A 56,679-nucleotide genomic window follows, 5' to 3' on the forward strand; every position below is an offset into this window, starting at 1 on the left:
AATCACCGATCAAGTTCGAGATGATAAACCGTAAATTAGTGACAGAACCTCTCCACTAAATAAGGGCAAGTCCACATCGGGCGACTGTCGCGCGGGAGATGGTCTCCCGCCTCCAAGACAGGAGCCGGTCACATGTCCCTCAATCAAGCTCACGCCTTCGCCTTCAGCCTCGCCACCACCCTCATGGTCTCCATCGTCATCTTCCAGGCCGGCGACGGCACCATGGGCGTCATGCCCGCCGGCGAATATGACGGCGAACTCGCCGCGATCGTTCACGAGATCGATCCCTTCGCCCGCTGACCGCGGGCAAGGCGACAGAGCCGCAAGCGGAAGTCCTACGGGATTTCCGCTCCCGCCCTGCCTTCTCTTCGCCTATACTATCAACGCGCCGTGGTGGTGGTGGAGGCGCAACCGTCAGACCTTTATCTCACGGAGAACACCACCATGATCTTCATCGGCATCCTCTCCAGCATCGCGGCGATTGGCATTCTCTGCTGGTTGCTGTTCACGCTGGCTGTCTTCGCGCTGCCGTTCTTTGCCGGCGTCAGCGTCGGGACATGGGCCTATCAGACCGGCGCCGGCTGGCTCGGCGCAATCCTCGTCGGCCTTGTCGCTGCCGCACTCACACTCGGCCTGGGGCAGTTCCTGCTCGCCTTCATCCGACCGCTCTGGATACGGCTCGCGATCGCACTCGCCTTCGTCGCGCCCGCGGCGCTTGCCGGCTACCACGCGACGCATGGCATCGTGAAACACACCATGCCCTCCGACACCTGGCAGCTCATCTTCTCAGTTATCGGCGCAATCGCCGTTGGCGTCACGGCGCTGATCCGGGTGACGGCCATGGCCACGCCCGGGCCAACTGGGCAGGCCATCGTGCGAACCTGACATCGGTGCCGGCGGCGGCGGGATGGTCAAGTGATGTCTTAGCGGTCGCGCCTTCCTCGTCGCCAGGCTCGTTTGCAATCGCGCTGACCGGATCGACGGTTAACCCAACTGACGCGCCATGCCATCGGTGACGGCGCCGGTGGCAATGCCGTGACAGCGCGCAGACGGTGCGAGTGCCGGGAGGGGGCGATCTCGTGGGCGACGGGCAGGAATCGGCGGAACGTAGCGTCTGGCGGAGCTGGTTTGGCCCGCGGTGTCAGACGTCGCTACGGTCCATCGGTCGGTATGGTCGCCAAGTTCTCCTGTGATGCGTCTCTGTCATGTCGACCGCTCCAAAACGGCCTCTTCAATGGGCTGATCTGGCCGAAGGTCGGCTGCGCCTCGATCGCCTATGCCGCAACAGCGGCGTCGAAACTTTCTTCCCCTGCCGGCTGCGCCGTCATTCCTCGCGAAGCAAGAAAGCTCCTCCTTTGCTGTCAGGCCCCTGCGGGGTGCGCCGTCAATCGCCTCCGGCCTCTCGATCGCCATCGAGGCCGCAATGGTGCGGACTCGGAACAGAGTTCAAGGAGAACTACCATGGCGACCATCGGCACCTTCAAGAAGACCGGCAACAACGAGTTCACCGGCGAAATCGTCACCCTCAGCGTCCAGACCAAGAATGTCCGCATCGTCCCCGAGGCCCGCGCTACGGGTGAGAACGCCCCGAGCCACCGCGTCTTCGTGGGCCGCGCCGAGATCGGCGCCGCCTGGTCCAAGACCTCCAACGAAGGGCGCGCCTATCTGGGCCTGAAGCTCGACGATCCCAGCTTCAACGCCCCGATCTACGCTAACCTCTTCGACGAGGAGGAAGGCGAGACCCTCTCGCTCATCTGGTCCCGTCCCAACGGGCGCCGGGGCGACTGAGGCGCCGCGCGAGGCCCCGGCCGGAAGGCCGGGGCCTTCGGCTTTGAGACGACCGAATCAGTTGCCGACTTTTGCGGTCTGACAGAGGCCAACTATGTACTTCCGACTGGAATGCACTGCCAAGAACGACTATTATAGTCGTAGTCTTGGCGTACGCGTAGGTCCGTGTGGGAGGTGATCATGTATGATCACCGCCCGACAATTTCGGGCCGCACGCGCGTTGCTGGGTTGGACACAGGAGACGCTCGCTGACAAGGCCCGGGTCTCATTGACCGCGCTCAAGCGCCTCGAATCCCCCAGTGGACTCGAGGTCTTCGAGAGCACGCGCGATGAGGTGAGACGGGCTTTCGAACGCGCCGGCATCGTCTTCCTGAACTCCGATCAGGGCAAGGGAGTGCTGCTCGTTGATGCGAAGAAGGAAACCTGACGTTCGACAGGTCGCGGCGTTGCCCCCTCTTCCCGCGTCAAGGCCTTGCGTCCTCATTCCGATCAAATCACGGTTAACAATATCCTCCAGTTTGGATACATCTCGCGATCGGGGGATGTTGTGACCAAAGACGATTTTCTCGATCAGCCGCCGTCGGGGGCGGCATTGACCGCCTATGACGAGGCGCATCTGAAGCTGTACGTCCGGCTGCTGGATGCCGACGCTGAAAAAGCCGACTGGCGTGAAGTCGTCGAAGTCCTCTTCGGCCTCGATGCCAAGGCCGAACCGGAGCGCGCTCAGCGCATCTACACCAGCCATCTCGATCGCGCGAAATGGATGACGAAGAGCGGCTTTTGCCAGCTTCTCCAGGGCCGTCTGCACTGAGGTGATGCGTAAACCGCATCACGTTGCGGCCACTTCGTTCTTCCCGCGCTCCGTTCAACCCGGAATCGTATCCACTGCAAAACTCGCGTTGCACAACCTTGCGCGGAGGCAGTGGAGAATGTCCGAGGATGAAAGCTGGCGGTCCGAAGCCGCCTATGACTATATCGACAAGTTGACCCCCGGCGATCTCGCCTGGGAGTTCCTGCGTCGTAACCCTGTATACAGAAAATCCTATCAGGAACTGGCAGCGGTCGGGCGGTTGACCGAGGATGTCGCGGGCGAGTTCGCCGATCAATGGGGCTTGCGATTTCGTCGCCGACCCTCGCAACTCGGCGCTCATCCAGCCGATCTTCTGGACCCCGCAAACCGATCCCGCGACACTCCCGTTCACCGTCGGAGCGAACCCGGCGGGAGATCTCCGCCTCAGCGTTGAGGATCTGCACGCCCACGCCACCATCGAGCATGATCCTGGTCTGATCCGGCTCGTACTGCTCGGCGAGCCCCACGACGTGGCCCTGTTCAACGTCGATGATGCCCGCCCCGTCGGCGCGTTCATCATATTCGATGAGCTGACGCCCGACCGACTGACCGCGGTCGAACGCCTCTGGCACGCTATGTTCGGCAAGCGCGTGCCGCCCGATCCACGCCTGACGTCGCAAAGACGTCAGCGCGCCCGCCAGATGCTGCGCGCCATCGACGCGCGCGAGAGCGGCGCCATCTACCGCACCGTCGCCGAGCATCTCTTCCCCCAGCACAAGATTGACGCAGCATCCTGGGTCGGCGACCCGATCCGGGAGATCACCATCCGTCTCGCCCGCGACGGCATGAAGCTGGTTCGCGGCGGCTATCGGACATTGCTGCGCCGCCCACGCCGGGATCGCTGATACCCGCTCGCGTGTCGATTTTAGCATCTTACTTCGACATCGTCTGGGGCACCGTCTTCGCGCCACCGTGCTCGCAACCCGCCGCTTATTCGAAGCGGCCGCCCGCGAGACCACGGAGGTGCGATCATGGCCGAAAGAGCCGCCAATTTACCGCCACGCTACCTGAGAACGCAGGAGGCGGCGCGATTCCTCGGCCTTTCCGAACGCACCCTTGAGAAGCATCGGACCTACGGGACCGGTCCGATCTACCGCAAGCTCGGCGGCCGCGTGGTCTATTCCGTCGATGACCTCCAGGCCTGGGCGGATCGCGGTCTCGTCACCTCGACCTCCGACCCGCGCGGCGGCACCGTGCTGCCGGCCAAACGCCAGACCGCCTCGTCCGCCACCGCCGGCGGCCGCTTTCCGCGCTGAGACGGCTGGCCATGTCGTCCCACCCCCACCATCGCGAGGAGCGCGCGCAGCTGGATCTGTTCCGGGCGCTGCCCGGCGATCTCGCACCCCGCGACGCGCAGGACCTCATGGCCTATCCGTTCTTCTCGCTCGCCAAGTCGAAACGCCTGGCGCCGATCGACTTCAATGCGGGCTCGGTGAAGATCCGTGTCGAAGCCGTGCCCGAACACGGTATGGCCACGATCTGGGACGCCGATGTCCTCATCTGGGCTGCCTCCCAGATCGTCGAAGCACGCGATGTCGGCCTGCGTCCGTCGCGCCTGATGGCCACCACCCCCTATGAAATCCTGAACTTCATCGGCCGCGGCGTGTCGCTTCGCGACTACGACCGCCTGAAGGCCGCACTCGACCGGCTGCAATCGACCACCGTCGCGACCTCGATCCGCCAGCCGACTGAGCGGCGGATGCACCGCTTCTCCTGGATCAACGAATGGAAGGAGCGCGCCGATCATCGGGGCCGCCCGCTCGGCCTCGAGCTGATCGTCCCCGACTGGTTCTACGGCGCGGTCCTCGACGACGCGCTCGTGCTGACGATCGACCGCAAATACTTCGATCTCACCGGCGGGCTGGAGCGCTGGCTCTATCGCCTGGTGCGCAAGCACGGCGGTCGCCAAGAGTTCGGCTGGAGCTTCGACTTTCCCCACCTCCACGCCAAGTCCGGCAGTCTCTCGCCACTCAAACACTTCGCCTACGATCTGCGCGACATCGTCCGCCGCCAGCCGCTGCCGGGCTATCGCCTGACCATCGAGCAATGCGTCGGCGGTCCCGAAATCCTGTCCTTCGTACCAACCGATCCCGACGCGCTCGGCATCCCGCGCCGCCGTCGCCGCTCGTCAACTCGCCCTGGGGATAAGCTGTGAATCATCTCGTGCTATCAGGGACCGGCACTGTCGTGCCATCGGGGACCGGACTCTCGTGCTATCGGGGACCGGAATCGCCGATTCATCGCGCTGAATCAGTCTCTTGCGCGCCCCGTAACTTACCTAACCTAGATTCCTTCGGAATCTTTCTAACGGAACCTGCTTTTTCGCGCCGTGTGGACGAGGCCCCGATCGCCGGGAGCCCGTTATGATCGTAGCGCTCCTCAACCAGAAGGGCGGCGTCGGCAAGACGACGCTGGCGCTGCATCTCGCCGGTGAATGGGCTCGGCATGGGCAGCGCGTCACGCTGATCGACGCCGATCCACAAGGGTCAGCGCTGGACTGGTCGCAGCAACGCAGCCGGGAGGGATTGCAGCGGCTGTTCGGCGTCGTCGGCCTGGCGCGCGACACCCTGCATCGCGAAGCGCCGGAGCTGGCGCGTGACGCCGACCATGTCGTCATCGACGGACCGCCACGCGTCGCCAGCCTGATGCGCTCGGCGCTGCTCGCCGCCGATCTCGTGCTGATCCCGGTGCAGCCGTCGCCGCTCGATGGCTGGGCCTCGGCCGAGATGCTGGCGCTACTCGGCGAAGCGCGCATCTACCGCCCGCAGCTTGCCGCTCGCTTCGTGCTGAACCGCTGCGCGGCGCGCACTGTGTTGGCGCGCGAAACCGCAGAGACACTCGCGGATCATGATCCGCCATTACTCGCGACGACAATCGGCCAGCGCATCGTCTTCGCCGATGTCGTGCAGACCGGGCGGATCGCTGCCGAGCATGACGAGGATTGTCCGGGCGCGCGCGAGATCGCCGCGTTCGCGGCCGAGGTGGCGAGGCTCGGCGCATGAGCGAACGATCCCCCAAGCGCGGCTTCGCATCCCGGCCTGGCGATCCGGAGAGCTGGATCAAAGCGACCGATCGCCAGACGCAGCGCCCGCAACTCGCCGACGACTTCTCGGCCAGGCTGACCATCGACGTGACCGCCGACATGCGCGGGCGGATCAAGATCGCGGCCTTCCAGCGCGGTCAGACGGTCGCAGACATGCTGCGCGCGCTGTTCGAGCGTGAATTCCCACCATCCCAAGGAGACGACTGATGACCGGCCTTGCCGCCGCATCCGCGCGCGCCGGCCGCGCTCTTCACGCGCCGCCGGAATATCTCACCCAGGTCGAACTCGTCTGGATCGAGAAGCTGATCGAGCACTGGATCCGCTTCGGCCGCGAGGTGCGCGAACAGGTCCTCGACCGTCGCCGCCGCATTCTCTTCTTCCCTCCCGGTACGACCTTCGCGCTGGTGCGCTGGGCCGCGAACGAGCATGGCACCGTGCTCTCCCGCCTCGACATTCTGCGCGCGGTCGGTGCCGACGAACCCTGCCAGACGATCCCGACCGTGAAGCCTGGCGGCGACGTCCTGCTGCGCGTCGATGGCTGGCCGAAGGTGGAGCGCATGCTCCAGCTGATCGACGCGATCGAAGCGATCGGCATCGATCCCGTCGATGTCTCGTCGGATTACTGGCGACACGTTCACAACCGCCTGGCCGTCGGCGAGACGCCGCGCGGCTACACGATGCAGCGCCACCGCGCCTTCCTCCTGGCGCGGAGGATGGGCGCATGACCCGGCTCGGCTACGCCATCACGACCACCGCCGCAGTGTCGTTGCTCGGCATCCTGTCCTTCGTATCCTTCGCACCGAAGCTGATCTGGAACGCGTCGGCCAGCACGCCGATCGGGCTCTACGCCATCGAAGCCGACCAGTCCCCGGACGTCACCGATCTGGTCGCCGTGAATGCGCCCGAGCCGCTCGCGAGCTTCCTCGCCGAGGGCGGCTATCTGCCCCGCGGCGTGCCGCTGGTGAAACGTGTCGTAGCGCTTCCAGGGCAGCGGGTTTGCAGGACCGGCCTCACTATCACCGTCGACGCTGTGCCGATGGGCGATGCACTTGATCGGGATCGTCGCGGCAATCCGCTGCCCTTCTGGCAGGGCTGCCGCCTCGTCGCCGAGGGCGAGTTGTTCCTGATGAACTGGCAGGTCCGCGACAGCCTCGACGGCCGCTACTTCGGCCCGCTGCCGACCTCCGCCGTGATCGGCCGGGCCATCCCTCTCTACACCGACGAGGACGGCGATGGCCGCTTCGTCTGGCGCGCGCCGACGCGGTGACGGCGTGCCCAATCCCAACCTCACCGCAGATTCACGGAGGCAATCATGTCCCTGATCGGTCAGTTTACCCGCGACGATGGCGGCTTCATCGGCCACTTGGAAACACTCCTGCTGCACCAGGACATCATCATCATTCCGGCCGAGCCGTCCGATGCCGAGAATGCGCCGGATTTCCGCGTGCACGTCTTCGACAGTATGAACAACGAAGCCCGAGCCGAACTCGGCGCGGGTTGGAAGCGCACCGGCGAGAAGGCCGGAGAGTACGTCGCGCTGCAGCTTGATGATCCGTGCTTTCCGCAGCCGATCCGCGCTAACCTGTTTCAGTCGGCCGACGATAAATCGGCGTGGGGCCTGCACTGGAACCGTCCCCCCAAGCGCGGCGAGCGGGACTGAGCGATGCCGGCCCGACGCCATCGCGCTGTCGTCGGACGGTTTCCCACCGTCCGGCACACAGTCTTCCTTCTCCTTTCCGGCCTGTTCACCGGCCTGTCGTCGATCGTCCCGGCCGCCGCACAAGACGCGTCGGTGGAGCGCGCAACACCTCGTGATCCCTATGCCGGTCATATCGCTGACGCCGCGCGCCGGTTCGACATTCCGGAAGCGTGGATTCGGGCCGTCATGCGCGTCGAAAGCCGTGGTGATGTGCGCGCGATCTCACCCAAGGGCGCGATAGGGCTGATGCAGATCATGCCAGCGACGTGGGGCGATTTGCGCACCCGACATGGTCTCGGCGGCGATCCATACGACCCACGCGACAACATCATGGCCGGCGCTGCGTATCTGCGCGAGATGCACGATCGCTACGGTTCGCCTGGCTTTCTTGCGGCCTATAATGCCGGTCCAGGGCGCTACGAGGAATATCGCTCCACCGGTCGCGCGTTGCCGGCCGAAACGCGGGCCTATGTCGCCTCTCTCGCACCGATCGTCGGCGGCGGCGATCTTGCTGCTCCTGTGACGGTGGCGACCGCCGATCCGCTTGCCTGGACCCGCGCGCCGTTGTTCATCGTGCAGGTTGATAGCAGGCCGCGTGTCGATCGGCAGCGGACCGACAGCGATCCGACTGCACCACCCGCGCCGGAGTCGGTGCGCGATCCAACGCCGCCTGCACCGCAATGGAATGGCCTGTTCGTGGCGCGTGCCGATAGTGGGGGGCCCCGATGATGGGCTTCGCACTCCCTGCGGCATTGTCGGGTTCTGGCGTGGAATTGGCGTCAGAAGCGGGAAGAGCAGTCACCACAACCGCACGATGGCAGGATAAAGGGCCGCGATGTGCGGCCTTGTGCGGTTGTGGTTTTTCAAGAGGTTATGGCGCGTTTACGCGATGTGCGCCTGATCTGCGCAGCCTGCCCGCGCGGCGCTTTCCCAACAATTTCCTCGGCTTTGCGCGATGTGCGGGGCCACGCCCATGAGCGCTGAGGACGATTTCCGTATCCGGCCAGGTCGGATCCGTTCGACGCGCGCACAGCAGGCCAGACCGTTCATCGCGCAGGCGCTCGCCGCCGCGCAGAAGGCCGGCGGCGCGGTATCGCGGCAAGGAAGGATCGGGCCCGGCAACCGCTCGCGCTTCGGCCGCGGCCAGCGCGCGGCGGTGCAGGCCAATCGGCTGCTGACCGCCCGCTCGCCGGGCGCCGTCGTCAAGGCCCGCGTCGTGCGCCAGGGCGGACGCAACGCGCCGCTCGGCACCCATCTCAATTATCTCCGCCGCGAAGGCGTGACCCGGGACGGAGAGAAGGCCCGGCTGTTCGGTCCCGGCGGGGATGACGCCGATCCCAAGGCGTTCGCGGAACGGTGCGAGGATGACCGCCACCATTTCCGCTTCATCGTGTCGCCCGACGATGCGGTTGAGATGGCGGACCTCAAGGGCTTCACCCGTGAACTGGTCGGGCAGATGGAGAAGGACCTCGGCACGAGGCTCGACTGGGTCGCAGTCGATCACTGGAACACGGAGCATCCGCATGTGCATGTGATCATGCGCGGCGTCCGCGACGACGGGGAGAACCTCGTGATCTCGCGCGACTACATCAAGGAAGGCATGCGTGACCGAGCGCGCGATCTCATTACGCAGGAGCTGGGACCGCGCACCGATCTGGACATCCGTCGCACCATCGAGCGCCAAGTCGAGTCCGAGCGCTGGACCAATCTTGATCGTCAGCTCGCGCGCGACGCTTACCGGACCGGCATCGTCGATCTCGCGCCGCATCCGGACCGGCAGCCCGATGAATTCCATGCCCTGAAGGTCGGGCGGCTGCGCAAGCTCGAACGGCTCGGGCTCGCCGACGAGATCGGTCCCGGTCAATGGACGATCTCCGAAAAGGCGGAGGCAACGCTGCGCGAGCTCGGCGAACGCGGCGATATCATCAAGCGCATGCACCGCGGGCTGACCGACCGCGGCATCGAACGCGGCGCGGCAAGCTATGTGCTCGCCGGCGAAAGCCTGAACGATCCCATCGTCGGCCGGCTGGTGACGCGAGGTCTCGACGACGAACTCAAGGGCACGGCCTATGCTGTGGTCGACGGGATCGACGGCCGCACCCACCACATCAAACTGCCCGACATCGAGGCCGCCGGAGACAGCGCGCCGGGTTCTATCGTCGAACTGCGCAAGTTCGATGACGCGCGGGGGCAGCGGCGTGTCGCGCTTGCCGTCCGCTCGGATCTCGACATCTCTGCCCAGGTCACCGCGACCGGCGCGACCTGGCTCGATCGGCAGGCGATAGCCCGCGAGCCCATGGCGCTTGGCGGTGGCGGATTCGGCGCCGAGGTGCGCGACGCGATGGACCGGCGCGCCGAACATCTGATCGAGCAGCGCCTGGCTGAGCGCCATGGCCGCAGCGTCATCTTCTCCCGCAACCTCATCGACACGTTGCGCCAGCGCGAGGTCGATGCGCTCGGGGCGAAGCTCGCGGCCGAGACCGGGCGCCCGTTCGCAAAGGCGGGGTCCGGGGAATATGTCGCCGGCGCCTATCGGCAGCGCATCGCCCTCGCGTCGGGCCGCTTCGCAATGATCGACGACGGCCTCGGCTTCCAACTCGTGCCCTGGTCGCCCTCTCTCGAAAAGCACCTTGGCCAGCAAGTCTCCGGCGTCGCCCGCGGCGATGGCGGGGTCGACTGGAGTTTTGGCCGCAAACGCAGCCTCGGCCTGTAGCCCGTAATCAAGAAAGGACCCCGCCATGTCGGCGACCAAAATCCTCTGGGGCCAGATCCTCACCGTCTTCATGATCGTGCTCTTCACGACCTGGGCGGCGACAGAGTGGACGGCCTATCGGCTCGGCTTCCAGCCCCAACTCGGCCCGCCTTGGTTCGAGCTGGCCGGCTGGCCGATCTATTATCCGCCGGCCTTCTTCTGGTGGTGGTACTTTTACGATGCCTATGCGCCGCCGATCTTCGTCGAGGGCGCCTATATCGCGGCGTCCGGCGGCTTCATCTCGATCGCGGTGGCGATCGGCATGTCTGTCTGGCGGGCACGTGAAGCGAAGAACGTCGAGACCTATGGTTCGGCACGCTGGGCCCGGGATGAGGAAGTAAAGGCTGCCGGCCTGCTCGGTCCCGACGGCGTGGTCCTCGGCAAGCTCGACCGCGATTATCTGCGCCATGACGGCCCGGAGCATGTGCTGTGCTTCGCTCCCACTCGCTCCGGCAAGGGCGTGGGGCTCGTCGTGCCCTCGCTGCTGACCTGGCCAGGCTCGGCGATCGTCCATGACATCAAGGGCGAGAACTGGACGTTGACGGCAGGCTTCCGGTCACGACACGGGCGCGTGCTGCTGTTCGACCCGACCAATCCAAAGTCCGCCGCCTACAATCCGCTGCTCGAGGTGCGACGCGGCGAGTGGGAGGTCCGCGACGTTCAGAACATCGCCGACATCCTGGTCGATCCGGAAGGTTCGCTCGAGAAGCGCAATCACTGGGAAAAAACCAGTCACGCGCTGCTGGTCGGCGCGATCCTCCATGTCCTCTACGCCGAAGCCGACAAGACGCTCGCCGGCGTCGCCGCCTTCCTCTCCGACCCGAAGCGCCCGATCGAGTCGACGTTGGCTGCAATGATGAAGACCGCGCATCTCGGCGAAACCGGTCCGCATCCCGTCATCGCAAGCGCCGCGCGAGAGCTGCTGAACAAATCGGACAACGAGCGGTCTGGCGTGCTCTCGACCGCCATGTCGTTCCTTGGCCTCTACCGCGATCCCGTGGTCGCCGAGGTGACGCGGCGTTGCGATTGGCGCATCGCCGATATCGTCGGCGGCAAGCGGCCGTCGACGCTTTACCTCGTGGTGCCGCCCTCGGACATCAACCGGACCAAGCCGCTGATCCGCCTGCTCCTCAATCAGATCGGCCGGCGTCTCACCGAGGACCTGCAGGCGAAGGGCGGCCGGCACCGGCTGCTCCTCATGCTGGACGAATTCCCGGCGCTTGGGCGGCTCGACTTCTTCGAGTCCGCGCTCGCGTTCATGGCGGGCTACGGCCTCAAAAGCTTCCTGATCGCCCAGTCGCTCAACCAGATCGAGAAGGCTTACGGGCCCAACAATTCGATCCTCGACAACTGCCATGTCCGCATCAGCTTCGCGACCAACGATGAGCGAACCGCCAAGCGCGTGTCGGACGCGCTCGGCACCGCGACCGAGATGCGGGCGATGAAGAACTATGCCGGTCATCGGCTGTCCCCCTGGCTCGGCCACATGATGGTGTCGCGGTCGGAAACCGCCAGGCAGTTGCTCACGCCCGGCGAGATCATGCAGCTTCCACCCTCCGACGAAATCGTCATGGTCGCCGGCACGCCGCCGATCCGGGCCAAGAAGGCGCGCTATTACGAAGATCGCCGGTTTCAGGAACGGGTGATGCCGCCGCCCACCATAACGAAGCCGGACGTGGTCTCGTCCGATGACTGGAGCAAGCTCGCGCTGCCACCTTCGCCAGAGATCCTGGCGTCCGCGACCGGAACCAACCCAGATGAGGAGGACACAACGGATTCCGAGCGCCGCCGCCAGCCCGAGCTGAGCCGCGTGCAGCCGATAGCTAAGGTGGCGCCGATCGAGAATGAGTTCGAAATCGACCCGCTGGACGATGCCGATGACGCCGCCGCGCGCCTCAGCCGCATGAACCAGAACATGCGGCAGGTCGCGCGCCAGGCTTCGCTCGACCCGGGCGATAGCATCGAGCTTTAGGAGAGCCGCGATGACGAAATCTCCCAAGAAGCAGCGTCTCTCCGTCTACCTCGAGCCCGACGTCATGAAAGCTCTCGCAGCGCATGCGGCCCGGCGTGGCCACTCAATGTCATTGGTTGCCGAGGCCGGCATCGCGTCCTTTCTGTCGCCCGACGCGGCGGAACGTCAGGAGGCGGCGACCACCAAGCGCCTCGACCAGATCGACCGGCGCATGACCCGCATCGAGCGCGACGTCGGCATCTCCGTCGAGACGCTAGCCATCTTTGTCCGCTTCTGGCTCACCACGACGCCAGCATTGCCCGAACCCGCCGCTCAGGCCGCTCGCGCCAAGGCCGGCGAGCGATACGAGGCGTTCATCGCGGCTCTGGGTCGTCGACTCGCGGGCGGGCCGAAGCTGCGGCAGGAGATTTCGGAGGACATTGAGGCGGTGAGTCGCGACAACTGACGAATATGCTAATACGACCTCAGCAACTCCGCCAAATGGAGACTACAGCATTGTCGATCCAGATTTCGCATGATCAGAACTCGGGGCGTTGGTCCTTTTCTTATACTCGGCATTTATTCGTCGCCGTCGGCATGGTGTTCCTAGCCGGAGGTATCGCTGCGCTTGCCGGGCCTTGGTGGCTACCGATCGCCGCATTCATTTTTGGCAAGATCGACATCAAGATCGACTCGTTTGCCAACTACTGGGTGGCGGGTATCCTTATCGTAGTCGGCCTTTCAATCTTGGCATTCAAATTCTTCGTACTCGATAAGTGGTCGCAGCGCCTGGAAATCGACAAGAAAGTCATAACCCAATCGCCGCCAGCAGTGCATGAAGTGAAGCGCTATTTCGATGACCTCCTGGACGACCACTCTTATCGCTCAAGTTTCGATACGTACTTCTATCTCGCGTACAATCAATTCTTGGATTCTTCTAACGCTCTTCAAGACACAAAGACGGCGGCTCTCTTCAATCATTTTTCCAAGGATGCAAAAGCGTTACACCATTTCGCCGCAGAGAATTTCTTCGTGTTCCCCGATAACCAAGGAACCAATCCGGACTACCGGTATTGCTTGGCCCCACATATGAACATGGACCGGGACATGGGGGCCTACGATGCGAAGAAGGTTGCGCAATACGACGCACTGAAACGTGAACTCGCCGAGCGCGTCGGACAAGCTCGGCAATCCTACGACGCTTTTGTTGGCCGACTTAGAAAGCTTGGACACATTTAGCGCCCCTGACGCTCATCGCTTGTTCGTTTGGGCCGGCGTCTCTCTCTGAAACACGTCGCTGGGACGTCTGCAAGTGATCGCCTCTGCGCGCGACCCGGACCATTTTCGTCCGCACCCAATGCAAGTATTCCGCCGTTTCCCTGTCTTTGTACGCCACAGTCCGACGACCACATTTCTGTTGTTGTCATGCCCTGATTTCTGCCTCTTCTAATCATCCCCGATCCAGGGCCGCTTTTCGCGGGCCCGCAAGAGAACGGGGACGACGTGGCGGCCACTCACCAGAAATCAGAGGCAATCCTTCGCGGCGCACGCATGCTGCGCACGGCCTTGGGGCCGGCGATCGCCCAGTTTCTGGAAGACCCCGCGATCGTCGAGGTGATGCTCAACCCCGATGGGCGGCTCTGGATCGACCGCCTGTCTGAGGGACTCTCCGACACGGGTGAACGGCTGTCGCCCGCCGACGGCGAGCGCATCGTTCGCCTCGTCGCGCACCATGTCGGCGCCGAAGTCCATCCCGGCAGCCCCCGCGTCTCCGCCGAGTTGCCGGAAACGGGGGAGCGGTTCGAGGGCCTTCTGCCCCCCGTCGTCGCCGCGCCCGCCTTCGCGATCCGCAAGCCGGCGGTCGCCGTCTTCACGCTCGACGACTACGTATGGACCGGTGTCATGACCGCCAACCAGGCGGAGGCGCTGCGGGTTGGCGTCGTAGAGCGCCGCAATATCCTGGTCGCCGGCGGCACCTCGACTGGCAAGACCACACTCACCAACGCGCTCCTCGTCGAAGTGTCGAAGACCGCCGACCGCGTGGTGCTGATCGAGGACACGCGCGAGCTCCAATGCGCCGCCCCAAACCTCGTCGCCATGCGCACGAAGGACGGCGTCGTTTCGCTGTCCGATCTCGTCCGATCCTCGCTGCGCCTACGCCCTGATCGCATCCCGATCGGCGAGGTGCGCGGTGCTGAAGCGCTTGATCTGCTTAAGGCCTGGGGCACCGGCCACCCCGGCGGCATCGGCACCATTCATGCCGGCACCGCCATCGGCGCGCTCCGCCGCCTCGAGCAGCTCATCCAGGAAGCTGTCGTCACCGTTCCGCGCGCCCTGATCGCCGAGACGATCGACTTGGTCGCCGTGCTCTCCGGCCGCGGTGCCTCGCGCCGCCTCGCAGAACTCGCTCGCGTCGAGGGGCTCGGCCGCGACGGCGATTACCGCGTCCTCCCTGTCAGCCAGCACCCCATAGGAGATGCGTCATGATCCAGCATGCCATGCGTATTCGCCGTCATATCGCGACGGCAGCCTTCGTCACCTTCCTCACCTTGACGCTCGCGCCCGCCGCTCACGCGTCTGGTTCGTCGATGCCGTGGGAAGCGCCCCTGCAATCGATCCTGGAATCCATCGAAGGACCCGTCGCCAAAATCATCGCGGTGATCATCATCATCGTGACCGGCCTTACGCTCGCCTTCGGCGACACGTCAGGGGGCTTTCGTAGGCTCATCCAGATCGTCTTCGGCCTGTCTATCGCCTTCGCCGCGTCCAGCTTCTTCCTGTCGTTCTTCTCGTTCGGCGGCGGAGCGCTGGTCTGATGGCGACGTCGGCCGAGACGGCAGGCGAAGTGCCGGGCTTTTCGGTCCCGGTCCATCGCGCGCTGACCGAGCACATCCTGCTCGGCGGTGCGCCGCGCTCGATCGCCATTCTGAACGGAACGCTGGCGGCGGCGCTTGGCCTCGGCCTGCGCCTCTGGCTGGTCGGGCTCGGTCTCTGGGCGATCGGTCACTTCACCGCTGTCTGGGCGGCCAAACGCGATCCGCAGTTCGTCGATGTCGTGCGCAGGCATCTGCGCATCCCCGGTCATCTGTCGATTTGAGGGGTGCGGCCATGATGAACCTTACCGAATATCGCAACCGCAATACCCGGCTTGCCGACTTCCTCCCTTGGGTCGCGCTGGTCGGCGAAGGCGTCGTGCTCAACAAGGATGGCAGCCTGCAGCGCACCGCGCGGTTTCGTGGTCCCGACCTCGACAGCGCCGTTCCGGCTGAGCTGATCGCAGTCGCTGGACGGCTTAACAACGCCTTCCGCCGCCTCGGCTCCGGCTGGGCGATCTTCGTCGAGGCGCAACGACACGGCGCCGCTACCTATCCCGCCAGCATGTTCGCCGACAGCGCGTCCGCGCTGGTCGACGCCGAACGCAAAGCGGATTTCGAGGAAGCGGGCGCGCATTTCGAGTCGAGCTACTTCCTGACATTCCTCTATCTGCCGCCGGCCGAAGACACCGCGCGCGCCGAAACCTGGCTCTATGAAGGCCGTGACCATGCGGGTGTCGATGCGCACGAGATCCTGCGCGGCTTTACCGACCGCACCGACCGCATCCTCCAGCTCATCGACGCCTTCATGCCGGAATGCGCCTGGCTGGATGACGCCGAGACGCTGACCTTCCTGCACTCGACGGTCTCGACGAAGCGCCACCGCGTCCGCGTGCCCGAGACGCCGATCTATCTCGATGCACTGCTGGCCGATCAGCCGCTCACCGGCGGGCTCGAGCCGCGCCTTGGCGACACGCATTTGCGCATCCTCACCATTGTCGGCTTCCCGACCGCGACCACGCCCGGCATCCTCGATGAGCTGAACCGGCTGGCCTTTCCCTATCGTTGGTCGACAAGGGCCGTTCTCCTCGACAAGACCGACGCCACAAAGCTGCTGACCAAGATCCGGCGGCAATGGTTTGCCAAGCGCAAGTCCATCGCGGCCATCCTGAAGGAGGTGATGACCAACGAGGCTTCGGCGCTGGTCGACACCGACGCGGCGAATAAGGCGGTCGACGCCGACATGGCGTTGCAGGAGCTCGGGGCCGACTATGCCGGTCAGGCCTATGTGACGGCGACGATTACTGTCTGGGACGAGGATCCACGCATTGCGGCCGAGAAGCTGCGCCTGGTTGAGAAGGTCATCCAGGGCCGCGATTTCACCGCCATGCCCGAGACCATCAACGCTGTGGACGCATGGCTCGGCAGCCTGCCCGGCCACGCCTACGCAAACGTGCGGCAACCGCCGATCAACACGCTCAATCTCGCCCACATGATCCCGCTGTCGGCGGTATGGGCGGGACCGGAACGGGACGAGCACTTCGCAGCCCCCCCACTGCTGTTCGGCAAGACCGAAGGCTCGACCCCGTTCCGGCTTTCCATTCACATCGGCGACGTCGGTCATACACTGATCGTCGGACCGACCGGCGCCGGGAAGTCAGTGCTGCTGGCGCTGATGGCGCTGCAGTTTCGTCGCTACGAGCGATCCCAGGTGTTCGCCTTCGATTTCGGTGGCTCGATCCGGGCCGCGGCGCTCGCTATGCGCGGCGACTGGCACGACCTCGGCGGAGGACTCACCGAAGGCGCCGACGATAGCGTGTCGCTTCAACCGCTGGCGCGCATCGACGACGTCGCGGAACGGGCGTGGGCGGCTGACTGGCTCACCGCCATGCTCGGGCGCGAAAGCGTTTCGATCACACCCGAGGTCAAAGAGCATCTCTGGTCCGCGCTCTCGTCGCTCGCCTCCGCGCCGCTCGGCGAGCGCACGCTGACGGGCCTATCGGTCCTCCTGCAATCCAACGATCTCAAGCAGGCGCTTCGGCCCTACTGCGTCGGTGGCCCTTACGGCCGCCTGCTCGACGCCGAAGCCGAACATCTCGGCCAGGCCTCGGTCCAGGCGTTCGAGACCGAGGGACTGATCGGCACCGGGGCCGCTGCTGCGGTCCTCGCCTATCTCTTTCACCGCATCGAGGATCATCTCGATGGCCGGCCGACACTGCTGATCGTCGACGAAGGCTGGCTCGCGCTCGATGACGAGGGCTTTGCGGGGCAGCTCCGCGAATGGCTGAAGACGCTGCGCAAGAAGAACGCCAGCGTCATCTTCGCCACCCAGTCGCTGTCGGACATCGACCGCTCCGCCATCGCCCCGGCCATCATCGAGAGCTGCCAGACACGCATCCTGCTGCCGAACGAACGCGCGATCGAGCCCCAGATCACCGCGATCTATCGCCGCTTCGGGTTGAACGACCGGCAGATCGAGATCCTCGCCCGGGCCATGCCCAAGCGCGACTACTACTGCCAGTCGCGGCGCGGCAATCGCCTGTTCGAGCTGGGCCTTTCGGATGTCGCCTTGGCGCTCTGCGCCGCCTCCTCGAAACAGCATCAGGCGCTGATCGCGGAGGTGCATGCCCGTAGCGGCACCGACGGCTTTCTCGCCGAGTGGCTCGCTGAAAACCGCCTCGGCTGGGCGGCCGACCTCATCGCCCATCTCACCAACGTCACCCCCCAAACCGATCCGGAGGCACGCCCATGACCCGTTTCGTTCATTCCCGCTCGCGCGCCATGCGCGTCGCTGCAATTGTCCTCGCCGCTCCGATGGCGCTCTCGCCGATCCTCAGCAGCCCGGCCGCCGCGCAATGGATCGTCTACGATCCGACCAATTATGCGCAGAATGTCCTGACAGCCGCCCGGACGCTTCAGCAGGTCAATCAACAGATCACTCAGCTTCAGAACGAAGCGACAATGCTGATCAACCAGGCCCGCAATCTGGCGAGCCTGCCATACTCTTCCCTCCAACAGCTTCAGCAGTCGGTTCAGCGCACCCAGCAGCTGCTGCAACAGGCGCAGCGCATCGCCTACGATGTCCAGAACATTGATCAGGCGTTCCAGACCACCTACGGCAACGCCTCGATGTCCGCTTCCGATCAGGCGCTCGTGGCGCAGGCGCGCGAGCGTTGGCAGAACACGGTCGGCGGGCTGCAGGACGCCATGCGCGTGCAGGCGGGTGTCGTCGGCAACATCGACACCAACCGCACAGAGATGTCCTCGCTGATCGGCCGAAGCCAGGGAGCCACGGGCGCACTGCAGGCGACGCAGGCCGGCAACCAGCTCCTCGCACTTCAGGCACAACAGCTTGCCGACCTTACGGCCGTCGTCGCGGCAAACGGCAGGTCGCAGGCGCTCTCCGAAGCCGAGCGTGCCGCAGCCGCCGAACAGGGCCGCGAGCAACGCCGCCGGTTCCTCACGCCGGGCTCCGGCTACCAGGCCGGGAATGCCCGCATGTTCCCGAACAGCGGTAACTGAGGGCGCGGCCATGGACGGCAAGATGCTCGCCCGACTTGGCGCTGTGGTGTTCGTCGCCGTGGCCGTCACTGCGACGGCAATCGAGATGAGCCGGAATGAGGAGCCAGCGGAGAGCTGGGCTTCGTCACGCTCAAGCACGACGCCGTCGGATCCCTTGCGCGACGAGTTGTTACGCTGCCAGGCCCTCGGCGAGGCCGGGCCGCGTGATCCTGCCTGCCTGCGGGCCTGGGCGAAAAACCGCAACCGCTTCCTCGCGCCGGGCGCTCGACCGGCAGAGCGGCTGCCAGAAGCCGCGCCGGCTCCACACCCGCCAGCGGACAAGGATGTCCCGGCCCAGCCGGCGCCGGTGTCGCCGATGGCCGAGACGCGGTAGCGTCATGGGCAACACCGGCGTCATCGACCACTTCCTCGAGGTCTTCACCCGCTACATCGATTCCGGCTTCGGGCTGCTCAGCGGTGAAGTCGCTTTCATCGCCACGACGCTGATCGTCATCGATGTGACGCTGGCCGCGCTGTTCTGGTCCTGGGGCGCCGCCGACGACATCTTCGCCCGCCTGGTGAAGAAGACGCTGTTCGTTGGCGTGTTCGCCTACATCATCGGCAACTGGAACAACCTCGCGCGCATCGTCTTCGAGAGCTTCGCCGGCTTGGGCCTCAAGGCCAGTGGCACGGGCTTCACAACGGCCGATCTGCTGCGGCCGGGCAAGGTGGCGCAAACCGGTCTCGATGCCGGGCGACCGCTTCTGGAATCGATCTCCGGCCTGATGGGCTACTGGTCGTTCTTCGAGAACTTCATCCAGATCGCCTGCATGTTTCTCGCCTGGGCGCTGGTGTTGCTCGCCTTCTTCATCCTCGCGATCCAGCTCTTCGTCACCCTAATCGAATTCAAGCTCACCACGCTGGCCGGCTTCGTCCTCATTCCGTTCGGCCTGTTCAGCAAGTCCGCGTTCATGGCCGAACGGGTGCTCGGCAACGTCATCTCCTCCGGCATCAAGGTGCTGGTGCTGGCCGTCATCATCGGCATCGGTTCCACCTTGTTCTCCGAGTTCACCGCTGGCTTTGGTGGCGCCACGCCCTCGATCGACGAGGCAATGGCCATCGTACTCGCCGCGCTGTCGCTGCTCGGCCTCGGCATCTTCGGTCCCGGCATCGCCAGTGGCATCGTCTCTGGCAGTCCGCAGCTCAGCGCCGGCGCGGCGGTGGGTACAGGCCTCGCGGCCGGCGGCATGATCGCCGCCGGAGCCGGCGCGGTCGGCGCGGTTGCCTCCGGTGGCGCCGCGCTTGTCGGAGGCGCGGCAGCCGCGGCCCGGGGCGGCGCGGCCATGGCGGGTGGCGCATCCACGGCCTACAGCCTCGGCGCAGCAGGCCAGTCAGGCGCCGGCGGCGTCGCCGCAGGCCTCGGCGGTGTTGTTCGGGCAGGCGGCAGCGCGGCTGTCTCACCCCTGCGCCGCGCCGCCTCACGCGCCGCTGAGAGCATGCGCTCGAGCTTCAATGCCGGCGGTAAGACCGCGTTCGAAGCGACTGGCGGCTCCTCCACGATGGGATCGGCCGGCGGCGACGCGGGCGGCGACGGTGGCGGCTCGGCCGCTCCCGCCGCCGCGGGCGGACCGCCCGCATGGGCGCAGCGCATGCGCCGCTCCCAACGCATGACACACGCCGTCCAGGCGACCGCTCACGCCGTACGCTCCGGTGATGCCCATGGCGGCGGCTCTTCCGTCAATCTTTCCGAAGGCGACCGCTAATGTTCAAACGACCCTCGACCCACTATGGCAAAGCCCCCGAACCCGAAACGCCCTATCAGCGCGCCGCACAGGTTTGGGACGAACGGATCGGCTCCTCGCGCGTCCAGGCAAAGAACTGGCGGTTGATGGCATTCGGTTCGCTGACCCTCTCCGCCGGCTTGGCAACTGCGCTGGTCTGGCAGTCGGCACGCGGCACGATCGTCCCCTGGGTGGTGCAAGTCGACCGGCTCGGCCAGGCGCAGGCGGTGGCGCCGGCTGTCGCGGACTATCGTCCGACTGACCCGCAGGTCGCCTTCCACCTGGCGCGATTCATCGAGCAGGTCCGTTCGATCCCGGCCGACGCCATCATCGTGCGGCAGAACTGGCTGCGCGCCTACGACTTCACGACCGACCGCGGCGCAGCGGCGCTTAATGACTATGCCCGCGCCAACGACCCGTTCACCAAGGTCGGCCGCCAGCAGATCGCCGTCGAAGTCTCCAGCGTGATCCGCGCGTCTCCCGACAGCTTCCGCGTCGCCTGGGTCGAGCGCCGTTACGAGAACGGCCAGCTCGCCACGACCGAGCGCTGGACCGCGATCCTAACGATCGTCGTGCAGGTTCCGCGAAACGCCGATCGGCTCAGGGCGAACCCGCTCGGCATCTACGTCAACGCCATCAACTGGTCACGGGAGCTTGGGCAATGAAGCCGTTTTTCCGTAAAGCCGGAAATCCGGCTTCGCACAATTCCGCATTCCCGGCTCTGCGCCGAGGCGCATTTCCGCTCCTGATGCTGGCGACGTCTGCGCTTGCCGGCTGCGCCACCAGCACCCCGCCGCCGGAGATCTCCTACGACAATGCCGCGCCTGCGGTGCAGACGGTGGATCCCCCGGCGCCGGTAACAGTCGTGGAACTGCCGCGGCCCCTACCGCTGCCCGGGCAGATGAAACCGGTGGAGCGCTCCCGTCAGGCACCCGAACCGACCGATCCTACAGCGCGGGTCAACCAGGCCAATGCTGCAGCCCGCATTCAGCCGGTGCGCGACGGCTTCATCAATTCTATGCAGGTCTATCCGTTCACCCAAGGCGCGCTCTATCAGGTCTACACCGCCATCGGGCAGATCACCGACATTGCGTTGCAGCCCGGAGAGCAGCTCGTGGGCTCCGGCCCGGTCGCCGCCGGCGACACCGTCCGCTGGATCATCGGCGACACACAGAGCGGCGCCGGGCCAACGCTTCAGGTCCATATCCTGGTGAAGCCGACCCGGCCGGACCTGATGACCAATCTCGTCATCAACACCAACCTGCGCACCTACCACATGGAACTGCGCTCGACCGAGCGGACCTATATGGCCTCGGTCTCCTGGCAGTATCCGCAGGACCAGCTCATAGCGCTGCGCCGTCAGAACCAACTGGCTGAAGCCACGCAGCCGGTCGTATCCGGCGTCGACCTTGCCAATGTCAACTTCCGCTACGCGATCGACGGCGACCGCGCACCGTGGCGGCCACTGCGCGCCTTCGACGATGGCCGCCAGGTCTTCATCGAATTTCCGCGCGGCATCGGTCAGGGTGAGATGCCGCCGCTGTTCGTGGTCGGTTCCGAGGGCAACACCTCGGAACTGGTGAACTACCGGGTGCGCGGCCATCACATGATCGTCGATCGGCTCTTCGCCGCCGCCGAGTTGCGCTTCGGCTCCGGCGACCGCCAGAAGCGCGTCCGCATCGTGCGTACCGATGGGAGGCCGGCGTCGTGAGCGAGACAGAGTCCCGGAAAGAGGAAGGGCTGGACGAGGATGCTCGGCCGTTGACCGGCGAGCCCGTCGGTCCCGCGCAGATGCGGCTGCGCGCCGAACCGCCTCGCGTCACTCGACTGTCGCGAAAGGTGCTGGCCGGGCTCGGCCTGGTCGCGAGCTTCGGGATCGGCGGTGCGCTGATCTATGCCCTTCAAACCCGCGATGACGGTCGGCCGAACGAGGAACTCTACTCGACCCAGAACCGCTCGACAGCCGATGGCATCGCCGGCTTGCCACGCGACTATAGCGGCGTGCCTCAGCTGGGCCCGCCGCTTCCGGGCGACCTCGGCCGCCCCATCCTTGGCGCACAGAATCGCGGCCAATCCGTGCCGACGCCCGGCGTGGCCCCGCCCAATCCCGGCCTCAGTCCGGAAGAGCAGCGGCGCATTCAGGAACTCGAATCGGCGCGCACGGCGCGGCTGTTCGCCGCCACCGAAACTCGGACGGCCCCAGTAGCACCGTCGCAAACTACGCCCGGCGCACAGCCGATGCCCGATCTCACCAGTCTCGGGCTGGCCCCCCCGCCGACGACGCCAACCGCGCAGGACCGGCAAAACGCCTTCCTCAACGCTGCTGTCGATCGGCGCACCGTCGCCGCTGATCGCGTCGCCGCGCCAGCCTCGCCAAACGTGCTGCAGGCGGGCGCCGTGATTTCCGCCGCGCTGATCACCGGGATTCGATCGGATCTGCCTGGCCAGATCACGGCCCAGGTGACCGAAAACATCTATGACAGCCCGACGGGCCGCATCCTGCTCGTGCCCCAAGGTACACGCGTCATCGGTCAGTACGACAACAACGTCCAGTTCGGACAAAGCCGCGTCCTGTTGGTATGGAACAGGCTGATCTTCCCGAACGGGCGCTCGATCGCTCTCGAACGCCAGCCGGGTGCCGACGCCGAGGGCTATGCCGGCCTGCAGGATGGTGTCGATTATCACTGGTGGGATCTCGCCAAGGCAGCGGGGCTTTCGACCCTGCTCAGTGTTGGCGCCGAACTCGCCACCGATGACGATGACCGCTTGATCCAGGCAATCCGCAATGGCGGCCAGGACACGATCAATGATGCGGGCCAACAGATCGTCCGGCGCCAACTCAATATCGCTCCGACGCTCACCATCCGGCCCGGCTTCCCCGTGCGCGTGATCGTCACGCGCGACCTCGTGCTCGAACCATACAGAGGGTGATATGACCAAGCTCAAACTCGGCGCGATCATTGACGACAAGCCGATCAAGCTCACCATCGAATTGCCGGCGCTGCTGCACCGCGATCTCGTCGCCTATGCCGAGGTCCTGGCTCGCGAAACTGGGCAGCCGGTTACCGATCCGGCGAAGCTGATCGCACCGATGGTTCAGCGCTTCATCGCTACCGACCGAGGCTTTGCTAAAGCGCGGAGCCGATCCACCTCCCCCGAATAATCGTTTATACTCGATCAATCAGTCGACGAGCCCTTCACCCATTGCTAACCGGCGTGCTTGACTGAGGCTCATCTCCACCAGATTCTTAAGAGCCGGGTTCTGATTTGATGTCGACCAAACCACACTGGATGATACGGTGTCTTCGCTGCTGATAATCGGCAGGAATCGCAGTTTCGGATATGCGATGCCGAGTGTTGAATCGGTCGTCAGAGTAATTCCGAATCCCCGACCGACCATGTTTAGCAGGTTCTCCCGGCCCACACGCTGAACAGAGATTTTCGGGTGAAACGCGGTTCTAGACAACTGCCGCACCAGATAGTCCTCTATCTCCGGTCCTGCTGCGTCCGCAGTCACGAGAAACGTCTCGTGCCTAATGTTATCCCAAGTTACCGCTGACAGGGCGACGACCCGATGAACATCAGGGACTGCGACAAAGATCTTCTCATTCCACAGCTTTTCGGCTCTGCAACCAGGTAACCTTGGAGCGCCGGGCATAAAGGCAGCATCAAGCCGACCATTGAGGACGGCGCTAGCGTTGGCTTGCGAGGTCGCCTCTTCAAGTTTGATATCGACAGCGGGAAAGCGGCTGTGGAAGGCGCTTAGCAGTTCCGCGAGGAACCCATTTGCCAATGATGCCATGAACCCGATGCAGACCTTGCCCGAATGGCCCCGTTTGACGAGAGCAAGACCATTTACGGCCTGACACAGATGCTCTGCACCGACCGCGGCATCCATCAAGAAGCGCTCGCCTGCTGGCGTCACACGAGCTCCTGATCGGTTGCGATCGAACAGAGAGATCCCGATGCGATGTTCGAGCAATTGGATACGTCTGCTAACGGTAGATTGAGGAACATTGAGCATTTCCGCGGTACGCCGAAAGCTTCCCTGCTCAGCGGCGAGTATTGCGTATTTGAGGTAACGCAGATCCAGAGTGAGATCCGGCATCTTAATCGCCTTCATCCGATGTCCGGATCGTCGACGGCCGTGCCTGTTCGGCGGAGAAAAGCTGCCGCCTTGATGGGCTTGATCCCGCTGGCCAGACCGTAGCGCTCCGCGGAGAGTGGATCGCCGGATCTCCGGAACAGGTCGTGGCTGCAGTGCAGTGGCGCAGACTCGCCGAGATCAAGCTCTCCCCGACTTCATGATCCTGAGCGACCGATAAGGGAGGCTTGCCGATGTCGCTGGTCATTGCATCGATCCCAGGTTGCTCTCGCCGCCCGGCCGAAATCGGACGCCGAGCACGAGAGGCACTGCGAGTGCGTTGACAGCCAGCGCCGACAGCCAGATCGCGCCCGGCCACTGCTCGCGGACCACCAAGTAGAAAGTGGAAAACAACAGTGGGCCAACGATTGAAGCGAGGCTCATGGCAGACGCCAATACGCCCTGGAATTGGCCCTGCTGGTCATCGTCGACGAGACGGGTTGCCAACGACTGTAGGGCCGGCGTGCCGATGCCGGCGAGGGCGATGACCGGCATGATTGCAAAAACGACCCAAGCGTCTTTGGCAAAGGCCATCACCAGTAGAGCGATGCTGGCGCCCGCGATGCCTGCCAAGACGGCACCTCGCTCTCCCAGTAGCTTTGCGGCGGGCCCCGGCATCAACGCTTGTGAAAGTGTTTGGCACACTCCGAAGGCGCCCAGCGAAAGGCCGATCCACAGACCGTTCCATCCAAAGACGTCATTGCCCCAAAGTGCCCAGCATGTCCCGTACACTTCACCGGTGGCGCTCAGCACGAAGAAGAGTGTGACCACGGGCATCAAGGATTTCGTAGAGAATGCCCACTGCATCGGGCGCAAGGGATTGAATGCTGCGAAGTTGATCTTCTCGTTGGTCGGGGTTCGCGACTCGGGAAGGATAAACAGTGCTAAGAGAAAATTGCCCGCGTTCAGCACGGCCGCAGCGATGAACGGGAGCCTTAACCAGTGGTCGCCGAGAACGCCGCCGAGCACTGGCCCCAGGATGAAGCCGATGCCGAACATGGCGTTGAACAAGCCAAAGCGCCGTGCACGCATATCTTCCGGAGAAATGTCCGTGATGTAGGCTGTTGCTACCGAGATATTAGCACTGGACAATCCGGCGATGGCGCGGCCGACAATCAACAGCCATATCGATGGAGCGAACGCCATGACCACGTAGTTGATAACTGCCCCGCCAAGCGAGATCAGCAGCACCGGTCGGCGGCCGAGCCGATCACTTAATGCGCCCAACACAGGCGCAAAGATGAATTGCATCGCCGCGTAGAGCGCGGTCAGGATTCCAATGTAAGCTGCCACATTGGGGGCGTGCGTCACATCTTCGATGAGACGGGGGAGGATTGGAAAAATCAGGCCAATCCCGATCGCATCGAGGCAGATGGCCGCAAAAATAACGGTAAGCGGTCGGTTCACTGCAGGGTTACGCTCACGGGCTTTCCGTCAAAGAATAAGCCGCCAGTAGGGCCGTTCGCATCGAGCGTTGCGGCCCAGACGACGCCTTTGGCAGCTTCAGCCGGAGCGCGATCATTCTCATCGTCGCCGCGTTCGGGATGGCTGGCGACCGATCCGGGATCAACCGCGTTGATCAGGATCGGCGTCTGCGCCAGCGACGTGGCCAGCGTCGCAGTCAGCGCGTTGAGGGTGTACTTAGCCAATGAATAGGCCGGTGAGAACAAAGGGCCTGGGTCACGCTTCCCGATCTGCTGCGCGGCCGCGCTTGTGACGTTGACGATACGCGCTGCGGGCGCCCTCCGGAGCAGTGGCAGCAGGGCCTGAATAAGCGCCCAGCTTCCAAACACATTCACGGCGAACAACGCCTGAAGCGCCTCCAGATCGACCTCGAGCGCCGAATGAGTATGGAAATCAGGCATGGCGCTCGCGTTATTCACCAGGACGTCGAGATGATCGATCGCCGCTGCCACATGCTCCGCCAATTCATCGATGCTGGAACAGTCGGCTAAATCCAGTGGCATGGCGCTAGCGCTAAAGCCGGCCTCACGCAGCTCCGCGGCAAGCGGCTCCGCTTGCCCCACGTCCCTCGCTGCTAGGATGACGTGATATCCCTGCGCAGCCAGTTGGCGAGCGACTGCGAGGCCGAGCCCGAGTGGACGGCTCACGCCGGTGATCAGAGCGTTTTTGGAGTTCATCATGCTCTCCTGCGACACGGCGCCTGTCGCACCAGAAGGAAAATTATACTTGGTACAAGTTTCCTACGCTGCCAGCCGGGGGATGTCAATAATTTATATACTCGGTATATTTTTTGAGGTATGAGGGCTCCATGTCACAGCCATCCGGTCTCCGAGCCCGCAAGCGGCTCGCCACCCGCAGAGCCATTTCGCAAGTTGCCGATCGTCTATTTTTGGAACGCGGCTTCGAAAACGTGACTGTGGATGAAATCGCCGCGGCGGCGGGAATTGGTCGGATGACAGTCTTCAATTACTTCCCCCGCAAGGAAGACATGTTCTTCGATCGCGATGAAGAGGGCCGCGAAACAGTGCGGGAAGCTTTGCGCCAGCGCGATTCCGGTGAATCTCCGATCGAGACATTACGTCTCCTCGCCCACCGGTTGGTTGCGGAACAGGCGCCTTACCTAGAATTTTCTAGCCGTAGCCAGGACTTCATCAAAACTGTTGAGCAAAGCGAAACGCTTAGGGCTCGAGCACGTGTGATACGCGACGAACTCGCGCAAGTCGTGGCTAAGTCTCTAGCTGAATGCCTCGGGTATGAACCTGCCGATGCTGACGCCCACTTGGCTGCCGGCCTGCTCGTAGCTGCGTGGACTGCAGCGTTCCTAGAAGCGCATCGGATCTTTCGTCAAACGCAAGATGCTGACGCGGCGAAAGCGGCGTTCCTTGTGATCGTCGACAAAGGTGTCCTTGGCGTGAAAGCAGCAATGGCGGAGACGCCCTACGTCTGAAGCGTCGCCGCGAGAAAATGCTGATTCAGGTGCTCGGGCGACTCCATCAGCATGGCATCGTGAGGGCACCAGAGATCCGGAGGCGCCCCTATGCTGCGCGTTGCAGCCGACTGAGACCCGCCGATGTGTACGCTACGGCTCGAAAATGCCGCACGGCAGTTCGAGGCGGCTTCCAATACCGATAACTATTGTTCTCAATCGCCTCAGCAATGAAGGAGGTTGAGAATGCCAAAGACCGAAACTTCTCAAATCAGGCGAACAATCCGGCGCCACCAATTGCGCGAGATGGTGCCGATGGCTGACAGCACAATTTATGAAATGGAGCAGCGTGGTGAATTTCCCCGTCGGTTCGCGCTCTCGCCACGGTGTATCGTTTGGGACCTAGCCGAGGTCGAGGCCTGGCTGATGGCGCGGCGGGCTGCCCCGATCCGTCGTGCACAGCACCCAGACGTCACCAAGCGCAAAACCCGACCGGTCAAAGGGCGGGATCAAGCTCCATCACAGGCATAGCTGTCGGCAGAAGCGTCGGGGCGTGCTTCCGACCGTCGATCCAGGCGTCTACGGTATCCGCCCACTGCTGCATCATATGCCGACGCTGCACCTCATACTCGGCCTTGTTGTAAACGCCGCGCGATGAACGCCCGTCCTCGTGCGCAAGGCACTTTTCGATCCAGTCGCTGTTAAAGCCCAGCTCATTTAGTAGCGTCGAGCCCGTCCGCCTCAGATCATGGACCGTGAAAGGCTCCAGCGGCAACCCCTCCTTCTTGGCCTGTTCGACGACCGCATAGGTTACCCGATTGAAGGTCGCGCGCGACATCGGCGCGTCCGCGTCGTACCGAGACGGCAACAGATATCGGGAGTTGCCGGAGCAGGTCTTGAGCGCGATCATGATATCCAACGTCTGTCGGCACAGGTAGACGTTGTGGGGCTTTGATCGCTTCATGCGCTCCTTCGGGATTGTCCAGACAGCGTTGTCGAAATCGATCTCGTCCCAGACCGCATCCTGCAACTCGCTCTTCCGGACCATGGTGAGGAGATAGAGCTTCATACCGAGGCGGATCGTTGGCAACGTCGCGACATGCTCGAGCTGTTTGAACATGATGCGGATCTCGGCGGGCGAAAGCGCGCGGTCCTTTGGCGTAAAAGTGGCGATCGAGGCCGGGCCTACGTCATCGGCCGGGTTGGCGACCTTCTCACCGTGGAGAATGGCGAAGCCGTAGATTTGCTTCAGGATATCCCTCACGTGGATGGCGGTCGCTGGCGCTCCCCGTTCGACGATCTTGCCGCAGTGAGCGCGCAGATCATCGGGAGTGATCTCTGTCAGGAGACGATTCCGCCAGACGGGCATGAGTTCGCGCTCAAAGATGGAGCGGCGCATCGCGCGGGTGCTATCAGCCATGGTCGCGTTGGTCAGCCATTTCTCGCCGAACTGGCCGAAGCTCTTTGCTTCTTTGATCCGGCGCTTCTCCCGCTGCTTCTCGATGGCGGGGGATCGCCCCTCGGCAATCGCCCGGCGCGCATCGATGCATAGCTCTCGAGCCCTGGCGAGCGATATCCCGTCACGGGCATACCTACCGAGATAGACGGTCTCCCGCCTGCCGTTCAGCCGATAGTCGAGCCTGAACGAGATGGCGCCCGACGGTGCAACGCGCACATACATGCCGTCACGATCAGATACCTTGTACATTTTGGCTTTTGGTTTCAGACACTTAAGTGCTGCATCGGTCAACATTTCGGGTCTCCTCGCGGAAAAGTACCGTCACGCGGTTTTTGGAGGCCGATGTGGTCGAAAACGCTTATATTTCAGCGCATTAGATCGAAAAAAGTACCGTCATTTGCCTCGCTTGACCTGACGGTACTTTCGTTTTCCCGGTTTATCAATGGGGGCGAGGCCCGTCAGCAAGGCCGACGAACGCGATCTATGCCCACCGATAGATGTCGATAGGCATAGAAGGAATTTATTTGTGTTTTCAGTTGGTTGGATCGTACTTCAGCGTAAATTCGGCGGCGTTCGGAGGGGCCTGAATCATTCCCACTCGATGGTGCCCGGCGGCTTCGAGGTCACGTCGTAGACGACGCGATTGATGCCGCGGACTTCATTGATGATGCGCGTGGCCGCATTGCCAAGGAAGTTCATATCGTAGTGGTAGAAGTCCGCCGTCATACCGTCCACGGACGTCACGGCGCGCAGCGCGCAGACGAACTCATAAGTACGGCCATCGCCCATCACGCCGACGGTCTGGACCGGCAGCAGAACGGCGAAAGCCTGCCAGATGGCATCGTAGAGGCCAGCCTTGCGGATTTCGTCGAGATAGATCGCATCGGCTTCACGCAGGATTTCCAGCTTGTCGCGGGTAATGCCGCCTGGGCAGCGGATAGCAAGGCCCGGACCCGGGAACGGGTGACGACCGATGAAGCTGTCCGGCAGGCCGAGTTCCTTGCCGAGCATACGAACTTCGTCCTTGAACAACTCGCGCAGCGGCTCGACGAGCTGCATTTTCATGCGCTCGGGCAGACCGCCTACATTGTGGTGCGACTTGATCGTGACCGAAGGACCGCCGGTAAACGAGACGCTTTCGATGACGTCCGGGTAGAGCGTGCCCTGTACAAGGAAATCCGCGCCGCCGAGCTTTTTGGCTTCTTCTTCGAACACTTCAATGAAGAGACGGCCAATCGTCTTGCGTTTCTTTTCCGGATCGCTTTCGCCTTCCAGCTCGCCGATGAAGCGATCGGCTGCGTCCACGAGGATCAGCGGAAGATTATAATGTTCGCGGAACATTTCCACGACCTGCTGCGCTTCGTTTTTGCGCATCAGACCATGATCGACGAGAATGCAGGTAAGCTGATCGCCAATGGCTTCATGCGCCAGAAGTGCCGCAACGGAGGAATCGACGCCGCCGGAAAGAGCGCAGATAACCTTGCCGCTGCCAACCTGCTTGCGGATCGCCTCGACGGCCTGTTCGCGATAGGCGCCCATCGTCCAGCCCGGCTTCACGCCGACGATGCGGTGAACGAAATTCTGCAACAGCTTCGCGCCATCCGGCGTATGCACGACTTCCGGGTGGAACTGCACGCCGTAATATTTACGCTTTTCGTCGGCGATGGCCGCAAAAGGTGCATTCGGCGAGGTGCCGATGATGGTGAACCCGTCGGGAAGCGAGGTGACGCGGTCACCATGGCTCATCCAGACCTGATGGCGGGTGCCCTTGGCCCAGATGCCGGCGAAAAGCGGGCTGTCTTCCTGCACGTCGAGGAAAGCGCGGCCGAATTCGCGGTCATGACCGCTTTCCACCTTGCCGCCTAGCTGGGCGCACATGGTCTGTTCACCGTAGCAGATGCCGAGGACAGGAATGCCTTCTTCGAAGACCGCTTGCGGCGCGCGCGGCGAGCCGATATCGGTCGTAGAATGCGGGCTGCCCGAGAGGATGACGCCTTTCGGCTTCAGCCGCTTGAATGCCTCTTCCGCAGACTGAAACGGGACGATTTCGCAATAGACGTTGGCTTCGCGTACACGTCGCGCAATCAGCTGCGTGACCTGGCTGCCAAAGTCGATGATGAGGATTGTGTCAGGATGTGCCGTGGTGCTCATGTGCAGCATCTATTTAAAAAGTGATCGGGATGCAATGGCTATATGAGGTATAGACGTCATGCTCAACAAGTGCATTATCAAAAAACGGCCTATGCTGACACACTGTTGTCAGGAGCAAACAGCAGCCCGTTAGCGATTGCACCCTCTAAACGTTCGACGGCATTTGCCAGCTTTTCATCGATAATATGCAGATATTGAGTCCAATCCCCTACATGCTGCAATTCGTTTGCACCATCGGATATACCGCGGAGCCCGACAATCGGAACTCCGGCAAGCTGGCATGCACGCAGACAGGCATATGTTTCCATGTCGACCATATCTGCCTCAATTGACGCATAGGCTTTGCCAGAAACGATATTTGCGCCCGTCGAAAGCGACGCGGCGGCGATTCCCGGTACGGATATAGGGAGCTCGATCACCTTGGGCAGATCAAGAAACGGCGTGGTTCCTTTTTCAAACCCAAGTGGCGAGGCATCCATGTCGCGATACGATACAGATGACGCCTGGAACACTTCCGCTTGCGGCAATTTTGCTGAGCCTGCAGAGCCAAGCGAAACCACGAGGTCAGGCTTTTCGTCTGCCTGCACCAAACCTGCAAGAGCATATGCAAGATTGGCGGCTGCTTCGACTGGTCCTACCCCGATCATGAGTGGCGTGAAGAGTTTCGCCAGATGGCGCCCATATTCGGCATCGACAGCCATAATGTAAAGCAGGCGCTTTCCGGCGACGATTTTCATCATCCCTGCAGGCCTTTTCTGTCCTGCACGACCATCATCGTTCCGGTCATCGTTGCTATGAGGCGTACCTCCGTATCGGTAACCGCGAATGCCTGTCCGTCGCTAACCATGATCGTACGGCCAGGCTTGGTGACCTCGCCACGAAACAGGAAACGCTCCCCTTTACCGGCTGCCAGCAGGTTTACCTTGAATTCGATGGTCAGCACAGCGGCATCGGATGGCATCAACGTCAGCGCTGCATAGCCGCAGGCAGAATCAAGCGCTGCAGAAATCATACCCGCATGGAGAATGCCGTGCTGTTGGGTCAGCTCCTCGCGAAACGGCATCTCAACTTCCACGATACCAGGTTCGCAACGTGTCAGTTCCGCACCAATCAGTTTCATTGCGGCCTGCCGCCCGAAACTTTCCTCGACACGTTCCTTGAAATCCGGTTCCGCTACGCGGTGCGCTGACATCCGGTCCCCCGTTCTATTTTGACCTTTGCAGAATGCTCACATAAAACCCGTCAGTGCCAGTGGACAATGGCGAAAATACAGAGCCGTGAGATGGGAATACCGGCTTCGCGTCACCGGCATCCGCGACAACTGTATCCCACAAAGTCTGCGGCGCAACTTCCATGAAGTTGGCGTTATCCGCGAGAAACTGCGCAACCTGTCGCGTATTTTCTTCCGCAAAGAGCGAGCAGGTAACATAGGCAAGCCGCCCGCCCTGCTTCACATAATGCTTTGCAGATTCCAGCACTTCTGTCTGATCTTGAACACGTCGCTCAAGCTGCTGGAGATTCAGTCGCCATTTCGCATCCGGGCGGCGGCGCCATGTGCCGGAACCCGTGCAAGGCGCATCGGTCAGCACGAGGTCCATCTGACCCGTGAGCGGGTCGAGTGCATCAATATTTCCATGCACCTGCGTGTTGCGCACGCCAGCGCGCTGCAATCGCTCATGCATGGGCGAAAGCCGCGCACGTTCCGCGTCATAGGCGTGTATTTGACCGCTATTTTTCATCGCAGCAGCCAATGCCAACGTCTTGCCGCCAGCCCCAGCACAATAGTCAAGCACGTGCTGACCTGGCTTTGCACCAGCAAAAAGCGCGGCAAGCTGCGAGCCCAGATCCTGAACTTCGAACCAACCATCGAGAAAAGCCTGTTCGCCCTGTACATTCGGATGGCGGCCAAGTGCTTCGATCGGCGGAATACGTAGCGCCTGCTGCAATAACGGTGCGGATGCAGCACCGGCCTTTTCAAGCGCGGCAAGTGTTTGTTCAGGCTTTGCCTTCAGGCTGTTGACACGCAGATCGACTGGCGGCCGCGTAGCCAACGCTCTGCCTTCTTCCACCCAACGCTCACCGAAAAGCTCCTCGAACGACGACGCGCACCACTCAGGTATATCGGCCTGAATATGAGCGGGAGCTTCATTGATGTCGCGACTTTCCCACGCAATACGACGCGGCTGTTCCAGCGTTCCAGGTGCAAATTTGTCGCCATCCAGTACCGCATCTATAGCCGCATTATCCATACCGCCATCGGCCAGCAGAGCGCCGAATGCCAAAGCGCGTGCATCATCGGCGTCCATTCGCCATGCGATGGACAGCTTACGGCGTAGCGCATCATAGACGATATTGCCGATCACAGCGCGGTCGCCTGCGCCTGCGAAACGGTGGGAAGCGCCCCAATCCTTCAACACGTCAGAAGCCGGGCGCGTGCCCGCTTCAATCTCGCCTAAAACCTCGATAGCCGCCTGCAGACGTCCGCCAAGCCGCATTGTGTCTCCTTCTCGAATGCCTGATCGGGCATAGCCTTCATTACAGGGAAAAGGCAATCGGCAAATCAAAACAAAAAGCCGGAGCTGCAAGCTCCGGCTTTCTTTCAAGCTTATAACGACGGATTATTCAGCCGCTGTTGCCTCTTCGTTGGTGGCAATCGTATTGGCTTCGTAGCCATGTGCTACCTTCAGCGCTTTGCGCACACCGGCTTCGTAATCCGGGTGGATGAGTTTGAAGTGACCTAGCTGACGCTCGACGATGAAGCCCGGCACCCCACCCATTGCTGCGGCAATATTGGAGAACAGCCGATGTTTCTGCCCGTCATCGAACAGATTAAACAGAGCTCGCGGCTGCGAGTAATCGTCATTACCAACACGATGGTCATAACGATCGGCATTGCCGGAGAGACGCAACGGCGGCTCCTTGGCTGATGGCTGCTCGACCGGGCCGTTAAACGAATTCGGCTCGTAATAAGCATCCGGATTGCCGGTTTTGATACCGCCATAAACATTCATCTGGCCATCGCGATGGTAGTGATGAACCGGACACTTCGGCTGATTAACCGGAATGCTCTCGTAATGCGTGCCAAGACGGTGACGGTGTGCATCCGCATAAGAGAAGACCCGCGCCTGCAGCATCTTGTCAGGCGAATAGCTGATGCCTGGGACGATATTCGATGGCGAGAAAGCCGCGTTCTCAATCTCGGTGAAGTAGTTTTCCGGATTGCGGTTCAGCTCCATGATGCCGATATCGATCGGCTGATAGTCCGCATGCGGCCAGACCTTGGTGAGGTCAAATGGATTGTACGGCGTCTTGTCAGCATCGAGTTCCGGCATGATCTGCACCTGAACCTTCCATTTCGGGAAATCTCCCTTGTCTATGGAGGTGAACAGGTCTTCCTGTGTGGATTCACGCGTACGGCCAATCACATTCTCGGCTTCTGCATTGGTCCAGTGCTTGTGACCTTGCATGGTCTTGAAATGGAACTTGACCCAATAGCGCTCGCCCGCATCGTTCCAGAACGAATAAGTATGAGAACCGTATCCGTTGATGTGACGCACATCGGTCGGCAAACCGCGATCCGACATCAGGATTGTCACCTGATGCAAGCTTTCCGGCGAGAGTGACCAGAAGTCCCACATCGCAGTCGCCGAACGCAGATTTGTCTTGGGATGACGCTTCTGAGTGTGGATGAAATCCGGAAATTTGACCGGGTCGCGCACGAAAAACACGGGTGTGTTATTGCCGACCAGATCCCAATTGCCTTCTTCTGTATAAAACTTAAGAGCGAAGCCGCGTACATCGCGCTCGGCATCAGCCGCACCCTGCTCACCGGCAACGGTCGAGAAACGCGCCAGCATCGGCGTTTTAGCGCCTGGCTGCAGAGCCTTGGCTTTGGTGTATTTCGAAATGTCGCCGGTAATGGTCAGCGTACCATGGGCACCCCAGCCCTTGGCGTGGACAGCACGCTCTGGAATGCGTTCGCGGTTCTGATGGCTCAGTTTTTCAATGAGCTGATAATCCTGCATCAAGAGAGGGCCGCGCTCGCCCGCACTCAGGGAATTCTGGTTGTCCGGTATCGGAGCGCCTGCACTCGTCGTCATTGTCGGGCGATCTGCCATGGGAATTCCCTCCTGAAAAAACCAATATTGGAATACGACTAGCCTTGCTAGAAGCATAACACGGTTCGTCCGCGTCATACCGTGGCTAGGTAACGGGCTCAGATTAGACCCATTCCAATCATAATCTCCAATTGCTTTTCCGATTATTTTCGATAAGTTTTTCCTATCATGTTCACTGTACGTCAAATGCGCTATTTCGAAGCGCTTGCCACCACGCTGCATTTCCGCAAAGCCGCGCAACTGGCCCACGTCTCCCAACCCGCGTTATCGGCCCAGATCGCGGAAATGGAAGCCCTTGCAGGCGCACCACTCTTTGAGCGCTCTCAGCGGCAGGTCATAATGACAGAGCTCGGCAAGCAACTTTATCCGGGTATCCAGACAGTCTTGCGCGAACTTCACGCACTTGAAGAAATAGCTGCGCAAAGCCGGGGATTGCTGCAAACGAGACTACGGCTAGGCATCATTCCGACTGTTGCGCCTTATCTGGTTCCCGTTCTCATTCCCCTTTTGCGCGAACGGCATCCGTCGTTCCGCCTTCAATTGCGGGAAAGTGTAACCGCGAAACTTCTCGATGAATTACATGCGGGTGAAATCGATGCGATACTGGCCGCTTTGCCGATTGACGACGAACGGCTTGCGCAAAAAAAACTGTTTGATGACCACTTTTTGATCGCGACCTCCACCGATGATCGAACGGTTCTGGCTTCGCCTATGACACAGGACAATGTCGCTCTTGACCGTTTACTCCTGTTGGAAGAAGGACATTGCATGAGGGAGCAGGCATTGGCCGTCTGTTCTCTGCCTCCGCAGCGCCAGCTTGTAAAATATGGCGCTACCAGCATGACCACCCTTTTACAAATGGTAAGCCATGGCATGGGACTGACATTGATTCCAGAGATAGCAGTGCGTGCAGAAACTCGTGGCAATCATATGCGCATCGTCCCTTTTGACGGCGAGCAGCCAAAACGAGAGATTGCACTTTTCTGGCGCCGACAGAGCATGCGCCGCAAGGATTTCCTGGCACTTGGCGATTGCATCACCGAAAGCGCCAGCGGACTTCTCATCAATCCAAAAGAATTAGAAGCCCTCACAAAATAAAAAGGGCGGCTTGAAGCCGCCCTTTCGTGAATGCACTGAAAACAGGCCTTACATACCGCCCGGATAATTCGGGCTTTCCCGTGTGATTGCGACACCATGTGAATGGCTCTCCCGCAAACCGGCATTGGAAATGCGCACGAAGGTTGCCTTCTCGCGGAATTCCGCCAACGTCTTCGCGCCTACATAGCCCATGGATGCACGCAGGCCACCAGCGAGCTGGTGCAAAACGGCGGAAATTGGACCCTTATAGGCTACCTGTCCTTCAATACCTTCCGGTACAAGTTTCAGTTCGTCCCGCACTTCCGCCTGGAAATAACGGTCAGCCGAACCGCGAGCCATGGCACCGACCGAACCCATACCGCGATAAGCTTTGAATGAACGGCCCTGATGCAGATAGACCTCGCCGGGGCTTTCTTCCGTACCGGCCAGCAGGGAACCAGCCATCGCCGCGACCGCGCCAGCGGCCAGCGCTTTGGCAAAATCGCCAGAGAACTTGATGCCGCCATCTGCTATCACAGGGATATTCTGCTTCTGTGCAGCCTCTACGGCAGACATAATGGCCGAAAGCTGGGGGACGCCGACACCGGCAACGATACGTGTGGTACAGATCGAGCCCGGTCCGATACCCACCTTGACAGCATCCGCTCCTGCATCGATCAGCGCCTGCGTACCAGCAGTCGTCGCCACATTGCCTGCAAGAATTGCAACATTCGGATAGGCTTTCTTGATACGAGCAACAGCGTCGAGAACACGCTGCGAATGGCCGTGGGCAGTATCCACGACCAGCAGATCGACGCCCGCTTCAATCAGGCGCTCCGCACGTTCGTAACCGTCTTCACCGACGCTGGTTGCTGCTGCAGCGCGCAGACGCCCCTGAGCATCCTTGGCGGCATTCGGATTGAGCTGCGACTTTTCGATGTCCTTGACCGTCACCAGACCGACACAACGACCCTGGTCATCAACGACAAGCAGCTTTTCAATGCGATGAGCGTGCAAGAGACGCTTTGCTTCGTCCTGATTGACGTTCTCGCGAACCGTAATGAGGTTCTCGCGAGTCATCAGCTCGTGGATTTTCTGTTTTGGATCAGAAGCGAAACGGACGTCGCGATTGGTCAATATCCCAACAAGCCGTCCGGGGCCTTTGGTTGCATTCTCAACGACCGGAATGCCAGAAATTCCGTGCGCCTTCATCAATGCCTGCGCATCCGCCAATGTGGCGTCTGGCCCGATGGTGACCGGGTTTACAACCATGCCGGATTCGAACTTCTTCACCTGGCGGACTTCTTCGGCCTGACGCTCCGGTGTCAGATTGCGATGAATGACACCAATGCCGCCGGCCTGTGCCATCGCGATGGCCAAGCGGGATTCTGTCACTGTATCCATGGCAGCGGATAGAAGAGGAAGGTTAAGTTCGATATCCTTGGCGATGCGCGTGCGCAGATCAACCTGCCCCGGCATTACTTCTGAATGGCCCGGCTGCAACAGCACATCGTCGAATGTGAGAGCGAGAGCGCCAGTGGACGATTCCACGATTTTAGCCATTGCCAATTCCTTTGCCGATCTGATCGAATGAGAAAAGCCGCCTCTCCGGAATATTTCCGCGAGCAGCGACGTGTCTGGTTTGTTAGGTTGAATTGGCACCGGCTGGTAACACGGTTATGACCAAATGGAAAGCCTTTTACTGACAAGTTTCAGTTACCGATAGGGATTTGCGTGGTAAATCTCTGCGCACGTCGAATTCGGGCAGCAACAGGTTTGCAGGGGCAAAGTGAGAAAATCCTATAAACGCGTTCCGATTATCCGCCGGTCAAAAGCCATGTGGATGTCACCGCATGTCTGGAAACCACGGTTGGTCTTCTGGTGCGGTGCTTTGGCCATAGGCCTTATCAGCGTCGGGTTTGCCGAAGCTGCTGACATTGCACAGCATTGGTTCAAGACCCTCACGAATGGAAGCGCCTGGCGCACGTGGCTTCCCCTGCTTATCACCCCTCTTGGGTTTATGGCCTGTTCCTGGGTGGCTCTCTCCTGGTTTCCGAATTCCGGCGGAAGCGGCATCCCGCAGGCAATCGCCGCACGTCACTTACACGATCATGAAGATCGATTCCTGCTGCTTTCGATCAGAACAGCCATCGGTAAAATCGTGCTTACTCTGGTAGGGCTTTTCAGTGGTGCATCTATTGGGCGTGAAGGCCCTACCGTGCAGATCGGCGCGTCCATCATGATGCAGTCGGCGCGTTTTGGTGGCATGGAACAAGCACGTGGCCTCATTCTCGCCGGCTCGGCTGCCGGCATTGCCGCCGCTTTCAACACACCTCTGGCAGGTGTCGTCTTCGCGATCGAGGAAATGGGGCGTGCCTATGCCGCCCGGACCAACGGGCTTGTATTATCCGCCGTCATTCTCGCCGGTCTTGCTTCGCTTGGTCTCGTTGGTAATTATAATTATTTCGGCCTAACTACCGTTACTGCCTCGACTGGCAAGGACTGGGTTCTGGTGATCGCCTGTGGGGTAATCGGCGGAGCATTCGGCGCTGCCTTCAGTGCGCTCGCACTTGAACTGGGACGCCGTGTCCGACGTCGTGTTCAAAAAGCTCCCCTTCGCAATGCAGTGGTTTTCGCAGGAATTTGCGGCCTCCTCGTCGCAATCATCGGCATCGCATCCGGCGGATCGACCTTCGGCGCAGGTTACGATCAGGCCCGGAGCGCTGTCGAAGGAGGGGCCCTTCCACCACTTTACTTCTTCGGGAAATTCCTTGCCGGGCTCCTCTCCATGATTTCGGGGATACCGGGCGGGATATTTGCGCCGTCTTTATCGGTCGGCGCGGGCCTTGGCAGCACAATCGGTCTTGTTCTTGGAACCAGTGCCAGCCTAGCTGCCGTGCTCGGAATGGCTGGCTATTTTGCTGGCGTCGTTCAGGCACCAATGACTGCTTTTGTCATCATTCTGGAAATGACCGGCAATCATAACAACGTCATCCCCCTCATGTGTGCATCAATGCTGGGTTATGGCACCGCGCGGCTCATATCAAATGAGCCGCTCTATCACGCCCTCTCGCGTGATTATGTGGCTGACGTGCTCCGCCAGCGCCGAGCGCGCGAAAAGAATATGCTCTCTTAACAGAGCAAAAACGGAGGAGAAAACTGTTCATGGATCGCAGAACATTTGCCAAGTCGCTTGCAGGAGTTGGAGCAATGCCCTTTGTCATCAATGCCGCATCGGCAGCTACTGAGGGAGGAGCAAACATGCTGGAACTTATGGGTGGAAGCATCACGGATGTACCCGGAATCAAGCTGGGACACCATACACTGACAAAACGCCCGACCGGCTGCACCGTTCTTCTTTGCGAGGAAGGCGCTGCTGCAGGCGTCGATGTGCGCGGCTCTGCACCTGGTACACGCGAAACAGACCTGCTCGATCCGATCAACTATGTCCAACAGGTTCAGGCCATCCTGCTTTCAGGTGGCAGCGCCTACGGTCTGGCCGCTGCGACTGGCGTGATGCGTTATCTTGAAGAAAACAATCTCGGCTTCAAGATCGGCAAAGGCGTCGTTCCAATTGTACCGGCTGCAATCCTGATGGACCTCGGCGTTGGTGATTTTTCTGTGCGTCCCGATGAGGAGGCTGGGTATTTGGCATGCAAAGCCGCCAAGGCAGAAGCTTCCGGGGAAGGTAATATCGGCGCAGGTGCTGGAGCAACCGTCGGCAAGATGTTCGGCATGGACTACGCCATGAAGGGCGGGCTTGGTACAGCCAGTTATAAGGTGCCAGGAACTGAAATTGTGGTGGGAGCTATTGTTGCCGTCAATGCCGTCGGGGATGTCTACGCGCCGAACTCGCGCCAGATCCTGGCAGGTGCTCGGGCAGAAGACGGCAAAAGCTTCCGCGATACGATGTCTGCCATTATGCAGGGCCACGGGGTGGTCAAGTCCGGCGGTGCCAACACGACGATCGGCGCAATAGCGACCAATGTTCCGTTCGACAAGGCTCAACTCAAAAAGATCGCTGGCATGGCACATGACGGCTTTGCGCGCACGATCAATCCGATCCACACAATGTGGGATGGCGACACGATATTCGCACTTTCGACTGGCAAGGCAAAAGGTGTTGAAGCCGATGTGACGGCAATTGGAGCGATTGCCGCAACTGTTATGGCAGAAGCTGTGGCACGCGCGGTTATCAATGCTGACAGCCTTCAGGATTTGAATTTGCCAGCATATAAGGATTACGCCCCATAATAAGGTGGTTATCTGCTGACAATATCGTGTATTTCGGTGGTGCCCGTGAATGCACGTAAGGCAGTCTGAGCTAGCTGTAGAAGCATGTTCTTTACAGAAGCGAATCCTTCTATAGTCCGCCTATGCCAATACGACACTTAAGCGAAACCATCATCAATCAGATCGCGGCGGGCGAAGTCATCGAACGCCCCGCCAGCGTCATCAAGGAACTTGTGGAGAATGCCATTGACGCTGGCGCGACCCGCATTGAGGTCGTGACAGGCGGCGGCGGCAAGACATTGTTGCGCGTGACGGACAATGGTTCTGGAATTCCCGTCGATGAGCTTCCATTGGCCGTCTCTCGCCACTGCACTTCCAAACTGTCAGACGACGTGCACGACATTCGGGCATTGGGATTTCGTGGGGAAGCTCTGCCATCTATTGGGTCAGTTGCAAAACTGACACTCAAATCGCGACCGCAGGACGCCGATTCCGGCTTCGAAGTTTCGGTTTCCGGCGGCCACCTCGATGGTCCCCGCCCCGCCGCATTGAATCGGGGCACAATTGCCGAGGTGCGCGATCTTTTTTACGCGACGCCTGCCCGTCTCAAGTTCATGAAGACGGATCGCGCTGAAGCTTCCGCCATAAGCGATGTCATCAAACGCATCGCAATTGCCTTTCCACATGTCCGCTTTTCGCTCGCGGGCACCGACCGGACACCGCTGGATCTAGCCGCAACCGGTAGCGGAGCGGAAGCAACACTCGAACGTATCAATCAGGTGCTTGGAAAAGAATTCGGCGAAAACGCCCTTGCTATCGATGCCGAGCGCGACGGTGTGCGTCTGGCCGGGTTTGTCGGCATACCCTCCCATAATCGTGGCAATGCCCTGCATCAGTTTGCCTATGTGAATGGTCGCCCAGTGCGTGACAAGCAGCTTTTCGGTGCGTTGCGCGGAGCCTATGCAGATGTCATGGCACGCGATCGTCATCCGGTTGCCGTATTGTTTCTGACATTGGATCCGGCTCTGGTCGACGTCAATGTGCACCCTGCCAAAGCTGATGTGCGATTCCGAGACCCAGGTCTGGTACGCGGATTGATTGTCGGGGCGATCAAACAAGCACTGGCACAATCGGGCATTCGGCCTGCGACCAGCGGTGCCGATGCCATGCTGCAAGCCTTCCGCGCTGAAGGGTTCCAGCCGTCATCGTCATCATTCGCATCCCGTTCAACATCTACAGGTTATGCTTCTAGCGGCTGGCGTCCTGCACCTTCTGCACCAAGAAGCGAATGGTCTCCGCAGACTGCACATCCAGCTCATCGGCCACTCGACTTCGCAGCATCACCATCTTTCCATGAAAGTGACCAGGCGAGCCTCGCCGCTGTTATTGTTCCTACGGCAGATGCTCGGGCGACGCTCGATGACGCACCGGTTGAACTTCAGCAGAAACCGCTTGGGGCAGCCCGTGCCCAAATCCACGCGAACTATATAGTATCTCAGACAGAAGACAGCCTTGTCATTGTGGACCAGCATGCCGCTCACGAACGCCTTGTCTACGAAGCGCTGAAAAATGCCCTGCATTCCCGCCCGATACCGGGACAAATGTTGCTTATTCCAGAAATCGTGGATCTACCGGAAGAAGACGCCGAACGTCTTGCAATCCACGCAGAAACACTTGCGCGCTTCGGTCTTGGTATTGAGCAATTTGGGCCAGGTGCTATTGCTGTGCGTGAAACGCCTGCAATGCTGGGAGAAATGAACGTGCCGCAAATGATCCGCGACCTTTCCGATGAGATCGCGGAACATGATACTTCGGATGGGCTAAAAGCCATGCTGAACCATGTCGCCGCAACCATGGCCTGTCACGGCTCCGTACGTTCGGGGCGACGGTTGAAGCCTGAAGAAATGAATGCACTTCTGCGCGAAATGGAAGCCACTCCCGGTTCAGGCACCTGCAACCACGGCCGCCCAACCTATATCGAACTGAAGTTGACGGATATCGAACGGCTTTTTGGCAGGCGCTGATAGAATTACGACGAAGCAGGATGCGGTACTGCTGGACGCAGTGCCCGGTGCTTGCTAGAGTTGACTACAAAGGTTTTAGTCACATGAATAAATTTGAATCGCCCCGTTCCTCCGAAGCTGTTCTGCGCTATCTCGACGGTGATTATGAAATCATCAGACACGGAGCTTATGTCGCGTGCGCCGTGACCGGTGCCCATATTCCGCTCGATGAATTGAAATATTGGAGCGTCTCGCGGCAAGAACCCTATGCAACCGGCCTGATTTCTTTTGAGCGTGAGCTGGAAGTCAACCCTGAATTGCGCAGCCGCAAGAAGGCTTAGAACGCGTTTCGGTCTGATTGAATCAAATCGGCGCGTCTCAACTGTTTGTTTTAACGCGCATCTTGTTCCGAAAACCGTTTCACACTTCTCGGGATGCGCTTTAGGTCAACTCGTAGCACGGTTTTTAAAGCGCCCGATGATCGTATCCAGAATGTGGTCAAGCGCATCATTGCGGGTAAATTTAAGATCTATGTCAAGGACGGCAAGTTTCGCGGCAAACCCAACGGGAATTCCGATCATCGTGGCTAGACGCACCTGATCCTTCGCCGTGGTGATCAACCCCAACCCTTGACGACGAGCCGTATCCATCAAGCTACGAATATCGTCCGGTCCAAAATTGTGGTGATCGGGGAACGAGCGCGTTTCCACAATCTCACCGCCTGCTTCAGCGACGCTTGCATAGAACTTCTCAGGATTACCGATGCCGGCAAATGCAAGCCAGCGATTACCCGCTACAGGTGTGGACGACGATGGTTCTAGCCAGGCTTCATATATTGGCCTACCTGCTCGCGCCGCCTGACGGATTACGAAATCAGCACCATCGCCCTTACCGATACGCAACAATCCGTCTGTCTTACGCATCTGATCTATCAGCGGAGCCCGCAAAGGCCCTGCCGGTATAACTCTACCGTTGCCAATACCGCGCGTCGCATCCACCACCAGCAGCGAAAAATCGGCAAAAAGCCGCGCGCTTTGAAAGCCGTCATCCATAATGATGAAGTCGCAACCGAGCGTTTGTAAATGTAGAGCCGCCTTCAGCCGATCAGGACAGAGAGCCACCGAAGCGTGTCGGGCAAGCAGAAGAGGCTCGTCCCCAACATAGCGAGCGCTGTCATGTGTGGCATCAACGACATGTAATCCCTTATACGCACCGCCATACCCGCGCGAGACAATTCCGGGCTTCATTCCCCGTGCTTTTACACCTTTCGCGAAGGCGATGGCAGTCGGTGTTTTTCCTGCTCCGCCTACGGTAAAATTGCCAACGCAGAGGACCGGAAGAGAAATCTTCGGCGGCTCCGCTCTCAAAAGCCGACGCCCTGCCACCGCTCCGTAGAGCCAGGCAGCAGGTGCCAGAGATAAAGCTCGCCAATCAGGTTTTTCCCACCAGAAAGGCGGCGCCTCACTCACCATCGTCAGTTTCCGCCCGCCTGATAGGCAGCCTCGTTACGGTTACCGGGCAACTGTGCCTGCAGGATCAACGGTTGGATAAATGGTTCCAGCGCCACAAGCGTACGATCCAGAGCGCCGCGCATGTCCTTGACCGTGTTTACACCGGCATTGATCATGGTACGCAGGTGCTGTGGATTATTGAACAGGAAATTGATCGCCCCTGCCAGCATGTTGCGATCCTTCACAATACGCGCGCCACCATTTTTGATAAGGCGCTGGAAGGACTCGCGGAAATTCTGGACGTTTCGTCCGGTTAGCACGGCAGTCCCCATCATTGCCGGTTCCAGCGGATTATGTCCGCCTTCCTTGGTCAAGGAATTGCCAATAAACGCTATCTCGGTAAGCTGGAGATAAAGCCCCATCTCCCCGATAGTATCTCCCAGAAGAATATCCGTGTCGGCTTCAATCGGCTCGGCAGCGCTGCGACGTGCAACCTTGAGCCCTTTTTCAACCAGCATGGCCTCGATGGCTGGAGCACGGTCCGGATGGCGTGGCACAATGATTGTGACAAGATGCGGATAGCGGACTTTCAGCATCTGATGAACCTCGGCTGCAATCGCTTCTTCGCCATCATGGGTAGAGATTGCTGCCCAAGTCCGTCGCCCAGCAATCTGGCGCTGCAATGTTGCCAGCGCCTGCTGATCCGCTGGTGGAGGATTCGTATCTACCTTCAGATTTCCTGAAACGCTGACAGGCCGCGCTCCAAGTGTCCGAAAGCGATCTGCATCGAGTTCCGACTGTGCGACCACATAGGCAAAATTTTCAAAAAGAGCTTCAGCCAGAGCCGGTCTTTTTTGCCAGGCGGCGAAAGAACGATCGGACATGCGCCCGTTGACCAGAACCTGCGGCGTATGGCGACTGCCGAGCGAAAGTACTGTTGCAGGCCAGACCTCGGACTCACAACCGATAGCAAGATCAGGTTTCCAATGGTTGAGAAACCTGTTGACCGCTGGCTGCAAATCCAGCGGAGCGTATTGGTGAATGACTTTGTTACCCAACTGATCCGCGACAACTTTTGCCGATGTCACAGTACCTGTCGTCAGCACGACATGAACACCCGTCGCAGCAATTCGTTCAATCAATGGTGTGATCGCTACGGTTTCACCAACACTTGCCGCGTGAGCCCAAATAACCGGTCCTTGTGGGCGTACGATGGCGGATTTGCCGTAGCGCTCGCCGCGACGCGTTCGTTCTTCCTTGCCGCGAGAGGCACGATAGGCAATGTAGGGGCCCATGAAGGGATAGGCCGCAGAACCGAGTGCACGGTAGGCAGACAACATATTGCGCGCCCAGCGTTCGCTCATTTCGCTTTCTCCAACGCAGCATAGGCCTTGGCAGTCGCGTCGTTGAGTTGGCGCGTTAGCTCCATGCGTTTTTCTTCCAATTGCGTTTCATCGGCATCCGCGTCGACCCATACATTGTCGCCGCGCACGATAATCGAACGCCCAAAGGGTAGCGGAATCGCCGTTTTATCCCAGGACTTTTCCAAAACATGGTTCCGGGAGAAAGCATAAGCAACCGGTATTATCGGGCGACCGGACAATTTCGCCAATAAAATGATACCTTCTCCGGCTTCACGCGCCTTGCCATGAGCAATGTCCGCTATGATTGACGCCGATTGCCCTTTCTTGAGAGCATTCTTCAACGTCAGAAGTGCACGTGCGCCGCCCTTTTCAGGTTTCGAGCGCGAACTTCGCCCGCCGGAACCACGCACCGTCACCAATCCCAACTTTTCCGCGACACGAGCGTTCAATTCTGCATCGGCACTTCGTGAAAACATAGCAACCAGTTCGATTCCCTTGGGACAGATGAACGGTCCCATAAGATGTTGCCCATGCCAGAAGGTCACGATGAAAGGATCATCCTTGCCAACCAGCGCTTGCGGGTCGGCAGATTCTTTCAAGCGTGAATTGGTGATGTAAACAAACTTGAAATAAGCGGTAATGAGCCAGACAAGCACTCCTTTAACCGCAGCAGATTGCGCCAATGGCCCGCGAACACGCCGCCAGAGGCGCTTCGCAAACCCTTGCTTCTTACGCTCGGTTTTCCGATCCGAGCTATCTCCGCTTGGCATCCGATTCCGGTCGGGAGCAGGCAAGCTGCTCAATCCGCCTTCAGTATAACGCTTTCCGGATCGAGCAACCGATGCAGGTGCACGATGAAATAGCGCATATGAGCATTATCGACAGTTTGCTGAGCCTTAGATTTCCACGCGGTCTTGGCTGTCTCGTAATCGGGGTAGATGCCAACGATATCGAGGTTCTCAAGATCTCGGAACTCAACAGTGCCAAGCTTTTTCAGCTCGCCGCCGAACACCAGATGAAGAAGCTGTTTTTTGTCGTCTTCGACGCTCATGACAATTATCCCTGAACAAATTTGGTTCGCGGCATGATTAACCCAAGGGCTAGCCCGCGACAACACTCAACATTTCTTGCAGAAGGTCCCCGCTGGAGGCAACGAGAGCGCCATGGCTCAGCGTGGGGCCGCCATATGTAATCGGCAAGGCATCGCTTGTCAGGATTGCCCCACCCGACTCACTCAGGATCAGATCAGCTGCTGCCAGATCCCAATCATGCGAATTTGGCCGAATGAAGGTACCGGCTATATCTCCGCGTGCCACCATCGCAATACGGTAGGCGAGAGAGGGAACATAGGGATGAACCTTTACACGATCTCTCCAGCTATTCGGCAGCGCCGTCACCATGTTGCGGGCTGATGCGATAGTAACCGCTTCTCCCGCTGACGGCAGCCTGACATGAACGGCAATACCGTTCTGCGAGGCACCGACTCCTTTGCCAGCCTCGATGAGTTCCTCGCGCGCCGGACATTCCAGAACACCAGCCAAAGGGCGACCATTTTCAACAATGGCAATACTAACGCACCATTGATCCTGTCCCGCGATATAAGCGCGGGTCCCATCGATCGGGTCGACCACGAAGGCACGGCTACGTTTTACAGCGGCCCGTTCATCGACTGTTTCTTCCGAGATCCAGCCATAATCCGGTCGTGCACTTAAAAGAACATCTTTCAAATAGCGATCGGCCGCCAGGTCCGCTTCGCTGACGGGCGAGACACCGTCTTTCAGCCAAACTTCCGGAGAACGTCCGAAATAGCGCATCGCGATGCGACCGGCTTCGCGCGCAGCATCACGTAGAAGCGCCAGCTCTCCTGTAATGTCGCTGTGTTTGTCAGTTTCCGGCAAGAGTCATGCCTTCAATCACCAGGGTTGGGGCGGTCATTCCGAAGTTTCGGTCGATATCTGACGCAGGGGTCATGTTGAGGAACATATCCTTGAGGTTCGAAGCGATCGTCACTTCGCTGACCGGATAGGAGAGTTCACCATTCTCGATCCAAAAACCCGACGCACCGCGGCTATACTGACCGGTAATCATGTCCACGCCCTGCCCGAACACTTCCGTTACATAAAAACCTGTACCGACGGCGCGAATTAGTTCTTCTGGCGACTGTGAGCCGGGTTCGATGGCAAAGTTGGTGGATGCAGGCAAAACACCAGAACCGGAGCGGACACCACGACCATTGCTTTGCAAGCCAAGCTCGCGTGCGCTCGATCCAGAAAGCAGCCAATGATTGAGGACACCATTCTCAATCATCGTCAACGGTTGTCCTTCAATCCCTTCCCCATCGAAAGGGCGCGAAGAAGAACCACGTACACGCAGCGGATTGTCCGTGACGTTGATACTCTGTTTCAGAATCTGCTTACCAAAGCTGTCGCGAAGAAAACTTGTCTTGCGGGCAACCGAAGCACCGTTGATAGCACTTGCAAGGTGCCCGGCAATACCCCGTGCAAGACGGGGATCATAAACGACGGTGACGGGGCCAGTCTTTGCCTGACGCGCGCCCAGTCGACGCACAGCGCGTTCACCGGCACGGCGACCAATATCATTGGATGTGTCGAGATCGGAGAAATGCAAGCGCGAACTGAAATCGTAATCGCGTTCCATTTTCGTGCCCTCGCCTGCGATGGCCGAAACCGACTTTCCGAAGCGTGTGGCAGCGTAATGACCCGAAAAACCGGTTGACGTGACCAGCACCAAGCCACCCAGACTACGCGAAGCGCCAGCCCCGCCTGAATTCGTCACGCCTTTGACTGCGAGCGCCGCCGCTTCTGTTGCAAGCGCATCCTGGGTCAGACGTTCGGAATTGATTTCCGTTGAATCGTAAAGATCAAGATCGCGGGGCAAAAACACGAGTAGCGATGGATCGGCCAGTTGCTCGTAAGGATCTTCCGGTGCAACACGTGCCATGGCGACAGCCCGCTCCGCGAGGCGGTCCGGATCGGCGCTCGCATTGGCGGAAACACTGGCAATGCGACGACCTACAAAAACACGCAGGGCGAAATCATCACTCTCTGACGATTCGGTTCCCTCAACCTTGCCCAGTCTCACCGACACGCTAACAGATCGCGCCCGCATCACGACTGCGTCAGCTTGATCCGCACCTGCCCGCTTGGCAGCAGCCACGAGAGCAGCGGCCCGATCGACAAGCTTATCCGTCGAATTATCTGAAATCATTATATAATCCGAGTTTCCCAAGTTCATCGCGGTTCAACCTTGCACTACAATCTGCAGCGGGACCTAAACCGGGACTGGCCAAAAAATATCGTCAAATTGTTCGACATCGGGCTGATTACAGCCATATCTTGTTTCTATATTGCCGAAATCAAAGAGCTTCAAGGCAAGCCCTTCTACATTTCTCCAAATTCCAAGAGCTAAGCATGATTGCAACTGGCGGAAGTCTCTACCTACAGTGTCTGATGATTTTGGGCGGTGCCATTATCGCTGCGCCGTTATTCAAGCGATTGGGGCTTGGCACAGTCCTCGGCTATCTTGCGGCAGGCATCACAATCGGCCCCGTGGCTCGGCTTATTGCGGATGGAGAAGAGTTTCTGCATTTTTCCGAACTCGGCGTTGTCTTTCTGCTTTTCATCATTGGGCTTGAGCTGAAACCTTCCAGACTTTGGGCACTGCGCCAATCGATCTTCGGACTTGGTACTGCGCAAGTTCTGCTTTGCGGAGCAGCTTTAACTGCTCTAGGCATCTACTTTGCTGGCCTCAGTACGGAAGCAGGTATCATCATTGGTTTTGGGCTTGCACTCTCTTCCACGGCATTTGCCATGCAAGTTCTGGAGGATCGGGCGGAAACAAACCAGAAGCATGGCCAGCGTGCCTTTTCGATTCTGCTGTTTCAGGACCTTGCGATCGTACCGATCCTCGCCATCATCCCGGCACTTTCGCCCAACGAACCTTCGCAGGCGAGCGCCGGGTTCCATCTCGCCACAGCTATAGCAGCCATCGCCGCGCTGGTGATTGCAGGACGCTATCTCATCAATCCGATGTTTCGCATTATCGCCAATACTGGCGCTCGCGAAGTGATGATAGCAGCAGCGCTCTTTGTGGTACTCGGATCAGCCAGCTTGCTCCAGGCTGCCGGTCTTTCCATGGCCATGGGTGCATTCATTGCCGGCGTCTTGCTGGCGGAATCTTCGTATCGGCACGAACTTGAAGCCGACATCGAACCTTTTCGCGGCATTTTCCTGGGGCTGTTCTTTGTTGCGGTCGGCCTTTCGCTGAACCTCACGGTGATCCTGCAGTACTGGAAGATTATCCTTCTTGCAGTGCCCATCTTCATGGCGACCAAGATCGCCATCATTTATCTGCTGTGCCGCATCTTTCGGTCCAGTCATAACGACGCGGTGCGGATTGCCTTTCTTCTTCCGCAAGGGGGCGAATTTGCTTTCGTTCTTTTCTCTGCAGCCTCGGCTGCGGCCATCATCTCAAGCGCGCTCGGTTCCGAGCTTGTGGCTGCCGTCACCGTATCCATGGCTCTCACACCGCTTTCCGTCGCGATAGGATCGAAGCTGCTCATCAAAGACAAAACTGTCGATGTCATTGAAGAAAACTATGAAGGTGCGGGTTCTGATGTCTTGATGATCGGCTTCTCGCGATATGGCCAGATTGCATCGCAGATTCTTCTTGCCGGTGGTATCGACGTAACCGTGATTGACAGTTCGCCCAATCGTGTCCGTGCAGCGGGAAAATTTGGCTTCCGCATTTACTTCGGCGATGGCACCCGCAAAGACGTGCTGGAAGCGGCCGGAATCCGAAAAGCGAAAATCGTCGCCGTTTGTACCCACAAGAAGGAAACAACCAACCACATCGTCAATCTCATACAGTCGGAATATCCCGATGTGCGCCTGTTCGTTCGCTCATACGATCGCGAACATACGTTGCAATTACGAGCGCAAGGCGTTGAATATGAACTGCGCGAAACATTCGAATCCGGTCTGCTGTTCGGTCAGCGGACGCTTGAGGGGCTCGGCATAGCCGAAACGCAAGCCTATGGAATCCGCGAAGATGTGCGCCAGCGCGACGAGGACCGTCTCCACGTGCAGGCTTCGGAAGGAATTCTGGCCGGGCGTCATCTGCTTTTCAACAAGCCGGTCACACCAGAGCCTCTGGTTAAACCAGCTCGCGAAGGCCAGCGCATCGACAAAGGTGCAGATGATATCGTGCCCGCGGCATCGTCAAGTGACACAGTCGGATCACCGATTCCGGCGGAATAGCAAAACGCATTTCAATACCGATAAACTCAAGTCGCAATGCTTGAGTTTATCGACCCGATCTTTCTGTCAGCAGCCAATTCTATGGCGCGTTTCAACTCGTCGCGAACGCTGGCGCTTTGTGACAGGATTTGTTCAAACTTCAGAAAATCCAGAAGCCCGATCCGTTCGACATTCGGTCGGATAAAAATATGCGGCGGACGAATGCGAAATTTGTTTTCGATGATGGAGCACATCGTCAACTGGTTCGCACCGATTACCGCTTCAAATGTGGTCGGCATATAGTCATCCGGACCCACTGGCGTACCCACAACGTCGATGCCGATAACGATATCGGCCTCGTCGAATAACAAATCAAAGGGGACAGGGTTGAACAAGCCACCATCGACCAGAATGCGACCGTCCCGGCGCACCGGAGCAAAAACCGGTGGTATGGCGCAGGATGCGGCGATTGCCGAATGCAGATCGCCATCGCGAATATGAATCTCCCGAGCAGCGTGAAAATCCGCCGCTGTAACAATCATCGGGATTTTCAGCTCTTCCACATTCGCGGGCAAGCTGGCAGGCAGGAAGACATCAAGCACCTTTTCGATGTTGAACTGGCTAACCCGCAAGCCGCCCTTCAGCAACTCCACCCAGCGAGCCGGTCGGGTTTGCCACATGCGCTTTGCGACTTCAGAGCGGCGATTGAAGATCGCTGCCATATATTCTCGAATTTCCTTGCCGGTCATGCCACTAGCCATACCGGCACCAACAATCGAACCTATCGAAGAGCCGGCAATGGCAACCGGTTTAATGCCCAGTTCGTCGAGCACTTCAACGATATGAATATGGGCAATGCCACGTGCCCCACCCCCGCCGAAAGCGACGGCAATTCGGGGTGATGACGGCACTGCCTTTACCAAATTGGCACCTTTTAGCTTTGGGCTGGACCGAAGATCAGAATAGCCGGTTCTGCTTCAAGCAGCTTTTTGGCAATAGCCTTGACTTGATCCAACGTCACGGCATCAATCAACTCCGAGCGCTTGTCGATATAATCACGCGGAAGTTCAGTTTCCTGCAAGCTGACGAGAGTTTCGGCGATCGCAGCGGACGAGTCCAGATTGTTGACCGCATAAGACCCTTTGAGGAAGCTCTTGGCGGCAGCGAGCTCTTCTTCAGTCGGGCCGTCGGCGGCCATTGCAGCAACCTGCTCGCGGATGATCTTCAGGGATTCCTGTGCCTTATCGGGACGGGTCGCCGTCGAGATCATCAATGCCGAAACATGGTCACGCATGACCATGGATGATGACACTGAATAGGCAAGACCGCGCTTTTCGCGCACTTCGGCATAAAGGCGCGAAGTAAAGCCACCACCCAGAATATGGTTCATCAGATAGGCAGCAAAGAACTCGGGATCTTTACGCGGTATAGCCGGATAGACAAAGCTGATCGAGGTCTGCGGCATGTCAAAATTGAGACTGGTCGTCGTACCAAGTGCCAGTTTGGCATCCGGCACAGGAACCAGTTCAGCCATCGCGGGCAGATCGCCGAACACTTTATCCAGCAACACCCCCAGATCTGTGGCGTTGATGGAACCCACCACACCAATAGTCAGCCGGTCACGCGCAAAATTTTTGCGATGGAAATTGGCCAGATCATCACGCGTAATCGACTGCAGCGACTTCACCGTGCCGTCATCGGGACGCGCATAAGGATGATTGCCATACAGGACTTCGGAAAACTTGCGTGATGCGATCGTCGAAGGATTTCGCTGCGAAGCTTCGATGCTTGCAATTACCTGCTGGCGAATACGGTCAACGGCATCCTGATCGAAGCGAGGCTTATTGACAGCAAGGGCAAGCAAATTCGTTACTGCGTCGCGATTTTCGGCCAGCATACGAATACCGCCTGAAACGGAATCCTGTGTTGCGGAAAAGCTCATTTCCGCTCCCAGATTATCCATCCGTTCCTGAAACGCATCCGATTTCAGATCACCCGCGCCTTCGTCGAAAAGCCCCGTCATCAAATTAGCCAATCCCTCCCTGCCGGAAGGATCCTGCGATGTGCCACCCTTGAACGAAAACCGCATCGAAATAAGCGGGACTGAATCGTCCTCTACCAGCCAGGCATGAATGCCCTTTGGCGAAACAACTTCTTGAATTTCGATGGCACGCGCTGGCAAGGCGCACAAGATCAACAGTGTCATCGAGGCCGCAAGCATAGCTACAGCGGACCGGGCTGGGCGAAAGTCGAGAACACGTTTGGAGTTCAGCATGATGATCTTCTTCACTGGATCGCTCCTCCCGCACCATCGGCACCGGGGCTTCCTGCCGAGGCATCAGGATTCTCGCGGGCACTTTCCGGCTCGGCATCTGGTGGAAGCAGGTAACTTGTTACCGATTGGTCTTTGACGAGATAGCGCGTTGCCACGTCTTTGATCTGATCGACAGTGACAGCTTTGATGATCTCAGGCCATTTCTGGATATCGTCAACCGTTTGCCCAACGGACAGCGTCGAACCATAAATCCGAGCCATACCCGTCTGGCTATCACGTGCAAAGATCACTGCCTTCAGGAAACGATTGCGAGCTTGGTCAAGTTCAGTTTGACTGACGCCATCCTTGATGATCCGCGCCACTTCGGCCTCAACTGCCTTTTCAACGTCTCCCAGCGTCGCGCCATTACGCGGCGCGCCATAAACGGAAAAAGTGCCGTCATCAAGCGCATCGCCATCGTAGCTTGCGCCCGTATTGGCAGCTATACCCTGTTTGACGATCAGTTCTTGATAAAGGCGCGAGCGCAGCGAACCGCCAAGAATTTCACTCAGGAGATCGAGAGCTGGCGCATCGCCTGGTTTTACATTCGGAAACCGTTTCTCATTCGCATAGGAGGGAACCAGCCAGGACATACGGAACGAAGGAGTGCTGACGCGCTCATCGTGCAGGGTAACGATGCGGGCTGCATGCTTCGCAGGCTCCTGCGGGCGCTCACGTGGCAAGACCTCGGCGCGTTTCGGCACATTTGCCCAGGTTTTCAAGGTCAGATCGCGCACGCGTTCCGGTGAAACGTCACCAGCGATAACCAGCGTTGCGTTATTCGGCGTATAATACTGCTGGTAAAAATCGATAGCGTTCTTGAGGCTCAGCTTTTCCATTTCCTGTTGCCAGCCGATGACAGGCTTGCGGTAAGGATGGTTATAGAAAAGAACAGCATCGGTATTTTCCATCAGCATGGACGCAGGATTGGAATCAACCCGCATCCGGCGCTCTTCCAGAATAACGTCCCGTTCGGTTTTCACGGCTTCTTCGTTGAGCACCAGATTTTCCATCCGGTCCGATTCGAACTGCATCACCATTTCCAGTGCTTCGGGAGATACACGTTGGAAATAGGCCGTATAATCATAAGACGTGAAGGCGTTTTCCTGTCCGCCGATGGAGGCAACTTTCGCCGAAAACTCACCAGCTGGATGGTTCTTCGTCCCCTTGAACATCAGATGTTCGAGGAAATGCGCAATACCCGATACGCCGGGAGCCTCATCGGCCGATCCCACATGGTACCAGATCATCTGGGTCACGACCGGCGCGCGATGATCGGGGATAACGACCACTTCCAAACCATTTGGCAATGTGAAGTGACTGACTCCATCCGACTGGATAATTTCTGGAAGCGCCGCTTGTGCAGTAGCTGGTGGCGACGGAGGCGCTGGTTGTTCAGTAGTAGCGGCAGGTTGGCTCTCTGCCCAGACAACACCGTTTGCCATCGGTAAAGCCAGCACGAAACCCAAGGCGGTGGACAATAGCAAGCGCCGGAGTGAGGGGTTATTCACCAAGCGACATCTCCAATTGGTTTCATTTCCGCCCAGTCCTTCCGGGCGACAAATTCAATTTTTATGCGAACGGAATCGTCCGCTAATTCAACCGGCGGCTTTCAACTGGATCAGCCGAATGATCGTGCCCCCGTAGTTGCGCTCTTCCAGCACTACGAATCGCTCGTCAAGGTCAAGAGCCGCCTCCGCATCCTCTTCAAGCACCAAAAGTGCGTCAGGATTAAGCCAACCACCCTGAAGCGCTGATAAAAATGCCTTTTCCCCCATTCGACGTCCATAGGGAGGATCAGCAAAAACCAGGTCAAACGGCTCCATCGTTCCGACGATACCCAACTGGCAGGCGTCCCGTCGCAAAATCTTGGTGTGTCCCTGAAGACTAAAAGCCTCAATATTCTGGCGTAATAATCCCCGCCCTTCCGCAGATTCTTCCACGAAGATCGCGTAGCGCGCGCCACGCGACAAAGCCTCCAGGCCAAGCGCGCCAGTTCCTGCGAATAGGTCGAGGACGCGTGCGCCCTCCACCTTGTCGGGAAAATTATGCGCGAGAATATTGAACAGACTCTCGCGCGTGCGGTCGGTGGTGGGGCGAATGGCGTTGGTCGAAGGTGTTACGAGCGCACGGCCACGAAACTTACCGCCGACGATCCGCACCGCCGCCTCCAGTCCTGCCGCCGCCTGACTTGCCGCCGCCCGGCTTTCCACCTGGCTTGCCGCCCGGCTTGTTGCCCGGTCCACGGCGCGGACCATCATCAAAACTATGGGACTTGTTGCCCGGTCCGCTGCTGCGCGGGCCGGAACGCGTATCGCGGTCAGAAGCGCCAGAACGGCCTTCTCCACGCGGTCCACCCGGCTTACGGCCTTCAAAGCCACCCTTGCCACGCTCTCCTACCCGGCTTTCCGTATCGCGCAATTCCGCGCGCTCCCGCTTGCCAGGGCGACGTTCCTTGCGTCCATCCTCGCGCGGTTCACGGCGCTCTGGGCGCCCTTCATCCGAGCGACTTCCATCCGGGCGGGCCCGCGGCGGACGGGCGTCCTTGTCGAAGCGACCTTCCGGCCGCTTGTTGTAGCGACGTTCGCCGCCTTCTTCGCGTCCCTGATCCTCATCGCCAGTCCGACGCGGACGCATCTGCAGATCGCCACTGAACTTCGCCGAACGGTGTGGAACCTGACGCTCGACACGTGCAGATTTCGCAGCCGCCTTTTCACCCTTGGGGCGCGCACCCGGCGCCATCCAGACATTGGCATTGCCGCGACGACGCGGCTCCACCTTCTCCGCATTCTTGTCATCGCGACCACGGCGACGCTCAGGGCCGCTGGAAATCCACTCGCGTTCACGCGGGCCGCGACGGCGTTCACCTTCCTCGCCCTCGTCTTCCATTTCGCGGCGGGTAAGTCCCTGAACAGCGGCATTGGAAAATTCACTCAAGACTGGCGCATCAAAATCTGCACCCGCGTCTTCGATCAATTTATCGCCCAGTTGGTCCCGCAGGATACGCCCTTTGATTTCGCGTACCGCGCCTTCTTCAAGATCGCCAAGCTGAAACGGGCCGAAGGAAACACGGATCAGGCGACCGACGGTGAGACCAAGCGCGCCGAGAATGTTCTTTACTTCGCGGTTCTTGCCTTCCCGCAAACCGATCGAAATCCAGACATTTGCACCCTGAACCCGCTCGAGTTCTGCTTCTATGCTGCCATAGAACACGCCATCAACAGCAATACCGTTCTTCAATTCATCAAGCTGTTGCTGCGTAACCTTGCCATGGGCCCGGACGCGATAGCGACGCAGCCAACCTGTGGATGGCAGCTCCAGAACACGCGACAACCCGCCATCATTAGTCAGGAGCAAAAGGCCTTCAGTATTGATATCGAGACGACCGACCGAAAGAACGCGCGGCATTTCGGCAGGCAACGCCGCGAAAACCGTTGGACGGCCTTCCGGATCGCGATTGGTCGTCACAAGGCCGGCGGGCTTGTGGTAAAGCCAAAGACGAGTACGCTCAGTCTGTTTCAGCGGCTTTCCGTCGACCGTGATAATGTCCGTGCGCTTGACATTCACTGCCGGGCTCGCCAGCACCTTACCATTCACAGCAATGCGACCGGCGGCGATCATCGTTTCAGCTTCACGGCGGGAGGCTATACCAGCACGCGCAAGGCGCTTGGCAATGCGCTCGCTTGTATCCTCCTGCCCTTCGGTGCTGCGTGGCTCGAATTTACGTGGCTTGTCACGCCCACCGTCATCGCGGCGCGGACGGCTGTCACGGTCTTGCCGACCAGGGCGATCGAAGCGCCCTCCACGGCCATGCGGACGCTTGCCGTCCTTGTTGTCGTCGTCTTTAGTCATCTGATATTGGCCTTTCAGCGGCGCTGCCGTGTCACCTTACACCTTTAATGGCAGGCAAGGGACAGCCGGAAACAGGAACGCCGTATAAATCCGTTCGCAAATCGGTTTCGATTTCGTGAATTATGCAGTAACAAATCGCTCCATGGCTTGCGAGCGAAATTTCCGAAAGAATGCATGAAATGGAACG

General features: G+C 59.9%; 59 protein-coding genes. 38 read left to right on the plus strand and 21 right to left on the minus strand.

Going from position 1 to position 56,679, the window contains the following annotated elements:
* Positions 1-132 precede the first annotated feature (132 nt).
* The 30 genes from FIB18_RS25035 (at position 133) to FIB18_RS21490 (ending at position 23,341) form a co-directional block, all read left to right on the plus strand.
* Positions 133-300 (plus strand): hypothetical protein, encoded by a 168-nt coding sequence (locus tag FIB18_RS25035; RefSeq protein WP_168436638.1) that lies wholly within the window; start codon positions 133-135, stop codon positions 298-300.
* 144 nt (positions 301-444) lie between these two features.
* On the plus strand, positions 445-885 hold the full coding sequence (locus FIB18_RS21350; RefSeq protein WP_140022635.1) for a DUF4175 domain-containing protein: 441 nt from the start codon (positions 445-447) through the stop codon (positions 883-885).
* 576 nt (positions 886-1,461) lie between these two features.
* Positions 1,462-1,788: a DUF736 domain-containing protein gene (locus tag FIB18_RS21360; protein WP_140022636.1), complete on the plus strand. Its 327-nt coding sequence runs from the start codon at positions 1,462-1,464 to the stop codon at positions 1,786-1,788.
* A gap of 184 nt (positions 1,789-1,972) precedes the next feature.
* Complete coding sequence (locus FIB18_RS21365) at positions 1,973-2,215, plus strand: helix-turn-helix domain-containing protein (RefSeq protein WP_099555757.1); 243 nt, start codon at positions 1,973-1,975, stop codon at positions 2,213-2,215.
* 120 nt (positions 2,216-2,335) lie between these two features.
* On the plus strand, positions 2,336-2,599 hold the full coding sequence (locus FIB18_RS21370) for a DNA -binding domain-containing protein (protein ID WP_099555756.1): 264 nt from the start codon (positions 2,336-2,338) through the stop codon (positions 2,597-2,599).
* A gap of 118 nt (positions 2,600-2,717) precedes the next feature.
* Positions 2,718-3,032 (plus strand): transcriptional regulator domain-containing protein, encoded by a 315-nt coding sequence (locus FIB18_RS25240; protein WP_235894938.1) that lies wholly within the window; start codon positions 2,718-2,720, stop codon positions 3,030-3,032.
* A 4-nt stretch (positions 3,033-3,036) separates the two neighbouring features.
* Positions 3,037-3,483 carry a DUF2285 domain-containing protein gene (locus FIB18_RS21375; RefSeq protein WP_235894942.1) on the plus strand — a complete coding sequence of 149 codons (447 nt, stop codon included), beginning with the start codon at positions 3,037-3,039 and terminating at the stop codon, positions 3,481-3,483.
* 126 nt (positions 3,484-3,609) lie between these two features.
* Positions 3,610-3,894, plus strand: a complete 285-nt coding sequence (locus FIB18_RS21380) for a helix-turn-helix transcriptional regulator (RefSeq protein ID WP_140022638.1) — start codon at positions 3,610-3,612, stop codon at positions 3,892-3,894.
* A gap of 11 nt (positions 3,895-3,905) precedes the next feature.
* Positions 3,906-4,793 carry a replication initiator protein A gene (locus FIB18_RS21385; protein WP_140022639.1) on the plus strand — a complete coding sequence of 296 codons (888 nt, stop codon included), beginning with the start codon at positions 3,906-3,908 and terminating at the stop codon, positions 4,791-4,793.
* Between the two features lie 208 nt (positions 4,794-5,001).
* Entirely contained in the window at positions 5,002-5,640 is a 639-nt protein-coding gene (gene parA, locus FIB18_RS21390) for a ParA family partition ATPase (RefSeq protein WP_140022640.1), read from the plus strand.
* Entirely contained in the window at positions 5,637-5,888 is a 252-nt protein-coding gene (locus FIB18_RS21395; protein ID WP_137859490.1) for a hypothetical protein, read from the plus strand. Before parA ends, FIB18_RS21395 begins: the two co-directional genes overlap by 4 nt.
* Positions 5,888-6,406 (plus strand): DUF2840 domain-containing protein, encoded by a 519-nt coding sequence (locus tag FIB18_RS21400; protein WP_140022641.1) that lies wholly within the window; start codon positions 5,888-5,890, stop codon positions 6,404-6,406. The genes FIB18_RS21395 and FIB18_RS21400 overlap by 1 nt, the downstream gene beginning before the upstream one ends.
* On the plus strand, positions 6,403-6,948 hold the full coding sequence (locus FIB18_RS21405) for a S26 family signal peptidase (RefSeq protein ID WP_140022642.1): 546 nt from the start codon (positions 6,403-6,405) through the stop codon (positions 6,946-6,948). Before FIB18_RS21400 ends, FIB18_RS21405 begins: the two co-directional genes overlap by 4 nt.
* Positions 6,949-6,993: 45 nt before the next feature.
* On the plus strand, positions 6,994-7,341 hold the full coding sequence (locus tag FIB18_RS21410) for a DUF736 domain-containing protein (protein WP_140022643.1): 348 nt from the start codon (positions 6,994-6,996) through the stop codon (positions 7,339-7,341).
* Positions 7,342-7,344: 3 nt separating this feature from the next.
* Positions 7,345-8,109, plus strand: coding sequence for a lytic transglycosylase domain-containing protein (locus FIB18_RS21415; protein WP_140022644.1), 765 nt, complete (start codon positions 7,345-7,347; stop codon positions 8,107-8,109).
* 244 nt (positions 8,110-8,353) lie between these two features.
* Positions 8,354-10,093: a relaxase/mobilization nuclease domain-containing protein gene (locus tag FIB18_RS21420; protein WP_140022645.1), complete on the plus strand. Its 1,740-nt coding sequence runs from the start codon at positions 8,354-8,356 to the stop codon at positions 10,091-10,093.
* 25 nt (positions 10,094-10,118) lie between these two features.
* The gene (locus FIB18_RS21425; RefSeq protein WP_140022646.1) at positions 10,119-12,104 is read left to right on the plus strand and encodes a conjugal transfer protein TraG; all 1,986 of its coding nucleotides are present in this window, start codon (positions 10,119-10,121) and stop codon (positions 12,102-12,104) included.
* Between the two features lie 10 nt (positions 12,105-12,114).
* The gene (locus tag FIB18_RS21430; RefSeq protein ID WP_140022647.1) at positions 12,115-12,549 is read left to right on the plus strand and encodes a CopG family transcriptional regulator; all 435 of its coding nucleotides are present in this window, start codon (positions 12,115-12,117) and stop codon (positions 12,547-12,549) included.
* Positions 12,550-12,599: 50 nt separating this feature from the next.
* On the plus strand, positions 12,600-13,322 hold the full coding sequence (locus tag FIB18_RS21435) for a hypothetical protein (protein ID WP_140022648.1): 723 nt from the start codon (positions 12,600-12,602) through the stop codon (positions 13,320-13,322).
* A 264-nt stretch (positions 13,323-13,586) separates the two neighbouring features.
* On the plus strand, positions 13,587-14,570 hold the full coding sequence (gene trbB, locus FIB18_RS21440) for a P-type conjugative transfer ATPase TrbB (protein WP_140022649.1): 984 nt from the start codon (positions 13,587-13,589) through the stop codon (positions 14,568-14,570).
* Positions 14,567-14,899: a TrbC/VirB2 family protein gene (locus FIB18_RS21445; protein WP_140022650.1), complete on the plus strand. Its 333-nt coding sequence runs from the start codon at positions 14,567-14,569 to the stop codon at positions 14,897-14,899. The genes trbB and FIB18_RS21445 overlap by 4 nt, the downstream gene beginning before the upstream one ends.
* Positions 14,899-15,180: a VirB3 family type IV secretion system protein gene (locus FIB18_RS21450; protein ID WP_140022651.1), complete on the plus strand. Its 282-nt coding sequence runs from the start codon at positions 14,899-14,901 to the stop codon at positions 15,178-15,180. The genes FIB18_RS21445 and FIB18_RS21450 overlap by 1 nt, the downstream gene beginning before the upstream one ends.
* A gap of 11 nt (positions 15,181-15,191) precedes the next feature.
* Entirely contained in the window at positions 15,192-17,648 is a 2,457-nt protein-coding gene (gene trbE, locus FIB18_RS21455; RefSeq protein WP_140022652.1) for a conjugal transfer protein TrbE, read from the plus strand.
* Positions 17,645-18,418, plus strand: coding sequence for a P-type conjugative transfer protein TrbJ (gene trbJ / locus FIB18_RS21460; protein ID WP_140022653.1), 774 nt, complete (start codon positions 17,645-17,647; stop codon positions 18,416-18,418). The genes trbE and trbJ overlap by 4 nt, the downstream gene beginning before the upstream one ends.
* A gap of 10 nt (positions 18,419-18,428) precedes the next feature.
* Positions 18,429-18,791: a putative entry exclusion protein TrbK-alt gene (trbK-alt, locus tag FIB18_RS21465; protein WP_140022654.1), complete on the plus strand. Its 363-nt coding sequence runs from the start codon at positions 18,429-18,431 to the stop codon at positions 18,789-18,791.
* Positions 18,792-18,795: 4 nt separating this feature from the next.
* Positions 18,796-20,160 (plus strand): P-type conjugative transfer protein TrbL, encoded by a 1,365-nt coding sequence (trbL, locus tag FIB18_RS21470; protein WP_140022655.1) that lies wholly within the window; start codon positions 18,796-18,798, stop codon positions 20,158-20,160.
* On the plus strand, positions 20,160-20,843 hold the full coding sequence (trbF, locus tag FIB18_RS21475) for a conjugal transfer protein TrbF (protein WP_140022656.1): 684 nt from the start codon (positions 20,160-20,162) through the stop codon (positions 20,841-20,843). The genes trbL and trbF overlap by 1 nt, the downstream gene beginning before the upstream one ends.
* A complete protein-coding gene (trbG, locus tag FIB18_RS21480) occupies positions 20,840-21,889 on the plus strand; it encodes a P-type conjugative transfer protein TrbG (RefSeq protein ID WP_140022657.1) in 1,050 nt (349 codons plus the stop codon). Before trbF ends, trbG begins: the two co-directional genes overlap by 4 nt.
* A complete protein-coding gene (locus FIB18_RS21485) occupies positions 21,886-23,109 on the plus strand; it encodes a TrbI/VirB10 family protein (RefSeq protein WP_140022658.1) in 1,224 nt (407 codons plus the stop codon). Before trbG ends, FIB18_RS21485 begins: the two co-directional genes overlap by 4 nt.
* A 1-nt stretch (position 23,110) precedes the next feature.
* The gene (locus tag FIB18_RS21490; RefSeq protein WP_140022659.1) at positions 23,111-23,341 is read left to right on the plus strand and encodes a DUF2274 domain-containing protein; all 231 of its coding nucleotides are present in this window, start codon (positions 23,111-23,113) and stop codon (positions 23,339-23,341) included.
* A gap of 18 nt (positions 23,342-23,359) precedes the next feature.
* Here FIB18_RS21490 and FIB18_RS21495 read toward each other — a convergent pair whose 3' ends face one another.
* The 3 genes from FIB18_RS21495 to FIB18_RS21505 form a co-directional block, all read right to left on the minus strand.
* On the minus strand, positions 23,360-24,301 hold the full coding sequence (locus FIB18_RS21495) for a LysR family transcriptional regulator (RefSeq protein WP_235894939.1): 942 nt from the start codon (positions 24,299-24,301) through the stop codon (positions 23,360-23,362).
* A gap of 225 nt (positions 24,302-24,526) precedes the next feature.
* On the minus strand, positions 24,527-25,729 hold the full coding sequence (locus FIB18_RS21500) for a TCR/Tet family MFS transporter (RefSeq protein WP_140022660.1): 1,203 nt from the start codon (positions 25,727-25,729) through the stop codon (positions 24,527-24,529).
* Complete coding sequence (locus FIB18_RS21505; protein WP_140022661.1) at positions 25,726-26,463, minus strand: SDR family NAD(P)-dependent oxidoreductase; 738 nt, start codon at positions 26,461-26,463, stop codon at positions 25,726-25,728. Before FIB18_RS21505 ends, FIB18_RS21500 begins: the two co-directional genes overlap by 4 nt.
* Before the next feature lie 131 nt (positions 26,464-26,594).
* On the opposite strand from FIB18_RS21505, the gene FIB18_RS21510 reads away from it, so the two are divergent.
* Positions 26,595-27,233 carry a TetR family transcriptional regulator gene (locus tag FIB18_RS21510; RefSeq protein WP_140022662.1) on the plus strand — a complete coding sequence of 213 codons (639 nt, stop codon included), beginning with the start codon at positions 26,595-26,597 and terminating at the stop codon, positions 27,231-27,233.
* Between the two features lie 225 nt (positions 27,234-27,458).
* The gene (locus tag FIB18_RS21515; RefSeq protein ID WP_140022663.1) at positions 27,459-27,743 is read left to right on the plus strand and encodes a helix-turn-helix transcriptional regulator; all 285 of its coding nucleotides are present in this window, start codon (positions 27,459-27,461) and stop codon (positions 27,741-27,743) included.
* Here the strand turns inward: FIB18_RS21515 and FIB18_RS21520 are convergent.
* The 6 genes from FIB18_RS21520 to katA all read right to left on the minus strand — a co-directional run bounded on the left by FIB18_RS21520 (position 27,709) and on the right by katA (position 34,940).
* Positions 27,709-28,965, minus strand: coding sequence for a tyrosine-type recombinase/integrase (locus FIB18_RS21520; protein ID WP_140022664.1), 1,257 nt, complete (start codon positions 28,963-28,965; stop codon positions 27,709-27,711). The genes FIB18_RS21515 and FIB18_RS21520 overlap by 35 nt on opposite strands.
* A 294-nt stretch (positions 28,966-29,259) precedes the next feature.
* Entirely contained in the window at positions 29,260-30,822 is a 1,563-nt protein-coding gene (gene guaA / locus FIB18_RS21525) for a glutamine-hydrolyzing GMP synthase (protein WP_140022665.1), read from the minus strand.
* Positions 30,823-30,911: 89 nt separating this feature from the next.
* Positions 30,912-31,562: a 5'-methylthioadenosine/S-adenosylhomocysteine nucleosidase gene (locus tag FIB18_RS21530; RefSeq protein WP_140022666.1), complete on the minus strand. Its 651-nt coding sequence runs from the start codon at positions 31,560-31,562 to the stop codon at positions 30,912-30,914.
* Entirely contained in the window at positions 31,559-32,014 is a 456-nt protein-coding gene (locus FIB18_RS21535) for a PaaI family thioesterase (protein WP_140022667.1), read from the minus strand. Before FIB18_RS21535 ends, FIB18_RS21530 begins: the two co-directional genes overlap by 4 nt.
* A gap of 13 nt (positions 32,015-32,027) precedes the next feature.
* A complete protein-coding gene (locus FIB18_RS21540; RefSeq protein WP_140022668.1) occupies positions 32,028-33,317 on the minus strand; it encodes an RsmB/NOP family class I SAM-dependent RNA methyltransferase in 1,290 nt (429 codons plus the stop codon).
* A 123-nt stretch (positions 33,318-33,440) separates the two neighbouring features.
* Complete coding sequence (gene katA / locus FIB18_RS21545; RefSeq protein WP_140022669.1) at positions 33,441-34,940, minus strand: catalase KatA; 1,500 nt, start codon at positions 34,938-34,940, stop codon at positions 33,441-33,443.
* 168 nt (positions 34,941-35,108) lie between these two features.
* On the opposite strand from katA, the gene FIB18_RS21550 reads away from it, so the two are divergent.
* Positions 35,109-36,038: a hydrogen peroxide-inducible genes activator gene (locus FIB18_RS21550; protein ID WP_140022670.1), complete on the plus strand. Its 930-nt coding sequence runs from the start codon at positions 35,109-35,111 to the stop codon at positions 36,036-36,038.
* Positions 36,039-36,086: 48 nt separating this feature from the next.
* On the opposite strand, the gene guaB is transcribed toward FIB18_RS21550, so the two are convergent.
* Complete coding sequence (guaB, locus tag FIB18_RS21555; RefSeq protein WP_140022671.1) at positions 36,087-37,580, minus strand: IMP dehydrogenase; 1,494 nt, start codon at positions 37,578-37,580, stop codon at positions 36,087-36,089.
* A 226-nt stretch (positions 37,581-37,806) separates the two neighbouring features.
* On the opposite strand from guaB, the gene FIB18_RS21560 reads away from it, so the two are divergent.
* The 4 genes from FIB18_RS21560 (at position 37,807) to FIB18_RS21575 (ending at position 42,594) form a co-directional block, all read left to right on the plus strand.
* On the plus strand, positions 37,807-39,153 hold the full coding sequence (locus tag FIB18_RS21560; protein WP_140022672.1) for a chloride channel protein: 1,347 nt from the start codon (positions 37,807-37,809) through the stop codon (positions 39,151-39,153).
* A 29-nt stretch (positions 39,154-39,182) separates the two neighbouring features.
* On the plus strand, positions 39,183-40,271 hold the full coding sequence (locus FIB18_RS21565) for a P1 family peptidase (RefSeq protein WP_140022673.1): 1,089 nt from the start codon (positions 39,183-39,185) through the stop codon (positions 40,269-40,271).
* Positions 40,272-40,393: 122 nt separating this feature from the next.
* Positions 40,394-42,274: a DNA mismatch repair endonuclease MutL gene (gene mutL, locus FIB18_RS21570; RefSeq protein WP_140022674.1), complete on the plus strand. Its 1,881-nt coding sequence runs from the start codon at positions 40,394-40,396 to the stop codon at positions 42,272-42,274.
* An 83-nt stretch (positions 42,275-42,357) separates the two neighbouring features.
* On the plus strand, positions 42,358-42,594 hold the full coding sequence (locus tag FIB18_RS21575; protein ID WP_140022675.1) for a DUF2093 domain-containing protein: 237 nt from the start codon (positions 42,358-42,360) through the stop codon (positions 42,592-42,594).
* Between the two features lie 105 nt (positions 42,595-42,699).
* Here the strand turns inward: FIB18_RS21575 and lpxK are convergent, their stop codons facing one another.
* The 6 genes from lpxK to FIB18_RS21605 are packed head-to-tail and all read right to left on the minus strand — an operon-like array spanning position 42,700 to position 48,296.
* On the minus strand, positions 42,700-43,725 hold the full coding sequence (gene lpxK, locus FIB18_RS21580) for a tetraacyldisaccharide 4'-kinase (RefSeq protein ID WP_140022676.1): 1,026 nt from the start codon (positions 43,723-43,725) through the stop codon (positions 42,700-42,702).
* A gap of 2 nt (positions 43,726-43,727) precedes the next feature.
* Entirely contained in the window at positions 43,728-45,068 is a 1,341-nt protein-coding gene (waaA, locus tag FIB18_RS21585) for a lipid IV(A) 3-deoxy-D-manno-octulosonic acid transferase (RefSeq protein WP_140022677.1), read from the minus strand.
* The gene (locus FIB18_RS21590) at positions 45,065-45,838 is read right to left on the minus strand and encodes a lysophospholipid acyltransferase family protein (RefSeq protein ID WP_140022678.1); all 774 of its coding nucleotides are present in this window, start codon (positions 45,836-45,838) and stop codon (positions 45,065-45,067) included. Before FIB18_RS21590 ends, waaA begins: the two co-directional genes overlap by 4 nt.
* A 29-nt stretch (positions 45,839-45,867) precedes the next feature.
* A complete protein-coding gene (locus FIB18_RS21595; protein WP_140022679.1) occupies positions 45,868-46,119 on the minus strand; it encodes a DUF4170 domain-containing protein in 252 nt (83 codons plus the stop codon).
* 49 nt (positions 46,120-46,168) lie between these two features.
* Positions 46,169-46,966, minus strand: a complete 798-nt coding sequence (locus FIB18_RS21600) for a 3'(2'),5'-bisphosphate nucleotidase CysQ (protein ID WP_140022680.1) — start codon at positions 46,964-46,966, stop codon at positions 46,169-46,171.
* Positions 46,953-48,296, minus strand: a complete 1,344-nt coding sequence (locus FIB18_RS21605) for a TldD/PmbA family protein (RefSeq protein WP_140022681.1) — start codon at positions 48,294-48,296, stop codon at positions 46,953-46,955. Before FIB18_RS21605 ends, FIB18_RS21600 begins: the two co-directional genes overlap by 14 nt.
* 203 nt (positions 48,297-48,499) lie before the next feature.
* On the opposite strand from FIB18_RS21605, the gene FIB18_RS21610 reads away from it, so the two are divergent.
* Positions 48,500-50,347: a monovalent cation:proton antiporter-2 (CPA2) family protein gene (locus FIB18_RS21610; protein ID WP_140022682.1), complete on the plus strand. Its 1,848-nt coding sequence runs from the start codon at positions 48,500-48,502 to the stop codon at positions 50,345-50,347.
* A 26-nt stretch (positions 50,348-50,373) separates the two neighbouring features.
* Here FIB18_RS21610 and FIB18_RS21615 read toward each other — a convergent pair whose 3' ends face one another.
* From FIB18_RS21615 to FIB18_RS21635, 5 genes are all read right to left on the minus strand, one after another.
* Positions 50,374-51,249, minus strand: coding sequence for a patatin-like phospholipase family protein (locus tag FIB18_RS21615; RefSeq protein ID WP_140022683.1), 876 nt, complete (start codon positions 51,247-51,249; stop codon positions 50,374-50,376).
* Between the two features lie 11 nt (positions 51,250-51,260).
* A complete protein-coding gene (locus FIB18_RS21620) occupies positions 51,261-52,601 on the minus strand; it encodes a M16 family metallopeptidase (RefSeq protein ID WP_210296187.1) in 1,341 nt (446 codons plus the stop codon).
* An 11-nt stretch (positions 52,602-52,612) separates the two neighbouring features.
* Positions 52,613-54,151: a M16 family metallopeptidase gene (locus FIB18_RS21625; RefSeq protein WP_140022706.1), complete on the minus strand. Its 1,539-nt coding sequence runs from the start codon at positions 54,149-54,151 to the stop codon at positions 52,613-52,615.
* An 87-nt stretch (positions 54,152-54,238) separates the two neighbouring features.
* Positions 54,239-54,802 carry a 16S rRNA (guanine(966)-N(2))-methyltransferase RsmD gene (gene rsmD, locus FIB18_RS21630; RefSeq protein ID WP_140022708.1) on the minus strand — a complete coding sequence of 188 codons (564 nt, stop codon included), beginning with the start codon at positions 54,800-54,802 and terminating at the stop codon, positions 54,239-54,241.
* Positions 54,783-56,492 carry a pseudouridine synthase gene (locus FIB18_RS21635; RefSeq protein WP_140022685.1) on the minus strand — a complete coding sequence of 570 codons (1,710 nt, stop codon included), beginning with the start codon at positions 56,490-56,492 and terminating at the stop codon, positions 54,783-54,785. The genes rsmD and FIB18_RS21635 overlap by 20 nt, the downstream gene beginning before the upstream one ends.
* Positions 56,493-56,679: the final 187 nt, after the last annotated feature.

The sequence above is a fragment of the Brucella pecoris genome, assembly GCF_006376675.1.
Classification (GTDB): domain Bacteria; phylum Pseudomonadota; class Alphaproteobacteria; order Rhizobiales; family Rhizobiaceae; genus Brucella; species Brucella pecoris.

Coding starts and splice junctions, on each gene's coding strand:
- FIB18_RS25035 (WP_168436638.1), top strand. CDS start 133: ATGTCCCTCAATCAAGCTCACGCCTTCGCCTTCAGCCTCGCCACCACC.
- FIB18_RS21350 (WP_140022635.1), top strand. CDS start 445: ATGATCTTCATCGGCATCCTCTCCAGCATCGCGGCGATTGGCATTCTC.
- FIB18_RS21360 (WP_140022636.1), top strand. CDS start 1,462: ATGGCGACCATCGGCACCTTCAAGAAGACCGGCAACAACGAGTTCACC.
- FIB18_RS21365 (WP_099555757.1), top strand. CDS start 1,973: ATGATCACCGCCCGACAATTTCGGGCCGCACGCGCGTTGCTGGGTTGG.
- FIB18_RS25240 (WP_235894938.1), top strand. CDS start 2,718: ATGTCCGAGGATGAAAGCTGGCGGTCCGAAGCCGCCTATGACTATATC.
- FIB18_RS21380 (WP_140022638.1), top strand. CDS start 3,610: ATGGCCGAAAGAGCCGCCAATTTACCGCCACGCTACCTGAGAACGCAG.
- FIB18_RS21385 (WP_140022639.1), top strand. CDS start 3,906: ATGTCGTCCCACCCCCACCATCGCGAGGAGCGCGCGCAGCTGGATCTG.
- parA (WP_140022640.1), top strand. CDS start 5,002: ATGATCGTAGCGCTCCTCAACCAGAAGGGCGGCGTCGGCAAGACGACG.
- FIB18_RS21395 (WP_137859490.1), top strand. CDS start 5,637: ATGAGCGAACGATCCCCCAAGCGCGGCTTCGCATCCCGGCCTGGCGAT.
- FIB18_RS21400 (WP_140022641.1), top strand. CDS start 5,888: ATGACCGGCCTTGCCGCCGCATCCGCGCGCGCCGGCCGCGCTCTTCAC.
- FIB18_RS21405 (WP_140022642.1), top strand. CDS start 6,403: ATGACCCGGCTCGGCTACGCCATCACGACCACCGCCGCAGTGTCGTTG.
- FIB18_RS21410 (WP_140022643.1), top strand. CDS start 6,994: ATGTCCCTGATCGGTCAGTTTACCCGCGACGATGGCGGCTTCATCGGC.
- FIB18_RS21415 (WP_140022644.1), top strand. CDS start 7,345: ATGCCGGCCCGACGCCATCGCGCTGTCGTCGGACGGTTTCCCACCGTC.
- FIB18_RS21420 (WP_140022645.1), top strand. CDS start 8,354: ATGAGCGCTGAGGACGATTTCCGTATCCGGCCAGGTCGGATCCGTTCG.
- FIB18_RS21425 (WP_140022646.1), top strand. CDS start 10,119: ATGTCGGCGACCAAAATCCTCTGGGGCCAGATCCTCACCGTCTTCATG.
- FIB18_RS21430 (WP_140022647.1), top strand. CDS start 12,115: ATGACGAAATCTCCCAAGAAGCAGCGTCTCTCCGTCTACCTCGAGCCC.
- FIB18_RS21445 (WP_140022650.1), top strand. CDS start 14,567: ATGATCCAGCATGCCATGCGTATTCGCCGTCATATCGCGACGGCAGCC.
- FIB18_RS21450 (WP_140022651.1), top strand. CDS start 14,899: ATGGCGACGTCGGCCGAGACGGCAGGCGAAGTGCCGGGCTTTTCGGTC.
- trbE (WP_140022652.1), top strand. CDS start 15,192: ATGATGAACCTTACCGAATATCGCAACCGCAATACCCGGCTTGCCGAC.
- trbJ (WP_140022653.1), top strand. CDS start 17,645: ATGACCCGTTTCGTTCATTCCCGCTCGCGCGCCATGCGCGTCGCTGCA.
- trbK-alt (WP_140022654.1), top strand. CDS start 18,429: ATGGACGGCAAGATGCTCGCCCGACTTGGCGCTGTGGTGTTCGTCGCC.
- trbL (WP_140022655.1), top strand. CDS start 18,796: ATGGGCAACACCGGCGTCATCGACCACTTCCTCGAGGTCTTCACCCGC.
- trbF (WP_140022656.1), top strand. CDS start 20,160: ATGTTCAAACGACCCTCGACCCACTATGGCAAAGCCCCCGAACCCGAA.
- trbG (WP_140022657.1), top strand. CDS start 20,840: ATGAAGCCGTTTTTCCGTAAAGCCGGAAATCCGGCTTCGCACAATTCC.
- FIB18_RS21490 (WP_140022659.1), top strand. CDS start 23,111: ATGACCAAGCTCAAACTCGGCGCGATCATTGACGACAAGCCGATCAAG.
- FIB18_RS21495 (WP_235894939.1), bottom strand. CDS start 24,301: ATGAAGGCGATTAAGATGCCGGATCTCACTCTGGATCTGCGTTACCTC.
- FIB18_RS21505 (WP_140022661.1), bottom strand. CDS start 26,463: ATGAACTCCAAAAACGCTCTGATCACCGGCGTGAGCCGTCCACTCGGG.
- FIB18_RS21510 (WP_140022662.1), top strand. CDS start 26,595: ATGTCACAGCCATCCGGTCTCCGAGCCCGCAAGCGGCTCGCCACCCGC.
- FIB18_RS21515 (WP_140022663.1), top strand. CDS start 27,459: ATGCCAAAGACCGAAACTTCTCAAATCAGGCGAACAATCCGGCGCCAC.
- FIB18_RS21520 (WP_140022664.1), bottom strand. CDS start 28,965: ATGTTGACCGATGCAGCACTTAAGTGTCTGAAACCAAAAGCCAAAATG.
- guaA (WP_140022665.1), bottom strand. CDS start 30,822: ATGAGCACCACGGCACATCCTGACACAATCCTCATCATCGACTTTGGC.
- FIB18_RS21530 (WP_140022666.1), bottom strand. CDS start 31,562: ATGATGAAAATCGTCGCCGGAAAGCGCCTGCTTTACATTATGGCTGTC.
- FIB18_RS21535 (WP_140022667.1), bottom strand. CDS start 32,014: ATGTCAGCGCACCGCGTAGCGGAACCGGATTTCAAGGAACGTGTCGAG.
- FIB18_RS21540 (WP_140022668.1), bottom strand. CDS start 33,317: ATGCGGCTTGGCGGACGTCTGCAGGCGGCTATCGAGGTTTTAGGCGAG.
- katA (WP_140022669.1), bottom strand. CDS start 34,940: ATGGCAGATCGCCCGACAATGACGACGAGTGCAGGCGCTCCGATACCG.
- FIB18_RS21550 (WP_140022670.1), top strand. CDS start 35,109: ATGTTCACTGTACGTCAAATGCGCTATTTCGAAGCGCTTGCCACCACG.
- guaB (WP_140022671.1), bottom strand. CDS start 37,580: ATGGCTAAAATCGTGGAATCGTCCACTGGCGCTCTCGCTCTCACATTC.
- FIB18_RS21565 (WP_140022673.1), top strand. CDS start 39,183: ATGGATCGCAGAACATTTGCCAAGTCGCTTGCAGGAGTTGGAGCAATG.
- mutL (WP_140022674.1), top strand. CDS start 40,394: ATGCCAATACGACACTTAAGCGAAACCATCATCAATCAGATCGCGGCG.
- FIB18_RS21575 (WP_140022675.1), top strand. CDS start 42,358: ATGAATAAATTTGAATCGCCCCGTTCCTCCGAAGCTGTTCTGCGCTAT.
- lpxK (WP_140022676.1), bottom strand. CDS start 43,725: ATGGTGAGTGAGGCGCCGCCTTTCTGGTGGGAAAAACCTGATTGGCGA.
- waaA (WP_140022677.1), bottom strand. CDS start 45,068: ATGAGCGAACGCTGGGCGCGCAATATGTTGTCTGCCTACCGTGCACTC.
- FIB18_RS21590 (WP_140022678.1), bottom strand. CDS start 45,838: ATGCCAAGCGGAGATAGCTCGGATCGGAAAACCGAGCGTAAGAAGCAA.
- FIB18_RS21595 (WP_140022679.1), bottom strand. CDS start 46,119: ATGAGCGTCGAAGACGACAAAAAACAGCTTCTTCATCTGGTGTTCGGC.
- FIB18_RS21605 (WP_140022681.1), bottom strand. CDS start 48,296: ATGATTTCAGATAATTCGACGGATAAGCTTGTCGATCGGGCCGCTGCT.
- FIB18_RS21610 (WP_140022682.1), top strand. CDS start 48,500: ATGATTGCAACTGGCGGAAGTCTCTACCTACAGTGTCTGATGATTTTG.
- FIB18_RS21620 (WP_210296187.1), bottom strand. CDS start 52,601: ATGCTGAACTCCAAACGTGTTCTCGACTTTCGCCCAGCCCGGTCCGCT.
- FIB18_RS21635 (WP_140022685.1), bottom strand. CDS start 56,492: ATGACTAAAGACGACGACAACAAGGACGGCAAGCGTCCGCATGGCCGT.